Origin of the sequence: Paenibacillus sp. GCM10027626, from assembly GCF_042676285.1 — a bacterium.
Taxonomy (GTDB): domain Bacteria; phylum Bacillota; class Bacilli; order Paenibacillales; family Paenibacillaceae; genus Paenibacillus_Z.
In genome coordinates, this window is the sequence record NZ_JBHTHC010000009.1 from 148,010 (window position 1) to 205,680 (window position 57,671).

Annotated in this window: 50 protein-coding genes and 1 other annotated feature (2 of these 51 running past the window's edge); of the genes, 47 read left to right on the forward strand and 3 right to left on the reverse strand. The window is 50.2% G+C overall.

Translation table 11 applies throughout. From position 1 onward, the window contains the following. From ACFQ0N_RS18710 to ACFQ0N_RS18930, 45 genes are all read left to right on the forward strand, one after another. Positions 1–339, forward strand: partial view of a hypothetical protein gene (locus tag ACFQ0N_RS18710; RefSeq protein WP_379328890.1) — the 3' end only. It extends 624 nt beyond the left edge of the window; only the last 339 of its 963 coding nucleotides appear in the window; its start codon lies beyond the left edge, outside the window; the stop codon is at positions 337–339. Between the two features lie 91 nt (positions 340–430). Then, the gene (gene tig, locus ACFQ0N_RS18715; protein WP_379328892.1) at positions 431–1,732 is read left to right on the forward strand and encodes a trigger factor; all 1,302 of its coding nucleotides are present in this window, start codon (positions 431–433) and stop codon (positions 1,730–1,732) included. 313 nt (positions 1,733–2,045) lie between these two features. Then, positions 2,046–2,627 carry an ATP-dependent Clp endopeptidase proteolytic subunit ClpP gene (clpP, locus tag ACFQ0N_RS18720; RefSeq protein WP_379328894.1) on the forward strand — a complete coding sequence of 194 codons (582 nt, stop codon included), beginning with the start codon at positions 2,046–2,048 and terminating at the stop codon, positions 2,625–2,627. Positions 2,628–2,651: 24 nt separating this feature from the next. Then, entirely contained in the window at positions 2,652–3,908 is a 1,257-nt protein-coding gene (gene clpX, locus ACFQ0N_RS18725) for an ATP-dependent protease ATP-binding subunit ClpX (RefSeq protein ID WP_379328896.1), read from the forward strand. Between the two features lie 94 nt (positions 3,909–4,002). Further along, positions 4,003–5,121, forward strand: coding sequence for a flavodoxin-dependent (E)-4-hydroxy-3-methylbut-2-enyl-diphosphate synthase (gene ispG / locus ACFQ0N_RS18730; protein ID WP_379328898.1), 1,119 nt, complete (start codon positions 4,003–4,005; stop codon positions 5,119–5,121). 121 nt (positions 5,122–5,242) lie between these two features. Beyond that, positions 5,243–6,949, forward strand: a complete 1,707-nt coding sequence (gene lonB / locus ACFQ0N_RS18735) for an ATP-dependent protease LonB (RefSeq protein ID WP_379328900.1) — start codon at positions 5,243–5,245, stop codon at positions 6,947–6,949. A gap of 108 nt (positions 6,950–7,057) precedes the next feature. After that, entirely contained in the window at positions 7,058–9,412 is a 2,355-nt protein-coding gene (gene lon / locus ACFQ0N_RS18740) for an endopeptidase La (RefSeq protein WP_379328902.1), read from the forward strand. A 69-nt stretch (positions 9,413–9,481) separates the two neighbouring features. Then, positions 9,482–10,084 carry a ribosome biogenesis GTP-binding protein YihA/YsxC gene (yihA, locus tag ACFQ0N_RS18745; RefSeq protein WP_379328904.1) on the forward strand — a complete coding sequence of 201 codons (603 nt, stop codon included), beginning with the start codon at positions 9,482–9,484 and terminating at the stop codon, positions 10,082–10,084. A 206-nt stretch (positions 10,085–10,290) separates the two neighbouring features. After that, positions 10,291–10,881 carry a non-ribosomal peptide synthetase module gene (locus ACFQ0N_RS18750; protein WP_379328906.1) on the forward strand — a complete coding sequence of 197 codons (591 nt, stop codon included), beginning with the start codon at positions 10,291–10,293 and terminating at the stop codon, positions 10,879–10,881. A gap of 674 nt (positions 10,882–11,555) precedes the next feature. Next, on the forward strand, positions 11,556–11,954 hold the full coding sequence (gene speD, locus ACFQ0N_RS18755) for an adenosylmethionine decarboxylase (RefSeq protein ID WP_379328908.1): 399 nt from the start codon (positions 11,556–11,558) through the stop codon (positions 11,952–11,954). A 142-nt stretch (positions 11,955–12,096) separates the two neighbouring features. Next, positions 12,097–13,482, forward strand: coding sequence for a glutamyl-tRNA reductase (gene hemA, locus ACFQ0N_RS18760; protein WP_379328910.1), 1,386 nt, complete (start codon positions 12,097–12,099; stop codon positions 13,480–13,482). Between the two features lie 81 nt (positions 13,483–13,563). Next, positions 13,564–14,382, forward strand: coding sequence for a cytochrome C assembly family protein (locus ACFQ0N_RS18765; RefSeq protein ID WP_379328912.1), 819 nt, complete (start codon positions 13,564–13,566; stop codon positions 14,380–14,382). Positions 14,383–14,402: 20 nt separating this feature from the next. Continuing rightward, on the forward strand, positions 14,403–15,077 hold the full coding sequence (locus tag ACFQ0N_RS18770; RefSeq protein ID WP_379328914.1) for a precorrin-2 dehydrogenase/sirohydrochlorin ferrochelatase family protein: 675 nt from the start codon (positions 14,403–14,405) through the stop codon (positions 15,075–15,077). After that, the gene (gene hemC, locus ACFQ0N_RS18775; protein WP_379328917.1) at positions 15,074–16,030 is read left to right on the forward strand and encodes a hydroxymethylbilane synthase; all 957 of its coding nucleotides are present in this window, start codon (positions 15,074–15,076) and stop codon (positions 16,028–16,030) included. The genes ACFQ0N_RS18770 and hemC overlap by 4 nt, the downstream gene beginning before the upstream one ends. 8 nt (positions 16,031–16,038) lie before the next feature. Then, positions 16,039–17,634, forward strand: a complete 1,596-nt coding sequence (gene cobA / locus ACFQ0N_RS18780; protein ID WP_379328919.1) for a uroporphyrinogen-III C-methyltransferase — start codon at positions 16,039–16,041, stop codon at positions 17,632–17,634. Then, positions 17,631–18,626, forward strand: a complete 996-nt coding sequence (hemB, locus tag ACFQ0N_RS18785) for a porphobilinogen synthase (protein WP_379328921.1) — start codon at positions 17,631–17,633, stop codon at positions 18,624–18,626. The genes cobA and hemB overlap by 4 nt, the downstream gene beginning before the upstream one ends. A gap of 38 nt (positions 18,627–18,664) precedes the next feature. Beyond that, positions 18,665–19,966 carry a glutamate-1-semialdehyde 2,1-aminomutase gene (gene hemL / locus ACFQ0N_RS18790; RefSeq protein ID WP_379328923.1) on the forward strand — a complete coding sequence of 434 codons (1,302 nt, stop codon included), beginning with the start codon at positions 18,665–18,667 and terminating at the stop codon, positions 19,964–19,966. Between the two features lie 3 nt (positions 19,967–19,969). Beyond that, positions 19,970–20,950 (forward strand): RluA family pseudouridine synthase, encoded by a 981-nt coding sequence (locus tag ACFQ0N_RS18795; protein ID WP_379328925.1) that lies wholly within the window; start codon positions 19,970–19,972, stop codon positions 20,948–20,950. 94 nt (positions 20,951–21,044) lie between these two features. Then, complete coding sequence (locus ACFQ0N_RS18800) at positions 21,045–22,931, forward strand: LysM peptidoglycan-binding domain-containing protein (protein WP_379328927.1); 1,887 nt, start codon at positions 21,045–21,047, stop codon at positions 22,929–22,931. Positions 22,932–23,103: 172 nt separating this feature from the next. Beyond that, positions 23,104–23,336: a binding site (T-box leader), on the forward strand. 662 nt (positions 23,337–23,998) lie between these two features. Further along, positions 23,999–26,659, forward strand: coding sequence for a valine--tRNA ligase (locus ACFQ0N_RS18805; protein WP_379328930.1), 2,661 nt, complete (start codon positions 23,999–24,001; stop codon positions 26,657–26,659). Positions 26,660–26,708: 49 nt separating this feature from the next. After that, the gene (locus ACFQ0N_RS18810; RefSeq protein WP_379328932.1) at positions 26,709–28,076 is read left to right on the forward strand and encodes a bifunctional folylpolyglutamate synthase/dihydrofolate synthase; all 1,368 of its coding nucleotides are present in this window, start codon (positions 26,709–26,711) and stop codon (positions 28,074–28,076) included. Positions 28,077–28,083: 7 nt separating this feature from the next. Further along, complete coding sequence (murC, locus tag ACFQ0N_RS18815; protein ID WP_379328934.1) at positions 28,084–29,484, forward strand: UDP-N-acetylmuramate--L-alanine ligase; 1,401 nt, start codon at positions 28,084–28,086, stop codon at positions 29,482–29,484. A gap of 222 nt (positions 29,485–29,706) precedes the next feature. Further along, the gene (locus ACFQ0N_RS18820) at positions 29,707–31,008 is read left to right on the forward strand and encodes an SPOR domain-containing protein (RefSeq protein ID WP_379328936.1); all 1,302 of its coding nucleotides are present in this window, start codon (positions 29,707–29,709) and stop codon (positions 31,006–31,008) included. 60 nt (positions 31,009–31,068) lie between these two features. Next, positions 31,069–31,311, forward strand: coding sequence for a DUF4321 domain-containing protein (locus ACFQ0N_RS18825; protein WP_379328938.1), 243 nt, complete (start codon positions 31,069–31,071; stop codon positions 31,309–31,311). Positions 31,312–31,355: 44 nt separating this feature from the next. Continuing rightward, positions 31,356–31,985, forward strand: a complete 630-nt coding sequence (locus ACFQ0N_RS18830; RefSeq protein WP_379328940.1) for a Maf family protein — start codon at positions 31,356–31,358, stop codon at positions 31,983–31,985. A 47-nt stretch (positions 31,986–32,032) separates the two neighbouring features. Next, positions 32,033–32,722 (forward strand): RadC family protein, encoded by a 690-nt coding sequence (gene radC / locus ACFQ0N_RS18835; RefSeq protein WP_379328942.1) that lies wholly within the window; start codon positions 32,033–32,035, stop codon positions 32,720–32,722. A gap of 46 nt (positions 32,723–32,768) precedes the next feature. Then, the gene (locus ACFQ0N_RS18840; RefSeq protein ID WP_379328944.1) at positions 32,769–33,800 is read left to right on the forward strand and encodes a rod shape-determining protein; all 1,032 of its coding nucleotides are present in this window, start codon (positions 32,769–32,771) and stop codon (positions 33,798–33,800) included. A gap of 53 nt (positions 33,801–33,853) precedes the next feature. Beyond that, a complete protein-coding gene (gene mreC, locus ACFQ0N_RS18845) occupies positions 33,854–34,756 on the forward strand; it encodes a rod shape-determining protein MreC (protein WP_379328946.1) in 903 nt (300 codons plus the stop codon). After that, positions 34,753–35,277, forward strand: coding sequence for a rod shape-determining protein MreD (mreD, locus tag ACFQ0N_RS18850; RefSeq protein WP_379328948.1), 525 nt, complete (start codon positions 34,753–34,755; stop codon positions 35,275–35,277). The genes mreC and mreD overlap by 4 nt, the downstream gene beginning before the upstream one ends. A 63-nt stretch (positions 35,278–35,340) precedes the next feature. Continuing rightward, a complete protein-coding gene (locus ACFQ0N_RS18855; RefSeq protein WP_379328950.1) occupies positions 35,341–36,012 on the forward strand; it encodes a septum site-determining protein MinC in 672 nt (223 codons plus the stop codon). A 17-nt stretch (positions 36,013–36,029) separates the two neighbouring features. Continuing rightward, positions 36,030–36,821, forward strand: a complete 792-nt coding sequence (minD, locus tag ACFQ0N_RS18860) for a septum site-determining protein MinD (RefSeq protein WP_379328952.1) — start codon at positions 36,030–36,032, stop codon at positions 36,819–36,821. Between the two features lie 7 nt (positions 36,822–36,828). Then, the gene (locus ACFQ0N_RS18865) at positions 36,829–37,989 is read left to right on the forward strand and encodes an FtsW/RodA/SpoVE family cell cycle protein (RefSeq protein ID WP_379328954.1); all 1,161 of its coding nucleotides are present in this window, start codon (positions 36,829–36,831) and stop codon (positions 37,987–37,989) included. Positions 37,990–38,100: 111 nt separating this feature from the next. Further along, complete coding sequence (locus ACFQ0N_RS18870; protein ID WP_379328956.1) at positions 38,101–39,021, forward strand: peptidoglycan DD-metalloendopeptidase family protein; 921 nt, start codon at positions 38,101–38,103, stop codon at positions 39,019–39,021. Between the two features lie 22 nt (positions 39,022–39,043). Continuing rightward, positions 39,044–39,898, forward strand: a complete 855-nt coding sequence (locus tag ACFQ0N_RS18875; RefSeq protein WP_379329323.1) for a site-2 protease family protein — start codon at positions 39,044–39,046, stop codon at positions 39,896–39,898. 49 nt (positions 39,899–39,947) lie between these two features. Beyond that, positions 39,948–41,153 carry an Rne/Rng family ribonuclease gene (locus ACFQ0N_RS18880; protein ID WP_379328958.1) on the forward strand — a complete coding sequence of 402 codons (1,206 nt, stop codon included), beginning with the start codon at positions 39,948–39,950 and terminating at the stop codon, positions 41,151–41,153. Positions 41,154–41,311: 158 nt separating this feature from the next. Beyond that, positions 41,312–41,623, forward strand: a complete 312-nt coding sequence (gene rplU, locus ACFQ0N_RS18885) for a 50S ribosomal protein L21 (protein ID WP_379328960.1) — start codon at positions 41,312–41,314, stop codon at positions 41,621–41,623. Positions 41,624–41,632: 9 nt separating this feature from the next. Then, positions 41,633–41,971, forward strand: coding sequence for a ribosomal-processing cysteine protease Prp (locus ACFQ0N_RS18890; RefSeq protein ID WP_379328962.1), 339 nt, complete (start codon positions 41,633–41,635; stop codon positions 41,969–41,971). 14 nt (positions 41,972–41,985) lie between these two features. Then, on the forward strand, positions 41,986–42,294 hold the full coding sequence (gene rpmA, locus ACFQ0N_RS18895) for a 50S ribosomal protein L27 (RefSeq protein WP_379328965.1): 309 nt from the start codon (positions 41,986–41,988) through the stop codon (positions 42,292–42,294). A gap of 153 nt (positions 42,295–42,447) precedes the next feature. Next, a complete protein-coding gene (locus ACFQ0N_RS18900) occupies positions 42,448–43,185 on the forward strand; it encodes a Spo0B domain-containing protein (RefSeq protein ID WP_379328967.1) in 738 nt (245 codons plus the stop codon). A 13-nt stretch (positions 43,186–43,198) separates the two neighbouring features. Beyond that, positions 43,199–44,521: a GTPase ObgE gene (gene obgE / locus ACFQ0N_RS18905; RefSeq protein ID WP_379328969.1), complete on the forward strand. Its 1,323-nt coding sequence runs from the start codon at positions 43,199–43,201 to the stop codon at positions 44,519–44,521. Between the two features lie 197 nt (positions 44,522–44,718). Continuing rightward, entirely contained in the window at positions 44,719–45,180 is a 462-nt protein-coding gene (locus ACFQ0N_RS18910; RefSeq protein ID WP_379328971.1) for an ACT domain-containing protein, read from the forward strand. A 24-nt stretch (positions 45,181–45,204) separates the two neighbouring features. Beyond that, entirely contained in the window at positions 45,205–46,491 is a 1,287-nt protein-coding gene (locus ACFQ0N_RS18915) for a homoserine dehydrogenase (RefSeq protein ID WP_379328973.1), read from the forward strand. A 141-nt stretch (positions 46,492–46,632) separates the two neighbouring features. Further along, positions 46,633–47,604 (forward strand): homoserine kinase, encoded by a 972-nt coding sequence (gene thrB, locus ACFQ0N_RS18920; protein ID WP_379328975.1) that lies wholly within the window; start codon positions 46,633–46,635, stop codon positions 47,602–47,604. Continuing rightward, a complete protein-coding gene (gene pheA / locus ACFQ0N_RS18925; RefSeq protein WP_379328977.1) occupies positions 47,601–48,476 on the forward strand; it encodes a prephenate dehydratase in 876 nt (291 codons plus the stop codon). The genes thrB and pheA overlap by 4 nt, the downstream gene beginning before the upstream one ends. 151 nt (positions 48,477–48,627) lie before the next feature. After that, positions 48,628–51,897, forward strand: a complete 3,270-nt coding sequence (locus tag ACFQ0N_RS18930) for a LysM peptidoglycan-binding domain-containing protein (RefSeq protein ID WP_379328979.1) — start codon at positions 48,628–48,630, stop codon at positions 51,895–51,897. A gap of 598 nt (positions 51,898–52,495) precedes the next feature. Here ACFQ0N_RS18930 and ACFQ0N_RS18935 read toward each other — a convergent pair. After that, positions 52,496–52,720, reverse strand: a complete 225-nt coding sequence (locus tag ACFQ0N_RS18935) for a hypothetical protein (RefSeq protein ID WP_379328981.1) — start codon at positions 52,718–52,720, stop codon at positions 52,496–52,498. On the opposite strand from ACFQ0N_RS18935, the gene ACFQ0N_RS18940 reads away from it, so the two are divergent. Both ACFQ0N_RS18940 and ACFQ0N_RS18945 read left to right on the forward strand, forming a co-directional pair. Then, on the forward strand, positions 52,719–53,345 hold the full coding sequence (locus ACFQ0N_RS18940) for a BofC C-terminal domain-containing protein (RefSeq protein WP_379328983.1): 627 nt from the start codon (positions 52,719–52,721) through the stop codon (positions 53,343–53,345). The two genes, ACFQ0N_RS18935 and ACFQ0N_RS18940, sit on opposite strands and share 2 nt — an antisense overlap. 318 nt (positions 53,346–53,663) lie before the next feature. Beyond that, entirely contained in the window at positions 53,664–55,835 is a 2,172-nt protein-coding gene (locus tag ACFQ0N_RS18945; protein WP_379328985.1) for a GH39 family glycosyl hydrolase, read from the forward strand. 95 nt (positions 55,836–55,930) lie between these two features. On the opposite strand, the gene ACFQ0N_RS18950 is transcribed toward ACFQ0N_RS18945, so the two are convergent. Both ACFQ0N_RS18950 and ACFQ0N_RS18955 read right to left on the reverse strand, forming a co-directional pair. Continuing rightward, positions 55,931–56,809: a carbohydrate ABC transporter permease gene (locus ACFQ0N_RS18950; protein WP_379328987.1), complete on the reverse strand. Its 879-nt coding sequence runs from the start codon at positions 56,807–56,809 to the stop codon at positions 55,931–55,933. A gap of 16 nt (positions 56,810–56,825) precedes the next feature. Further along, positions 56,826–57,671, reverse strand: partial view of an ABC transporter permease gene (locus tag ACFQ0N_RS18955; protein WP_379329325.1) — the 3' portion only. 12 nt of this gene lie beyond the right edge of the window; only the last 846 of its 858 coding nucleotides appear in the window; its start codon lies off the right edge, out of view; its stop codon occupies positions 56,826–56,828.

A 57,671-nucleotide genomic window follows, 5' to 3' on the forward strand; every position in this document is an offset into this window, starting at 1 on the left:
GCAGTCGTCAAAGTGGCGGAAAGAGTAGAAGCGGCGACAGAAGTGATCGACTCGACAATGCCGCATTTTGCGCGGGAGCTTTGGAAGGAATGCCTGCAATGTTTGTATGGAACGACGGTTTATAATCTGATCATTAAAGACGATGACGCGACGGCGGATTGTTTCTCGGGCGCTCTGCATCAAACATTGGAATTGTCGCTTTACGGCAGATCGGATGATGATGAAATCCGCGAAATCTACGGGATTACCGACCAGCTGAGATTCCGATATGAGCAGGCGTGCCGCGCCTTAAGGCAGGTTGTGCAGTTCCAGGGCGGCGATAATAGGGACGAGCCTTGAAATTCGCCTGAATCTTGATTATAATGTAATGGTTTATGATCGTGAATTTTTGCGCAAGTCGCGTGATTTTATTTGGAGGGGAAAGCATAACATGAAAGCAACATGGGAAAAAATAGACAAGAACCTTGTCTCGATCGATGTTGAAATCGAAGAGGGACAAGTTGCGGGGGCCTTGGATAAGGCGTTCAAAAAAATTGTAAACAAGGTGAATGTGCCTGGCTTCCGTAAAGGCAAAGTGCCGCGGGCAATGTTCGAAAAGCGTTTCGGCGTGGAAAGCCTCTACCAGGATGCAATCGATATTTTGCTCCCGGAAGCTTATGCCGGTGCTTTGCAGGAGACTGGCGTAGAGCCCGTTGACCGCCCTGACATCGAAATCGAGCAATTTGCAAAAGGCCAATCGTTCAAGTTCAAAGCGAAAGTAACGGTTAAGCCTGAAGTGAAGCTTGGCGATTACAAAGGCCTTGAAGTGCCATCTTCTGAAGTATCCGTTAGCGACGAAGAGGTTGCAGCAGAGCTTGAACGTCTGCAGCAGCGTCATGCTGAGCTTGTCGTAATCGACGAAGGTGCGGTAGAGCAAGGCGACATTACCGTTATCGATTTTGACGGTTATCTTGACGGCGAGCCATTCGAAGGCGGCAAGGCAGAGCGCCACACGCTTGAGATCGGTTCGGGCCAGTTCATCCCGGGATTTGAAGATCAAATCGTAGGCATGGCTACAGGCGACTTCAAGGATGTAGAAGTATCTTTCCCTGAGAACTATCACGCTGAAGAGCTTGCCGGCAAACCGGTAGTATTCAAAGTGAAGCTGCACGAAATCAAACGTAAAAGCCTGCCTGAGCTTGACGATGAATTTGCCAAAGACGTAAGTGAATTCGATACGCTTGAGGAGTTCAAGGCGGATCTCGCTGAGAAGCTGAAAGTGCGCAAGGATCAGGATGTTCAGCAGGAGCGTGAAGTAGCAGTAGTGGAAAAAGCTGCTGAAACTGCGGAAATCGATATTCCTGAAGCGATGATCAGTGCAGAAGTGGACTACATGGTTCGCGATTTCGAGAACCGCCTGCGTCAGCAAGGCATGAGCCTTGAGCTGTACTTCCAGTTCTCCGGTCAAGACGAAGCTGCGCTTCGCGCTCAAATGACCGAGGACGCTGGCAAGCGCGTGCGCAACAATCTTGTTCTGGAGCAAATCTCCAAGGATGAAAACATCCTAGCAACCGATGAAGAAGTGGATGCAGAAATTGAGAAAATGGCGGAAATGTACAAGCGTTCTGCCGAAGAGCTGCGCGATGTCTTCATTCGCAACGGCAACATCGAAAATCTGAAAGCAGATCTGATCATCCGCAAGACGATCAAGTTCCTGCTTGATAATAGCAAGGTCGCTACCGAAGTAGCGTAAGGCAGAAGATCGAAGCCGTCCCAGGGGCGGCTCGTTCTATAACGGCAGGCACGTCTAGGCGTGCCTGCTTTCAACTCCTGTTTTACAGGGTAAGCCAGACGTTCCATACATATACGATAGCCTTTTTTTGCAGTTTGGGGCATGGCTCCATACATATCGCTATACTTCAGCCGTATACTGTATTATTTGGTATCGGCGCACGGTCTGAACGGCCGTGATACATATGTGTTCGGGAGAAAAATGACATTGATCTCCGAACATGATAAAATAACTTAGAAATGCAAATTGAATTTACATTAAGGAGGTTGGTCGCATGAATCTGGTACCAATAGTCGTTGAACAAACGAATCGAGGAGAACGTTCTTACGACATCTACTCCCGCTTGCTGAAGGATCGGATTATTTTTCTTGGAAGTGCGATCGACGACGATGTAGCCAATTCGGTTATCGCGCAATTGCTCTTCTTGGCCGCGGATGACCCGGAAAAAGATATCCACCTGTATATCAATTCACCAGGCGGTTCAGTAACCGCAGGTTTGGGGATTTACGATACGATGCAATTTATTAAGCCAGATGTATCGACGATTTGCGTCGGACTTGCTGCGAGCATGGGTTCGCTGCTGCTTACTGCCGGTGCCAAAGGCAAGCGCTTGGCGCTTCCGAACAGTGAAGTGATGATTCATCAGCCGCTCGGCGGCGTAAGAGGCCAAGCGTCGGATATTAAAATCCATGCCGACTGGATTTTGAAGACGAAGGAAAAGCTCAACAATATTTATGTAGAGCGTACAGGCCAGCCTTATGACAAGATTGATCGCGATACGGATCGCGACTATTTCATGAGCGCTGAGGAAGCTTTGCAATATGGGCTGATCGATAAGGTTGTTACCTCGATTTAAATAAATGAGATAAGGGGTGATCCCGTGTTTAAATTCAACGATGAAAAAGGACAGCTGAAATGCTCCTTTTGCGGAAAATCGCAAGATCAGGTTCGCAAACTTGTCGCCGGTCCAGGCGTATATATATGTGATGAATGCATCGAGCTGTGTACTGAAATCGTAGAGGAAGAGCTCGGGCATGAGGAAGAGCTTGATCTGAAGGACATTCCGAAGCCGAAAGAAATCCGCTCCATTCTCGATTCTTATGTAATCGGGCAGGAGCAGGCGAAAAAATCGCTCTCCGTAGCGGTATACAATCACTACAAGCGAATCAATTCGCAAAACAAAATCGAAGATGTCGAGCTGCAAAAAAGTAATATTTTGCTGGTAGGCCCTACAGGGTCCGGTAAAACATTGCTTGCACAGACGATGGCGAAAATTTTGAATGTTCCGTTTGCGATTGCTGACGCTACATCATTGACCGAAGCTGGTTATGTCGGTGAAGATGTCGAGAACATCTTGCTGAAGCTGATTCAAGCTGCTGACTATGATGTAGAAAAAGCGGAGCGCGGCATTATTTATATCGACGAAATCGATAAAGTAGCGCGCAAATCGGAAAATCCATCCATTACCCGCGATGTATCCGGTGAGGGTGTGCAGCAGGCGCTGCTCAAAATTTTGGAAGGTACAGTAGCTTCCGTTCCGCCGCAAGGCGGGCGCAAGCATCCGCACCAGGAATTTATCCAGATCGATACTACGAATATTCTGTTCATTTGCGGTGGAGCATTCGATGGTCTGGAGCAATTGATCAAACGGCGGATCGGCAAGAAGGTCATTGGCTTCAATGCGGCGGCTGAAGGTCAAAAGGATCTGAAGCCAGGCGAATATTTGTCGCTGGTGCTGCCGGAGGACTTGCTCAAATTTGGCTTGATTCCTGAGTTTGTCGGCCGTCTGCCGATTATTTCAACGTTGGAGCCGCTTGATGAGCAGGCATTGGTGCGCATTTTGGCCGAGCCAAAAAATGCACTGGTGAAGCAGTACCAAAAGCTGCTTGAAATGGACAATGTTCAACTGGACTTTGAACCAGCTGCTTTAGAGGCGATTGCCAAAGAAGCGATCAAGCGTAATACAGGTGCGCGCGGTTTGCGGGCGATTATTGAGGGCATGATGCTGGACGTCATGTACGAAGTGCCGTCACGTGAAGACGTAGTTAATTGCGTCATTACAGAGCAAGTCGTACAGGAGAAAGTAATGCCTGAATTGTCGACGAAAAAGGGCAAAAAGAAAGAAGAAAGCGCCTGATCCACTATATACCGTCAGCGATCCACCACTGCCACAAGCGGCCAAATTACGCTTTGGCAGCGGTGGACTTTGACGTTCATGGGAGAGGTTACAGATGTACTTACGTAAAGATACAGTACCGGTTAAAGTGGGAGATTTGACTGTAGGCGGAAACGATGAAGTTATTATTCAAAGCATGTGCACTACGAAGACGGCAGATGTAGAAGCGACCGTAGCCGAGATTTTGCGGCTGGAGGAAGCCGGATGCCAAATCGTCAGAGTCACTGTAAATAACAAAGAGGCTGCGGAAGCGATCAAGGAAATCAAGAAGCGCATCCATATTCCGCTTGTTGCCGATATCCACTTTGACTACCGGCTGGCACTGGCTGCAATCGAAAACGGAATTGATAAAGTACGTATCAATCCCGGCAACATCGGCCGTCGCGAAAAGGTAGAGGCTGTCGTCAAAGCGTGCAAGGAGAAGGGGATTCCGATTCGGATCGGCGTCAATGCCGGCTCGCTGGAAAATCATCTCTTGGAGAAATATGGCTATCCGACGCCTGAAGCTATGGTAGAGAGCGCTTTGTTCCATATCGGTATTTTGGAGGAACTGGATTTTCATAACATCATTGTTTCGCTCAAGGCTTCTGATGTGCCTATGGCAATCGAGGCTTACCGGCTGGCAGCCGAGAAAATCCGCTACCCGCTTCATTTGGGAATTACAGAGGCGGGAACGCTGCATAGCGGTACAATCAAGAGCTCCGCTGGCATCGGTGCGCTGCTGGCGATGGGACTGGGCAATACGCTGCGTATTAGTCTAAGCGCCGATCCTGTAGAAGAGGTGAAGGTGGCGCGCGAGCTGCTGAAATGCTTCGGACTAATTTCCAATGCAGCGACACTCGTGTCATGCCCGACATGCGGCCGTCTGGATATCGACTTGTTCTCGATTGCTAACGAAGTAGAAGAGTATATTAGCAATGTCAAGGTTCCGATCAAGGTTTCGGTGCTTGGATGCGCGGTCAATGGTCCGGGCGAGGCGCGCGAAGCGGATATCGGTATTGCGGGAGCGCGCGGCGAAGGCTTGTTATTCCGCTACGGCGAAATGATCCGTAAAGTTCCAGAAGCGGAGCTGCTGAACGAGCTGAAAAAAGAAATCGATGAGATTGTGCGTGTTTATGAGGCTACTGGAGAAATCCCGGGACGCAAGGCTCATCAGTCTTCCGCGACAAAATAAAGTTTGTCGGCACGCAACTTTGCGTATCTCAAAACGGTTATTCCATCCGGCTGGGGGCAATACTGAGAAGTATGAGTCCCGGTAATGCCGGATGTTTTTGTTTTGAGAGGAGTCGATAGACATGAGTAATTTAAGTATGATTCTGATGGTGATTCAGGTGTTTTTTGCGATTGTGATCGGTCTGTATTTTTGGAACCTGCTGCGCAATCAGAAGACAAACCGGACGGCAGTGGATCGCGAATCGAAAAAAGAGATGGAAAAGCTGCGGAAGCTTCGCTCGATTTCTTTGACGAAGCCGCTTGCAGAGAAGACGCGGCCGCAGATGATGGGAGATATTATCGGGCAAAAGGACGGGTTAAGAGCGCTTAAAGCGGCGCTTTGCAGCGCGAACCCTCAGCATGTCATTATTTACGGTCCCCCAGGAGTAGGGAAAACTGCAGCAGCGCGCGTTGTGCTCGAGGAAGCCAAAAAAAGCGCCTCCTCTCCGTTCCGCCCGGAAGCGAAGTTTACAGAAATAGATGCGACTACTGCGCGCTTCGATGAGCGGGGAATTGCCGACCCGCTGATCGGCTCGGTGCATGACCCGATCTATCAAGGCGCTGGAGCGATGGGCGTAGCGGGAATTCCGCAGCCTAAGCCGGGAGCTGTGACGAAGGCTCACGGCGGAATGCTGTTTATTGATGAGATCGGTGAATTGCATCCCGTGCAGATGAATAAATTATTGAAGGTGCTGGAGGATCGCAAAGTATTTTTGGAGAGCGCCTACTACAGCTCTGAGGATTCGAATATCCCGGCATATATTCACGATATATTTCAAAATGGGCTGCCGGCTGATTTTCGTTTGGTCGGCGCGACTACCCGTTCGCCGCAGGATCTGCCGCCGGCACTGCGATCGCGCTGCATGGAGATCTATTTCCGTCCTCTGCTCGCCGACGAAATTGCACAGATCGCTACCAATGCATTAAAAAAGCTGGGCTTGCCGCCTTGCCCGGAAGCGATTGATGTGGTGAAGCGATATGCGACGAATGGCCGCGAAGCGGTCAATATTATGCAGTTAGCTGCCGGGCTTGCATTGTCTGAGAAGCGTGATTCCTTGACAGCGGCCGATGTGGAGTGGGTCGTTAACAGCAGCCAAATCCCGCCGCGGCCAGACCGCAAGGTGCCGTCAGCGCCGCAAATCGGGTTCGTAAATGGGCTCGCGGTCTATGGGCCGAATATGGGGACATTGCTTGAGATTGAAGTGAGCGCGATCCCTGTTGCTGCCGGCAAAGGCAGTTATACGATTACAGGTGTTGTTGATGAAGAGGAGCTTGGCGGTGGAGGCCGCACTTTACGGCGCAAAAGTATGGCAAAGGGATCTGTCGAAAATGTGCTGACCGTGCTCCGCAGAAGCGGGTATCCGACGGATAGCTTTGATTTGCATATTAACTTTCCCGGAGGGACGCCAATTGACGGCCCGTCAGCCGGCATTGCGATGGCAACCGCGATTGCTTCGGCAATAAGAGGAGAAGCGGTCGATAACAAGGTGGCGATGACTGGCGAGCTCGGAATTCACGGCAATGTCAAGCCTGTCGGCGGTGTCCTCGCCAAAGTCGAAGCTGCCTTCCAGGCCGGAGCGACTTGCGTCATCATTCCAAGAGAAAACTGGCAAGCAATTTTTGCCGACCTGCACGGCTTGCAAATTGTGCCGGCCGATCATATCGATGAAGTATTCCGCCTGCTCTTTACAGCATCAAACGAGCCTGTCGTCCCGGTACAGCCGGCTGCTTCAGCGGATGTATTTGCCGCAACGTCACTGCCCTATTTGCAGGCAGATTCCGTAGAGTGATAAAATGGTTAAGAACGTTATAAGATGCATCAGCGAGCTTTCCGTGTTCAGCTTGTTTTACTGCTTCAATAAGGAACGGAAAGCTTCAGCGATTATGGAGGTGCTGGTATGGGACCTGCGAAATGGAAAGGTCGTCGGCTGCCCTTGCTGCCGCTAAGGGGGCTTCTTGTATATCCCAGCATGGTGCTCCACCTTGATGTGGGCAGGGAGAAATCAGTTCGTGCGCTCGACCGCGCGATGATTGACGATCATATGATTTTGCTTTGTTCACAGTCGGAGGTCAATATCGAAGAGCCGACACAAGAAGATATTTATCGCGTTGGTACGATTGCCCGCGTGAGGCAGATGCTCAAGCTGCCTAATGGAACGATTCGCGTACTTGTTGAGGGGGTCATCCGGGCAGAGGTGGTGAACTACCTGCCGACAGATGAATATTACGAGGTAACGGTCAAAGAGCTGCCTGAAGAGGAATCGACCGATCCGGAGATCGATGCGCTTATGCGCACAGTGCTCAATCAGTTTGAGCATTATATTAATCTCTCCAAGAAGGTTACGCCCGAGACGCATGCGGCGGTATCAGATATCGATGAGCCGGGACGGCTTGCAGACGTCATCACTAGTCATTTATCCCTGAAGATTAAAGATAAGCAGGATATACTAGAGACGATCGATGTCCGCCAGCGGCTGGAAAAGCTGCTCGATATTTTGAATAATGAACGCGAAGTGCTCGAGCTGGAGCGCAAAATTAGCCAGCGCGTCAAAAAGCAGATGGAAAAGACGCAAAAGGAATACTACTTGCGCGAACAGATGAAGGCCATTCAAAAAGAGCTCGGTGAAAAGGAAGGCCGCGCCGGCGAAGTTGAAGAGCTTCGCACGCAGATGGCTGAAGCGAATTTGCCGGAGCGGGTACAAGAAAAGGTCGAAAAGGAAATCGATCGCCTGGAAAAAATGCCTTCCACTTCCGCGGAGGGCGGCGTTATACGGAATTATATCGATTGGCTGCTTTTGCTGCCGTGGAGCAAAATGACAGAGGATGACCTTGATATTATCAAGGCGGAGGAAATATTAAATGCCGATCACTACGGCCTGGAAAAGCCGAAGGAACGGGTGCTTGAGTATTTGGCCGTCCAGAAGCTGGTCAAAAAGATGAAAGGGCCCATCCTTTGTCTTGTAGGGCCTCCGGGGGTAGGCAAAACCTCGATGGCGAGATCGATAGCGAAATCGCTTGGCAGACAATTTGTGCGCATCTCGCTTGGCGGCGTGCGTGACGAGGCGGAAATTCGCGGTCACCGCCGCACTTATGTAGGAGCGATGCCTGGCCGGATCATTCAAGGAATGAAGACGGCCGGAACGGCAAATCCGGTCTTTTTGCTGGATGAAATTGATAAAATGGCGATGGATTTCCGCGGTGATCCGGCAGCCGCGCTGCTCGAAGTTTTGGATCCGGAGCAGAATAACACGTTCAGCGATCATTTTATCGAATTGCCGTTCGACTTATCAAATGTGATGTTTATTACCACAGCCAATTCGTTGCACAGCATTCCGCGTCCGCTTCTCGACCGGATGGAAGTGCTTCATATTCCGGGCTATACGGAGCTCGAGAAGCAGCAAATCGCCGAACGTTATTTGCTGCCGAAGCAAATACGCGAGCATGGACTGAAGCCGGAGCAGCTATTACTGTCTGAGGAAGCTCTTATGCTGGTCATTCGTGAGTATACGCGGGAAGCGGGCGTTCGCAATTTGGAACAGCAAGTGGCGGCACTTTGCCGCAAGGCGGCGAAGGCTGTTGTCTCTGATCCGGAAACCGTCGCTATTGAGATCGATCCTGCCAAGGTCAAGGACTGGCTCGGCATGCCGAAGTTCCGTTACGGAATGGCGGAGGCTGACGATCAAGTGGGAGCTGTTACAGGCCTCGCTTGGACGGAGGTTGGCGGAGATACACTTGTTATTGAGGTAACCGTGCTTCCGGGCAGTGGCAAGCTGACGCTGACAGGAAAGCTTGGGGACGTGATGAAGGAATCGGCGCAGGCTGCATTCAGCTATATTAGATCCAGAGCAAAAGAGCTGGGCATTGGCGCCGATTTTCATGAAAAAAATGATATCCACATCCATATTCCTGAAGGGGCTATTCCGAAGGATGGGCCTTCCGCAGGCATCACAATGGCGACTGCGCTCGTCTCGGCCTTAACCGGAAGACTTGTTTCCAAGGAAGTGGCGATGACCGGAGAAATTACACTGCGCGGCCGTGTGCTGCCGATCGGCGGCCTGAAGGAAAAATCGCTCGCCGCCCATCGTGCCGGCATCCGCAAGGTGCTGCTGCCCAAGGACAATGAACGCGACTTGCGCGATGTGCCTGACAGCATACGCGGCGATATGGAGTTCGTGCCTGTCGGGCATATGGATGAGGTGCTGCGTCACGCTCTTGTTGCCGAACCGGCAAGAGCGCCGCAAACACAGCATTGACTAGCTGCTGCCGCTAGCCTTATGGCCAGCGGCAGCACAGTTTTTGGAGGAAAGCAGGTTTAAGCGGAGATGAAAATTACAGAAGCGGAGTTTGTTATAAGTGCGGTGAAGCCGCATCAATACCCGGAGGACGGCTTGCCGGAAGTTGCGCTTGCCGGCCGTTCCAATGTTGGCAAATCCTCTTTGATTAATAAGCTGCTTACGCGCAAGGCGCTTGCCCGCACAAGCTCGCAGCCGGGCAAGACGCAGCAGCTGAATTATTATCGCGTCAATCAGGCGCTTTATTTGGTCGATTTTCCAGGCTACGGCTATGCCAAAGTGTCCAAGACGCAGCGGCAGGCTTGGGGAGAAATGATCGAAAACTATTTGCGCAGCCGCAATGAGCTCAAGCTCGTTCTTTTGGTGATCGATGCCCGTCACGAGCCGTCTAAGGATGATTGCTTAATGTACGATTGGCTGAAGCATTTTCAAATCCCGATGAGCATCGTTGTCACGAAGGCGGACAAGCTGCCTCGCAGCAAGTGGGACAAGCATTTGAAGATGATCAAGGAATCGCTGGGGGCTGGCCGCGAGGAGAAGGTTATATTATTCTCGTCAGAGACAGGGCTTGGGCGGGAGCAATTGTGGGAAGTTATAATGGCGGAAAGTTCGGACAAGGAAGAAAGTGTGTAAACATTCGCTCGAATAGCGAGGATATCGCTAAAAAAAGGTGACTCATCGTAAATAATCGGTGAATATTCAGAAATATGCGGAAAAATAAAGGGCGGCAGGCAGGAATAAATCGTTCTAATCAAGTATAATATACGTAAGCAACAGAAACGGGTTTGTCGGCCGCCGCTAGCGGCGTTCGCGCAAGTCAAAGAATTGAGGAGATTTTTATGGCTCAGCGGATAGCCACAGAATATGTTAAAGCTTCTCTGCAATTAACGGCTGATGAGATGGCGGGATTTGTCCGGTTTTTTGAAGACCAGCATGTAAAACAGCAAGTGCGGGTGCTTGATAACGGCAATCACGAAATGGTTCTCGAGGACGACGCAGGGCGGGAAGAAGTCCGCTTAAGTTTTGAGCGTCAACAGGATCGGTATGTATGCGTGCTGTCCTGCCGCTTGAAGCATCCCAAGCTAACGAATGCGATGCGCAAAGCCGTATCGGCATTTCATGGGGATGCGATAGTTAACCGCATTTATCCGAACTATACAATGACTTATCATTATGTACAAGGCAACGTTCGCAAAATTGTCGAGCAATCTAAAGGTGAGACAAAGATTGTTTTTGAGTACAAAAATACGCTCGGCCAATTAGAAATGCAATTCAATAGCCGGGAAATTGAGCGTTCGATTACAATGCTGCAAAAGGGAATCGATGAATTGCTTGATTTGCGATTGCAATGCTCGGAGATAGAGCAGATTGCTCTAATTGACGAACGGCTGAGGGAGCATACGCATCAGCTCTTTATTTTAGAAGCATAATTGCTTCTATATGGAGGTCATATATCGCGAAGCCGCTTACAAGCGGCTTTTTTGTCGTATGGAATTTGGTGTGGCCTAATCTAACGGATATCACGGCCGCTATTTTCGGAAATTCGACTGATTTAAAATTTTAACGGAACTGTGTGCCGCTATTTGGTGATCAGTAGCACGATTTCGCCCCAAAACGTCCCATTAAGATCGCTCAGATCCGTTAGATTTCAAAAAGGAAGAGAATTGGCGAAATAACGTCTGCAGCTTCCATTAGACGAATCCGGCCCGGATCCACGGTATGCTCGGGTCGCTTCGATCCGCTCAGGTCGCTCCGGTCCGCTTCGCCCATCCTTACCCATGCTGCTCTCACGGCGCGCACTATCAAGACCAATAAAAACTTTCGGTCGTTTAGACATTTGGGCTCACCATGTGAAGCGTCTAAACATACTTTTATTGAGTGAAGGGTACAGCAGCTTTTAATTTTTAAAAACATTTTGCAAAAAGGGTTGCTTTTCTTCGCAATAGATGTTATTTTTATTCTCGTTGAAATGAAAAATAGGAACCAGGATTCACTCAGGACATAGTAATGTTGCGAGAGATTATTCCCTCGGGCAGTGAATGACGTAGGTCCTAGCGGATGAAATTTTTCAAACATTTTATTCCTAGGAAGGGGGAACCGGAAGATGGAATACTCAACTTTCGGAAGACACGTAGCTGTTGATGCATGGGGTGTTGATTTTGACTTGATCAACAGTGCGGAGTTTTTGCAAGCCCAAATGGTAGAAGCTGCTGAAGCATGCGGTGCTACCGTACTCTCTGTGCAGGCTAAGCAATTTGAGCCACAAGGAGCCACTGTGCTCGTACTGCTGTCTGAAAGTCATCTCTCGATCCACACTTACCCTGAAAGAGGTTTTGCTGCGCTTGATTGCTATACTTGCGGCGAAACAGTGGATCCCCAGCTTGCGATCGATTATATGATCTCTGTGCTGAAGCCAAAAACAACGCATGCTAAGAAGCTTGTTCGCGGCATGGGTGAATTGCAGGTCGTTGAGCCGGAAATGAAACAACCGCAATTTGTATAAAATGATTGTAAACAACAGGCCATGGATAACTCCATGGCCGTTTCTATTTTCAAAAATTTTTCATAAATGCAGGGGTACATGTTGTCGAACTGTGCTATACTAAATGATGATTAAATTACGAATGGAAGGCAGGTGAACGCACATGCACATTGTCGTGGTTGGACTTAATTACCGCACGGCTCCGGTTGAAGTACGGGAACGATTTACTTTTGCAGAACGGGAATTGCCGGAAGCGCTCAGACAGCTTCAGCAGACGACAAGCATTATGGAATGTGTAATTGTAGCGACCTGCAACCGTACAGAGCTGTATGCGGTTGTTGACCGGAATCAGCTGTGCGGCCATTATATAAGAAACTTTATGGAGCAGTGGTTCAATTTGCCGCGAGAGCAATTTACGAGCCATTTATACATGTACGAGGATGAGCGGGCTATAGATCATCTGTTTCGTGTAGCTGCCGGGCTTGACTCGATGGTGATCGGCGAGACTCAAATCTTGGGGCAGGTGCGCAACGCCTTTTTGCTGGCCCAGCAGCAGCGTACGACAGGCACGATGTTTAATATGGTCTTCAAGCAGGCGGTGACGCTTGCCAAGCGCGCGCATTCGGAAACATCGATCGGCGAAGCGGCGGTGTCTGTCAGCTACGCGGCTGTGGAGCTCGGGAAGCGGATTTTCGGTCACTTTGCCGGCAAAACAGTAATGATCGTAGGTGCAGGCAAAATGAGCGAGTTGACAGCCAAACATTTGAATGCCAACGGCATTGAGCGTGTCATCGTCGTTAACCGTACGTATGAGCGGGCAGCCGAGCTGGCCGGCAGGTTCAACGGCATTCCTTGCTCGATGGAGGATGCTGTTCACAGGCTTCATGAGGCGGACATCTTAATTAGCTCCACCGGTTCTGACGGCTACGTGCTGAACCGCAAGCAAGTTGCTGATGCGATGGCGAGGCGCAAGTCTCGTCCGCTTTATATGATTGATATCGCAGTGCCGCGTGACCTGGATCCGGCGATCAGCAATGTAGAGAATGTGTTCTTGTATGATATCGACGATCTTGAAGGCATTGTAGAGAGCAATCTGGAGCAAAGGCGGGCAGAAGCGGCGAAGATTGAAACCTTCATCGCAGCCGAGCTCGACATTTTCCGTCAATGGTACAAGACGCTGGGAGTCGTTCCGCTAATAAAGGCGCTGCAGGAAAAGGCGGCTGTCATTCATGAGGAAACGATGGCCAGCTTGTTCAATAAGCTGCCCGAGCTTGGTGAACATGAAGAAAAGGTCATCCGCAAGCTTACGAAGAGCATCGTCAACCGGATGATGCAAGAACCGATTATCCGCATTAAAGAAATCGCCGGAGAGAAAAATGGCGATGATGCAATGGATTTGTTCGTGAAATTGTTTGCGCTTGAAGAAGCGCTCGGGCAAGATGAAGACAAGACCCGTTCAGCCGTTTCGGAGCCGGACGCGGTTGCGGAGAAGCGCAAGTCCTCTGCAAGTGCCGGTGCGAAAATCGCCGTTGCTGCCGTTACGCCTTAAAGCGAGGCAGAACGGCAGTTTGTTTATTCGCGGCTGATATTTGGAATCAATCAATTAACGCCGTAAAGTGTGGAGGCACACATGGTTACGCAAAATTGGCTATATGATGCGACGCTATATATTTACGCCCTGAGCCTCCTGTTTTATTTCTCTGATTTTGTTGACCGCAATCGGAGGGCGAAGCAGATCGGCACAGGGCTCCTTATTTTCGTCTGGATTATGCAAACTGTTTTTTTGGTGCATCGTATATTGTCTCATCTGGATATGACATCCTTCACATTGTTTGAATATTTGTTTATCTTTTCATGGCTGCTTGTTACGATATCGCTCGTAATCAGCCGGTTTTTCAGCATCGAGTTTATTGTCTTTTTCGTTAATGTTGTCGGTTTTTCCGTTCTCGCTTTGAATTTATTCGGTCTTGGCTCAGGGGCATCGCTTGCCCGCTGGGAAATCGTAAAGCAATTATTATATGTTCATATCAGTTTGATGATTTGCGCTTATGCCGTGTTTACGATCGGAGCAATTTTCTCGGGCATGTACCTTTTTTTGCATAGCAAGCTGAAAAGCAAGCGATGGACGGCCGCTGTCAGAAGATTGCCGAGTCTGGAGTTGACGGGACGGTATATGTCGCTTTGCACGTTGATAGGCACGCCTTTGCTTACATTGTCGCTGGCAGTGGCCATTACTTCGATTTTGACGGAAGCGCGCTATGAACTGCTGTATGATTGGAAGGTGCTGACCTCCCTGCTTGCATGGCTGCTTTATATCGGCACATTTTTGCAGCGGCGATGGATCGATGTGCCTGTGTGGAAGACCGCACGCTGGAATTTGTTTAGCTTTACCATTCTAATATTAAGTTTAGTGATGAACAAGGCCTCATCGTTTCATAGCTGGTCATAATTGCGGCAGGAGGGAAGCTGATGGCCGATTGGTACCCATTGCTGCTAAACTTGCGCGGTAAGCGCTGCGTTGTCATTGGCGGCGGACAGATTGCAGAACGAAAAATCCGTGGCTTGCTGGAAGGGGGAGCTGATCGGTTGCTCGTAATTAGCCCCGATAGTACGGCAGCCATCCGGACAATGGCTGAGGTGGGCGTTCTCACATGGAGACGCCGGTATTATGATCCGTCCGATTTGCAGCAAGCATGCCTCGTATTTGCGGCAACGGACGATCCGTTGTTGAATGGCATCATTGCGCAAGAGGCTGACAAGGCCGGGGCGCTAGTCAATGTAAGCAGCGAAGCCGGGCAAGGTAATTTTATTACCCCTTCTGTTATAAGAAGAGATCAGCTTATTATGACTGTAACGACAGGCGGTGCAAGCCCGGCGCTGGCAGCAGCCATTGCCAGGTCGCTTGAGGAGAGATATGGCGCGGCAGCCGGGCAAGCCGTATCCAGGCTTGGGCAATTGCGGCGCTGCGTCAAGCGGCATGTGCCGGACCGCAAGGAGCGTCAGGCAATCCTGTATTTGGCTGCACAGGAGATGGAAGCTATGCTGGCTGAGCAGGACAAACAGCATCAGCAAGGTGAAGAACAGATCGTTGAGTGGATGGAGCGGCTGCGGCAGCAGGCTGCCAACAAGGAGGGGCATCAATGAGTCAAGCGCGTAAAATTATCGTGGGAACGCGGCAAAGCGCCCTGGCGCTAACGCAGACGGGACAAGTTATTGCACATTTGGAGGCGATTTGCGCCGCCAGGCAACTGCCTTACACGTTTGAAATTCGCAAGATCGTCACAAAAGGCGACCGTATCGTAAATGTAACCTTGTCAAAGGTAGGCGGCAAGGGACTGTTTGTAAAAGAAATCGAGGACGCGCTGCTTAATGGTGAGATCGATATGGCGGTACATAGCATGAAGGACATGCCATATGCCTCGCAGAAAGGTCTGATGAACGGGGCGGTTCCGAGGCGCGTTGATCCCCGGGACTGTCTAGTTACGAAAGGCTATCGCTCATTGGACGAGCTGCCGCATGGCGCGAAGGTAGGCACAAGCAGCCTGCGCCGTGTATGTCAGCTTAGTCATCTGCGTCCCGACTTGAAGCTGGAGTCGATTCGCGGCAACATTGATACCCGCATGAGCAAGCTGGAGACTGAAGGCTTCGATGCAGTCGTGCTGGCAGCAGCCGGTCTTATCCGGATGGGCTGGGAGGACCGGATATCCGCTTACTTGCCCGAGGAATTGTCAGTGCCGGCGGTCGGCCAAGGGGCGCTCGGCATTGAATGCCGGGACAATGATAAAGAGGTGCGCGAGTTGCTGGCCGCGTACAACGATCCGGAGACCTCGCTCGCCGTACGTGCAGAACGAAGCTTTCTCGGTACGCTGAACGGCAGCTGTCAAATTCCGATTGGCGCCTATGCGACGATTTCCGCACCGGAAAACGGGGGGCAAGAGCCGCTCATTACACTGACAGGAATCGTCGGATCTCCGGATGGAGCAGAGCTTTTAAAGGAAATATGCAAAGGCACGGACCCCGAGCAGGTTGGAAGACAAGCTGCGGAGGCGCTTAGATCTAGAGGTGCAGATCGTATACTGGCTGAAGTTGGGGGATAACGAAGCGTATGGGGATAGAGCGAGATAACGCTGGAGCGAAAGGAACAGTATATTTGGTAGGAGCCGGTCCAGGCGATCCGAAACTGATTACTGTCCGCGGATTGGAATGTTTGCGTATTAGCGATGTCGTTGTCTACGACCGGCTGGCAAGCCCGCGTCTGCTGCGAAACCTGAAGCCAGGAGCAGAAAGAATTTATGTAGGCAAGCTGCCTGACCGGCATACGATGAGGCAGGAGGAGATTAACCAGCTGCTGGTCGATCTGGCCTTGCAGGGCAAGACCGTCACCCGGTTAAAGGGCGGTGATCCGACTATATTTGGCCGCGTAGGCGAGGAAGCGGAGCTGCTCTACGACAATGGAATTGAGTTTGAAATTGTTCCAGGCATTACATCGGCTATTTCCGTGCCGGCTTATGCGGGCATTCCGGTTACACACCGGGACCTGGCATCCTCGCTCTCAATCGTTACCGGCCATGAAAGTCCGGACAAGCTGGATCATTCGATACATTGGGATAAAGTAACTAATGCCACAGGAACCCTTATTTTTTTGATGGGAGTCGCCAAAATCGGATATATTGCCAGTCAGTTAATCAAGCATGGCAAAGAGCCTTCTACCCCGGTAGCGTTAATCCGCTGGGGAACGCGGGTGGAGCAGGAGACCGTTGTCGGCACCCTGGCAACAATTGAAGAGATTGTGCGGGCAGCTGATTTTAAGCCGCCGGCAGTTATTGTCGTGGGCGATGTTGTTGTGCAAAGAGAAAAGCTGCGCTGGGCAGAACGGAGGCCGCTGTTCGGTACGAGGGTGCTCGTGACAAGAGCCAGATCACAAAGCAGCGAATTGGCCGAGCGGATCGAGACGCTGGGCGGAGAAGCATGTGAGTATCCTGTCATTGCAACGCGCGAGTCTGCTGCCGCCGAGCAGATTGAGCGGGTGACCGAAGCGCTGCAAGCAGCTGAAAGCTATGATTGGCTGTTATTTACGAGTGTCAATGGCGTCGAATATTTCTTTGGCTGGCTAAGCAGGCTCGGCATCGATATTCGGCGTTATTATAAAGCGCGAATTGCGGCAGTAGGACCGGCAACCGCAGCGGCGCTGGAGAGCCGCGGGCTGATCGTTGACAGCATTCCGGCACAGTTTCAGGCTGAGGGTCTGATTGACATCTTGGCGGGCGAATTGCAAGCCGGACAGCGGGTGCTGCTGGCGCGCGGAGCATTGGGTCGAGACGTGCTTCCGAAGGAGCTGCGGGCAAGAGGTGCAGAGGTCGTTGATGCCGCCATTTATGAGACGGTCGTTGCCGAGGAACAGGATGAAGAAGCGTTGGAGCTGCTAAAAGACGGCAAAGTGCATATGATTACTTTTACTAGCTCGTCTACGGTGAACAATTTAATAACAGTACTTAAGCGCTCAGGAATTACTAATCCGCTGGAGCTGCTGAGTGCTGCTACGATCGCTTGCATTGGCCCGTTGACTGCGGAGGCAGCCAGAAACGCAGGCCTGCATGTTCATATACAGCCTGAAGACGCGACGATCGAATCGTTAGTTCAGGCTATGGCTGCTTATCGATTGAAAGAACGGATGAAACATGAGGAGGCGCTCAAACCATGAATTTTCCTGTAACGAGATTGCGCAGACTGCGTCGTACACCTGCACTAAGAAACATGATGCGGGAGACTGTTTTAACTGCACATGACTTGATATATCCGATTTTTGTAACGCATGGCAGCGGAATTAAGGAAGAGATTCCTTCCATGCCTGGCATTCATCATTTTTCAATTGACCGGCTCAAGGAGGAAATCGATGCCGTCGTTAAGGCCGGACTCCAGTCTGTACTGCTGTTCGGCGTCCCAGAGCATAAAGATGAAGCGGGAACTTCCGCTTATGCGGAGGACGGGATTGTCCAGCAGGCGATCAAAGCGGTCAAAGCATGGGCCCCTGAGCTGGTTGTTATTGCCGATACATGCCTTTGCCAATTTACTTCGCACGGCCATTGCGGTGTAATTGAGCATAATCCGCTTAGCGGCGCTGCGGAGATTGCCAATGACCCGTCGCTTGAGCTGCTTGTTCGGACTGCCGTATCGCAAGCGGCTGCAGGCGCTGACATTATTGCACCGTCGAATATGATGGACGGCTTTGTTTATGCCATCCGTACAGGACTCGATCAGGCCGGCTTTGAGCAGATTCCGATCATGTCTTATGCCGTCAAGTACGCATCCGCCTTCTACGGTCCATTCCGGGATGCCGCTCATTCCACACCGCAGTTTGGCGACCGCAAAACCTATCAAATGGATCCTGCCAATGCGCGCGAGGCGCTGCGCGAAGCGGATGCGGACGTAGCCGAGGGTGCGGATATGCTGATGGTAAAGCCTGCGCTCGCTTACCTGGATGTGCTCCGCCTGTTGAAAGAGAGCTTCGACCTGCCGGTCGCAGCCTATAATGTCAGTGCGGAATATTCCATGGTCAAGGCGGCTGCTGCCAATGGCTGGATCGACGAACGGGCGATTGTGCTTGAGACGCTTACTGGGATGAAGCGTGCGGGTGCTGATTTAATTATTACTTATCATGCAATTGATGCAGCCAATTGGCTGCAAGGCAATTAGAGGATCGGTGACAACTATAGAGAGCGGGTGTGTCAATAATGAACGGCAATATGGGAAGAAGAGAAGATGAGCGTTCCAAAGCTGCTTTTGCCAAAGCGAAAACTGTAATACCTGGCGGGGTCAATTCCCCTGTACGGGCCTTTCGCTCGGTAGGACTGACCCCGGTATATATGGAACGCGGGGAAGGCTGCCGCGTGTACGATATCGACGGCAATCATTACATCGATTATGTAGGCTCATGGGGACCGCTGATCGTAGGGCATGCTCATCCTGAGGTTGTTGAGGCGATTAAGCGGACAGCTGAAAAAGGAACAAGCTTCGGTGCGCCGACTGAGCTGGAGACGATGATGGCGGAGCTGGTCTGCGAGCGAGTGCCGTCCGTCGATATCGTCCGGATGGTCAATTCGGGCACAGAAGCGACGATGAGCGCATTGCGCCTGGCGCGCGGCTATACACAGCGCAGCAAAATATTGAAATTCGAAGGCTCATACCATGGGCATGCCGACAGTCTGCTCATTAAAGCCGGCTCCGGCGTCGCGACATTAGGGCTGCCGGATAGCCCCGGCGTGCCGGAAAGCATCGCTTCGCAGACGATCACCGTTCCGTATAATGATCTTGCTTCTGTCAAATTAGCCTTTGAACATTACGGCGAGCAAATTGCTTGTATCATTGTTGAGCCGGTGGCTGGCAATATGGGGGTTGTGCCGCCGCTGCCAGGCTTTTTGCAAGGCCTGCGCGACGTTACGAATGAATATGGCAGCTTGCTCATCTTTGACGAGGTTATGACCGGCTTCCGTGTTCATTATCATTGTGCGCAAGGGCTGTATGGAATTACACCTGATTTGACATGTATGGGCAAAGTGATCGGCGGCGGGCTCCCCGTCGGTGCCTATGGCGGTAAACGCGAAATTATGGAAATGATGGCGCCTACCGGCCCTGTTTATCAGGCGGGCACCTTGTCCGGCAATCCGCTGGCTATGGCAGCAGGCTACACAACATTGTCGTTGATGACCCAAGAGAAGTATGAGCGATTGGAGCAATTGTCTGTTCGCCTGCAGCTCGGCTTTGAGGCGAATGCAGCAAAGCATGGCGTAGCGAGCACGATCAATCGAGTAGGCTCGATGGTGTGCCCGTTCTTTACGGATCAGCATGTGATAAATTTTGAAACGGCCAAAACCGCTGATTTGGAACGGTTCAAAGCTTATTTTGCCAGCATGCTGGAGCTGGGTGTAACTATCGCCCCTTCACAATTTGAAGGCATGTTTGTCTCTACAGCACATGATGAGGCTATCATCGACCAGACGATTGCCGCCCATGATGAGGCGCTGCGGCGTCTATAGCTGATGAAAATAGCATATCAACGTAATGGTGAATGGCTGGAATTGCCGATCGCATCTCTTAACAGCTGCAATCATGATGTTCCAGCCGAGCTTCACCTGCCGCTCAGAGCCGGCAGCCATCCGCATGAGGTGCGGAAGCGGCTGCTGGCTCTCCGTCTCTTTCCTGATAAATGGGTCAATCGCTTGTTTTCGGTAGGAGGGATTCGCGTAGAAGAGAATACCGTCCTGCTCCATGCGTTCAAGCCTGCCGATGTAGCAAAAAATGCGATGTACAGACTGGCTCAGCAGCGAAGGCAGCAAGGCTTCAAAGACGGCGGGGAGCAGCCCGCTGTGCTTTATGAGGATGATTGGTGCATCGTGTTTAATAAACCGGCCGGAATGCCTGTACATCCAAATGGGCCGGATCATAGAGGAACGCTGGACGAGGCCGCGGCATTGCATTGCCTGCTGCAAGACGACCCTTTGCCGGTAAAGCATATCCACCGCTTGGATGACGATACTGCCGGCCCGGTGCTGTATGCCAAGCACGAGCTTGCGCAGCTTATATTGGATGAAGCGATGCGCAGCAAGAAGGTAGAACGATATTATGAAGCGATTGTCGAAGGAAAGCTAAAAAGGCCGAAAGGTACAATTCAAGCGCCGATCGGCAAGGACCGCCATCACGGCTCGCGTCGGCGTGTTACACCCGCAGGCGATCCGGCTGTAACACACTATTATACGGAAGCGCTATATCGGGACGCCTCGCTGGTCAAGCTGCGACTTGAAACAGGGCGCACACATCAAATTAGAGTGCATATGAGTTATATGGGCTATCCGCTCGTTGGCGACAAGCTCTATGGCGGCAGCGGCCGTTTGCTGTCTCATCAAGCGCTGCGCGGAGAAAGGCTGGAGTTTGTACATCCGCTAAGCGGCGAAACTGTAACTGTGATAGCGCCAGAGCCACCATGGTTTACAATTTTAAAGGAAAAGCTGTCCCGCTTGTAAATTCCTAGTCATGCCTGCCCGAACCTTGCCATATAGATAAATAGGGAAGATAGCTGTAACCAAGCAGTAAGAAGGGGAAGGGAGGACGACAAACGTGACTAATCAAGCGGGTGGTTTACGCTTTGATGTTTATGAACGGGTACATTTGCCGGAAGAGGCGGCTAGCATCGATGAGTTGGAAGAAATTGAGCTGACGCCGCAAATCCAGGTTGAAGAGCTGGGAGAGCAGGTTTTTTTAAAGGGGCATTTGCTTTTAACCGGCGTTTATCGGGCTCAGACGGAGCAGGCTGATATTCAGTCGCTCAAGCACCTGATTCCGGTGGAAATTACGCTGCCGATGAACCGGGTTAGTCGGCTTGATGAAATTTCAGTCGAAATTGACAACTTTGATGCTGACGTATTGTCGGCCAGGACAATCAACATAACCGGCGTTTTGTCCCTGTACGGAATCGAAGTGGAGCAGGCTCAGGAGACAAATCGCTGGCAGGAAGAACCGTTCACGGTTGTACATCGCAGAGAGGATGAGGCGGATTCTGAGGAGCTGCAGCAGCATTCGCGGGAGCCGGAGCAGCCGGCTCAGCTTGAGAAATCCGAAGAACTGCCGGAGGTAGCCTCCATTGAGGAGGAAGGGGTAGCTGAGGTAAGCGGATGGGATGAGCCTGCCGGCATATTTAAGGCTTCTCATGAGCGGGAGGTAATTGAGCGGCAAGAAAGCGAGCGGCAGCGGGAACAGGAGCAGGAGCAGGAGCAGGAGGAGGCAATTTTACGTGAACGTGAGGCAGCGGCAAAGCTAGAACGGGAAAAAGCCGAGCTGGAGGCTGCGCGCCGGGAATGGATGGAGCGCGAACGTGAGGCCCAGCTGCGTGAAGCGGAGCAGCGTGAAGCGGCGCAGCGCGAGGCTCAGCTGCGTGAAGCAGAGCGGCGTGAGGCGGAGCAGCGCGAGGCTCAGCAGCGCGAGGCTCAGCAGCGCGAGGCTCAGCAGCGTGAGGCGGAGCAGCGTGAGGCCCAGCTGCGTGAAGCGGAGCAGCGTGAAGCAGAGCAACGTGAGGCAGAGCTGCGTGAAGCGGAGCAGCGTGAAGCAGAGCAACGTGAGGCAGAGCTGCGTGAGGCGGAGCAGCGCGAGGTGGAGCTGCGTGAAGCGGAGCAGCGCGAGGTGGAGCTGCGTGAAGCGGCGCAGCGCGAGGCCCAGCTGCGTGAAGCAGAGCAGCGTGAGGCTCAGCTGCGTGAAGCAGAGCAGCGTGAGGCTCAGTTGCGTGAAGCAGAGCAGCGTGAGGCGGAGCAGCGTGAGGCAGAGCGGCTCGAGGCAGAGCAGCGTGAGGCAGAGCTGCGAGAGGCAGAACTGCGCGAAGCGACTCTGCGTCAAGCAGCTGAGGATCAGCGTAGGCAGCAGGAGGCTGACCGGCAAGAGGAGCTTGCCAAGAAGCAGAAAGCTGCAGTATCTTCGCCTACAGCTGATGAAAAGGCAGAAGCTGAAGCGGTTGAAGCAAGCGAGCTCGCTGCGGATGCAAAGTCTCAACAGGAACCGGCAGAGCAGGAGTCGTCTTCGCTCCAATATGCTATGAATGAGCCTGAAGAAGCTAATGTGAGCAACGAGCGCCAGGAGATGCGCGTGGCGCTTGGGACGAAGCGTTCTTCAGGCGAGAGCGAGACCGCATCCGGCGGAGTAGGCTTCCGTTCGCTGCTGCAATCCAGTATTCGCGAACAGGAAGCGCGCAACGCAGCCGAGGAACAAGCTGCAAAAGCTAAACCGGAACCTATAGAAGAGGTGGCCGGGGAAGAAATAGAATGGAAATCGTTGTTTTTGAACCGCCCCTCTGACGAAAATTCCTTCTCCAAGGTTCGGATTTGCATCGTTCAGCGCGAGGAGACGCTTGAGCTTATTGCCGGCCGTTACCAGCTTCAACCGCGTGAGCTTGCTTTGTACAATCGCTTGGCCGATCAGACTGTCGCAGTAGGACAGGTACTCTACATCCCGAAATAATAAACATGTTCCGCCAGCAAAACAAACAGGAGCCGTCTCAAAATAGTGGCAACTATGGAGAGAGGGCTTTTTCATTTTGTTTTTTCACAAATTTTTGTGTAGTTTGTTCATGGCGGGTTGACGACTTGAATTAGAAACGTGTATGATATTTGTTATAAGGGAATACTTGCATAGAAAGACGTTGAAAGGGAAGAGTGGCAGTGATGCCTTCAGAGAGCAGAACCATATGCTGAGAGGTTCCGTAGGATGAAGCTGCGACAGGTCGCCCCGGAGTTGCTGATTGGACATTCAATTTGTCCCGTTCAGCCGGTTTACAGCCGTTATCTGTTTGAAGTGTCGCGCAGACAGTACAATGCTGTGCGAAACAAAGGTGGTACCGCGGAAGCCAAACCTTTCGTCCTTTGCTATAAGGATGAGAGGTTTATTTTTTTGAAAATATAAGAAAGTATAAGTTTCACCTTATACACAGCTTATATTTCTAAGGGAAGAAACTTGCCTCGCGCAAAGGACGGCGTCAGCCGTTTCTTCTTGCCACATAAGAATTTATAAGTTTCCAGACTGTGCGGAAAAACAAATTCTTATTGGCGATAAAAATTACCTTTAAACGCGGTCGCTCATCCTCGCAGAACTTCGATAGAAGTTTTTCTCAATGTATAGAATTTTTAAGTTTCATCCCTATAAATTCTATAAAATTTCAGAGGAAGAAACTTGGCGAATGCCCAGGGACAACGTGAGCCATTTTTCTCGGGGCGAGTGGGAGCGATGCGGACTTACGATCCCTTATTTAGTCCAAAAACAGGGACAATTCGAGGTTTTGCGGACACACGATCCGTTATTTACGCTTTTTCTCCGCTTTTCGCGGTGTTTGGAGACCAATAACGGAACCACGGTCCGCAGTCCTGCCGTTTTGACATGTTTGTTCACAGATAACGGAATGACGGTCCGCGAAATGGATATGCTCGCTCGAAAAAGGACGGCGCAGGCCGTTTCTTCTTGATTAAAGGCCAACGGGCGGGACAACGAGGTTGCCCAAGCCGGTTTGCAATATTTATTGGAGGTAGAACGCAATGTCTGACAATCAGGCGACAACTACAATGCCGACCACATATGATCCAAAGGCGGCAGAAGCCAAATGGTACGATTACTGGATGAAGGGCAATTATTTTCAAGCTGGCGCCAAGCCGGATGCTAAGCCGTATACAATCGTTATTCCGCCTCCGAATGTAACGGGCATGCTTCACATCGGGCATGCGCTGGATTGTACTTTGCAGGATATTTTGATCCGCACGAAACGTATGCAGGGATATGATGCATTATGGCTGCCAGGAAGCGACCATGCAGGTATTGCTACCCAAACGAAGGTGGAGCAAAAGCTGCGCGAGGAAGGTTTAAGCCGCTATAATCTTGGGCGCGAAAAGTTCCTGGAGAAGGTCTGGGAATGGAAGGAGCGCTATGCGGACGCTATCCACCAGCAGTGGGCGAAAATGGGATTTTCCCTTGATTACTCCCGGGAACGGTTCACTTTGGATGAAGGGCTTTCGCGTGCTGTCAGAGAAGTATTCGTACGTTTGTATGAAAAAGGGCTAATTTACCGCGGCAAAAAAATTATCAACTGGGATCCGGCAGCGCGCACCGCTTTATCCGATATCGAGGTAGAGCATAAGGAAGTGAATGGTCATTTGTACCATTTGCGTTACCCGCTCAAGGATGGCAGCGGATATTTGATGGTAGCGACTACCCGTCCAGAGACGATGTTGGGTGATACAGCGGTAGCCGTACATCCTGAAGACGAGCGCTATAAGCATCTGATCGGAAAAATGCTCGTGCTGCCGATACTTGGACGGGAAATTCCGGTCATCGGTGATGAGTATGTAGAAAAGGACTTCGGTTCAGGCGCGGTAAAAATAACACCGGCCCATGATCCGAATGACTTTGAAGTCGGACTGCGTCATAGTCTTCCGCAAATTGTCGTAATGGACGAAGGCGGAGTGATGAATGCTGAGGCGGGCCCGTATCAGGGCATGGACCGTACGGAGTGCCGCAAGCAGATCGTTGCCGATCTGCAGGCGCAAGGCGTATGCGTAGAAATTGAAGATCACGTTCACCAAGTAGGGCACAGCGAGCGCAGCGGAGCTGTTGTCGAACCGTACCTGTCTACGCAATGGTTTGTGGCGATGAAGCCGCTGGCCGAAAGATCGGTGGAGGCTCAACGCAGCGGTGCAGGTGTACGCTTTGTGCCGGAGCGCTTTGAAAAAACATATTTGCACTGGATGGAAAATATTCGCGATTGGTGTATTTCCCGGCAATTGTGGTGGGGGCATCGCATACCTGCCTGGTATTGCGAGGATTGCGGAGAGATGCATGTAGCCCGCGAGGATTTGACGGTCTGCAGCGCTTGTCAAAGTGAAAATCTCCGGCAGGACGAGGATGTGCTGGATACCTGGTTCAGCTCGGCGCTCTGGCCGTTCTCGACACTCGGCTGGCCGGACCAAACGGCTGACCTTGAGCGCTATTATCCAACAAGCGTGCTGGTAACCGGTTATGACATTATTCCTTTCTGGGTTGCGCGGATGATTTTCTCCGGCTTGGAATTTACAGATCAAATGCCATTCCAAGATACGCTTCTGCATGGGCTCGTGCGCGACGAGCATGGACGCAAGATGTCAAAATCGCTTGGCAACGGCGTCGATCCATTTGAGGTCATTGAGAAATATGGCGCAGACGCGATGCGTTTTATGTTGGCTACAGGAATTACACCAGGGCAAGATTTGCGTTTCCGTTGGGAAAAAGTTGAGCAGGCCCGCAATTTTGCCAATAAAATTTGGAATGCGTCGCGGTTTGCTTTAATGAATCTCGAAGGTGTTAAAGCGGCAGATGTGGATATAAGTGTAGAGCTTGGTACAGCAGACCGCTGGATTTTACACCGTCTCAATGAAACGGTTCGCGATGTTACGCGCCTGATCGATATCTACGAATTCGGCGAGACAGGGCGTGTGCTATACAACTTTATTTGGGACGACTTATGCGATTGGTATATTGAATTCGCCAAGCTTAATTTATATGGCCAGAATGCGGCCGCCAAGAAAGCCACGCAATCTGTGCTTGCTTACGTTCTTGACCGCACGCAGCGCTTAATTCATCCTTTTATGCCGTTTATTAGTGAGGAAATTTGGCAGCACCTTCCTCATGAAGGCGAAACGATTACGCTTGCGGCTTGGCCTGTCTATGATACAGCGCTTGAAGCGCCTGACGCTGTAAGCGAAATGGAGCTGCTGATGGATGCCATTCGCGCAGTACGCAATGTGCGCGCTGAAGTTAACGTGCCGATGAGCAAGAAGATCGAGCTGCTGATTAAGCCTGCAAATGAAGCGGCGGCGGCCATTTTAAGCCGCAACGAAGAGTTTGTAAGCCGCTTTTGCGGTACCTCGAAGCTGGAAATCAATCTTTCCGCTGCAGCGCCGGACAAAGCGATGTCCGCTGTAATTACAGGTGCTGAGCTGTACTTCCCATTAGCGGGACTGATCGATATTGCCCAGGAAATTACACGTCTGGAAAAGGAAATTGCTAATCTCGACAAAGAAGTTGAACGAGTTGAGAAGAAGCTGGCCAACGAAGGCTTTGTTGCTAAGGCACCGGCGAAAGTAATCGAGGAAGAGCGGGCTAAAATGGCTGACTATGCCGACAAGCGGGATAAAGTAAAAGCAAGACTGGCGGAGCTGCGCAATTAAGCGCAGCTTGTCCTCATATAATGACAGTAACAAGAAGGAAGCGATTTCCATGATAAATAAACGCGAGCAAGCTGGCGAACGGTCGTTTGCCAATTATGAAGAGGCACGAGCGTGGATTGAAGGATTAGTTCAGTTCGGCATTCGTCCGGGAATGGAACGGATTAACCGGTTGATGGAAGCTTTTGGTCATCCGCAGCGCCGTCTTAAATTTATTCATGTTGCCGGTACGAACGGCAAGGGCTCAGTCTGCGCATATTTAACGACGGTTTTGCTGCGCGCAGGTTATGATGTAGGCACATTTACATCACCGTATATTGTGAAGCTGACGAATCGTTTTCAGTACAATGGTGCAGACATCCCTGAAGAAACGCTGTGCCAATTAGCGAATGAGCTCAAGCCGCATGTGGATGAAATTGCAGGCACTGAGCTTGGCTCGCCGTCCATGTTTGAAGTATCTACTGCATTGGCTATCCTATATTATGCGAAGGTGTGCTATCCTGATTATGTCGTCTGGGAGACTGGTCTCGGCGGCAGATTGGATGTGACCAATATCGTTACCCCTGTCGTATCGGTCATTACCAATGTTGGACACGATCATATGGATATTCTCGGCGATACGATCGAAGCGGTAGCCAAGGAAAAAGCAGGAATTATCAAGCCGGGTGTTCCGGTAATTTCGGCTGTAAGTCAGCCGGAAGTCCAGCAGGTAATCAAGGACAAGGCGCGTGCAACTCAAAGTGCGCTTTATTTGCTTGGAGAGCAATTTTCAGAGCAGGTTCAAGAGGTAAATGAAGATAAACAGATGTTTAATTTCGAAGGTCCGTTCCGTTCTCTAGAAGGGCTTGCTATTTCGCTTAATGGGGCTCATCAGCGTACGAATGCTGCGGTCGCCATTATGACTTTGGAGGTATTACAGCAGTACTACGCGCTTATTGTAGACGATGAAGACCTGCGCCGCGGCTTGCAGGAGACACAGTGGCCCGGCAGGCTGGAGATGATTCAGCGAACACCGCGTTTATTGCTGGATGGCGCGCATAACCCTGAAGGTGCCGAGATGCTGGCAACTGCTCTGAGAGATACCTATTCGTACAAGCGGCTGCATGTCATGATCGGGATGCTATCAAATAAGAATCATCAAGATACATTGCGGCATATACTACCTCTAGCGGATACGCTTATCATAACCGAGCCGGACTTTAGGAAAGCAATGTCGGCAGCTTCGTTAGCGGAGCTTGTGCAGTCGATGAATGAGAATACGTGCGAACTCGTTATTGAACGGGATTGGAAAGAGGCGCTGCAGCGTCTGCAAGATTTGACAGGCGAAGAAGATTTGGCGGTCGTAACCGGCACACTCTATTTAATTGCTGATGTGCGGTCGAAACTGCTTAACAATATGGAATCTGAAAAAGGTTGGTGAACCGTCCTTGAATACGGCAGAACATGTTCATTTCATCGGTATTGGCGGTTATGGCATGAGTGCGATTGCCCGTGTCATGCTCGAAATGGGCTATAAGGTAACAGGCTCAGATGTAGCCAGACAAGAATTAACTGAGAAGCTAGCTGATAAAGGGGCTAAAGTTTATATTGGCCATGAGGCTGGCAATGTAGAAGGAGCGGATCTTGTAGTCTATTCGACTGCGCTGCCTCCGGATAATGTGGAGCGTAAGGCTGCTGAGCATCTGAACATTCCTATTTTGCACCGAGCACAAATGTTGGCCAGACTGATGAATGGCGGCAAGGGCATAGCTGTAGCAGGAGCTCATGGGAAGACGACAACCTCCTCCATGATTGCACTTGTTATGGAGCTTTGCAAAGCGGATCCAACCTATATTATAGGCGGAGAAATAGTAAATGTTGGCACGAATGCAAAGGCAGGCAAAGGGGATTACGTCGTAGCGGAAGCGGATGAGAGCGACGGTTCCTTTTTGCAATATCACCCAAGTATAGCGATTGTGACTAATATTGAACCCGATCATTTGGAAAACTATGATGGCGATTTTACGAAGCTGAAGGCGGCGTATGTACAATTTTTAAGCCAAATCAAAGAGGACGGCTGCGCTATTGTATGTGCAGACGATGAAAATATCGGCGAACTGCTGCCAAAGCTTAGCAAGGGACCTCTAGGCAAAGATCGGTTAATCACATATGCGATTGATAATGAAGCTGATTATCAAGCGAAAAACCTGGTGCTGGGCGACCGCAAGCTTTCGTTTGACGTTATTTGCCGCGGCAAAGAGATGGGACGAATCGAACTGGCAGTTCCGGGAAGACATAATGTTTACAATGCGCTGGCGACTGTTGTTACATGTCTGGAAGCCGGATTGCCGTTTGCCGATATTGCTGCTGCTATCATTTCCTTCCGTGGAGCCAAGCGCAGATTTCAGGTGCTTGGCGAAGTGAATGATATGCTGGTCATTGATGATTACGCCCATCATCCGACTGAAATTCAGGCGACGATCAGCGCGGCGAAGGCGACCGGGAAGCGGATTATCGCCGTCTTCCAGCCGCAGCGCTATACGCGCACCTACTTCCTCTTCGAGCAGTTCAGCAGAGCCTTCGCTGAAGCCGATGAGGTGATTATTACTGATATTTACTCGCCGGCGGGAGAACGGCTGATCGAAGGCGTCAATTCTGAGAAGCTGGTGGAGCTAATTAAGCAAAACAGTAATCCGAACACTGCTTATATACCGACTAAAGAAGAAGTGCAGCAGCAGCTGATGAAGCAAATCGCTCCAGGCGACCTTGTCATTACAATGGGGGCGGGAGATATTTGGAAAGCGGCTGACGGCCTTGCCAAAGCATTGGCAGCGCAAAATCAAAACTAATGCAGTGGACCGGTTCAATTGCCCAGGCGAAAGCAGGGCAGGAGCCGGTTTTTTTTGTTTTTAACGCCCGCCGAGGCCGAGCAGGCCGCATTAATTTATAAAAATGTTTTAAGAATAAAACTTTTATCGGCAATTGTCGTTATACTAGTTAAAAGAAGGAGTTCTAACTCTCTTAAATTGTTCATAGATTCTAGTAGAGAATGTGGACAAGGAGAGAGTGACATGAATTCTAAATCTCGCATTACATACCGCTTTGACCGTAAGGATGGAACTCGCGTGGAACAGCAGCCTTCAGCCGCCGCTTCTTCTAATGTCGTCCCCTTTTTCCAGGAAGAACTGAAGTTTTCTTCAGATGTCGGAACTTGGAAAAGCCCGTTTCAGGATGATGCATTCGCGCTGGAAAAGCTCATTCGCGAGTCGGAGCAGCCTGTATCTCCTGCCAGGGCCGCATCAGAAATGATGGAGTCGCACGATGTAGAAGCTACTGCTGTTGATCCTGCATCGCAGCTGCCGATACTAGACGAACATAAGCGGGCTGATGAAGAGCTTGTAGAAGAGCTTGCAGAAGAGCAGGCGGCCGCTGATCTTTTTGGGGAGAGAAACGGACCCATTATTGAAGAAGGTGTAGATGATACAAGGTACGAAGTCCGTTCTCACGGTTTTAAAGTGAACACTTCCTACCGCTCATCCCGCGGGCCGTCCTGGTATAAGGTATTTGCCTCGGTGGCGGGCGCGGTTGCTACCGGAGCTCTTTTCGGATATTTATTGCTCGGCCTATTTATGAACGGTGACGCCACGAACAATGATGCTTTGCCGGCGGCAAGCGGTTTAACGGATACGGCAAGTAATGAATCAGGCAAAAGTGCAGCGCCGGCGGCGAAAAATGCCACCTCAGAAAGCAAGCAGCCATTGTTGAATGTTGCTTTGCCTGCTGCCTCATATTATATGATTCAGTATGGCGTATTCAGCAATCGCGAAGGGATGGAGGAAGCTACGGCCGAGCTTCGCGGACAGGGCTGGGCCGCTGCGGAGATGGTCACTGGCGACGATTTCCGGGTATATGCCGGCATATCGAAGCAGCGCGAGAATGCTTTATTGTTAAGCGGCAAGCTGGTAGATAAAGATTTGTACGTCAAGGAGGTAGGAGTGCCTGCCTTGACGAAAATATTGTTTCATGGGGAAGCAGCGACGGTGCAAGCTTTTTTTGCAAAAACGGAAGACCTTATTCAGACTCTTGACAACTTTACACTTGAGAAGCTGGGACTAGGTATGCAGTCAGGGGCAGGATGGAAGGATGCGCATCAGCAATGGACGCGCAGTTTACCGGAGATGGAGACAGGCGTGCAGGATGAAGCAGGCAAGGCTGCGCTGCGCAAAATCGCACAAGCGTTGAATAATGCGGCAGTGGCTGCAGGCGAATATGAGAGGAAAGCGTCCGATTCTCATTTATGGGCCATTCAAACTGCTATTATGGAAACGGTTATGCTGCAGAAATCCTGGTTTGCGTCAATCGATGCATTGTAAAGGAGCACTATCGCGCGTATAATAAAGAGGGTGTCAAATTATGGCGAGGGACGTTGGAAGATGAAGAAAAATTTTTGGACGCTATTACTATTCATCCTCATTGGATTGTTAGCCGGCACGCTTGTCTCTTACTGGCTGCAGTCTGTTCCGGGACTCGCTTTTTTAACGAGAACAAAAGAGATTAATTGGTCGCCAGCAGCCGATTTGCTTGTCGCAAGCTACGATCTGACCATTCGGATCGATATAAGCTTGCTCAGCATTGCAGGCTTGGTGCTGGCGATATGGCTGTATCGCAGGATGTAGTGCGGGACAGCCGGTAACCCCTTGCACAAGGAGTGCATGACAGGATGGGGAATTCCTTCCACACCAATCCAATCAACATTCGCCAGATCGTACTGGCTTCATCTTCTCCGCGCCGGCGGGAACTGGTCGCTTCACTTGGCCTCTCCTTGCCGGTTCTCATTTTGTCTACCAATGCGGACGAAGAAACGCCTGCGGACTGGTCCCCTTCGTATGTAGTTGAACAGCTCGCTCTACGCAAAGCGAATGCCGCCATTGAGCAGCTCCAGGGAGAACACGCTTCAAACTCCGTTATTATCGGCGCCGATACGATCGTCGTTCTGGATGGTCAAATATTGGGCAAGCCGGCAGATGCCGCGGATGCGGTAAGCATGTTGACGGCCCTGCAGGGCCGCGAGCATGAAGTCTATACCGGAGTAGCCACGATTGGTACAGCGGACATGCATACGATCGTTCGTCATCGTATGACGCGCGTAAGCATGAAGCCGATGAATCAGTGGCAAATTGAACGTTATGTGGCAACTGGGGAACCGATGGATAAGGCCGGTAGCTATGCGATTCAAGGGATAGGTGCAACTAACGTCGACAAAATTGCCGGTTGCTATTTCAATGTCGTCGGGCTTTCGCTGTCGCTTTTGGCTGATATGCTTGGCGAGTACGGCATTACGCCTTATTAGCAAATTCATCGGTCCCGTTGTAATAAATTCAAAGGCGGGATCAAGATATGGAAGAGCGTCAATATGTATTGCGTGATGTCCCTAATGAGGATCGACCTAGGGAACGTATGATAGCACGCGGGGCGGAAGCGCTGAGCCACGCGGAATTGCTGGCTATTTTGTTGCGAACGGGAACGAAGCGGGAATCGGCTGTATTACTGGCCGCTCATCTATTGCACAAATGCGGGAGCCTGCAGGGACTCGTAGATATGAGCATTGATGAATTGACGGCAATCCGCGGCATTGGCCCGGCGAAGGCGGTTCAGCTGAAAGCTGGAGTCGAGCTGGGGCGGCGGCTTGCCAGGAGCCGGGGAGCGAGCTCTCCGGCCATCCATCGGCCTGCGGATGCAGCGCAATTATTGATGGAAGAGATGCGGTATTTAAAACGGGAGCATTTCGTCTGCTTGTTTTTAAATACGAAAAATCATATCATTACACAAGAAACTTTGTCGGTTGGAACATTAAACGCTTCGCTCGTACATCCTCGTGAAGTATTCCGCGCTGCGATCAGATGCAGCTGCGCTTCGATCATTTGCGCGCATAATCATCCTAGCGGGGACCCTACCCCCAGCCCGGAGGATATAGCGCTCACTCGACGTTTGCAGGAGGCGGGCGAGCTTGTCGGCATCAGTCTGCTTGATCATTTGGTAATCGGTGACAATCGATTTATCAGTTTGAAGGAGCAGGGTCTGATGTAATATAATAACTAAGTTGTCTTCTCTAATTAAGAAAGGAAGAATGGATATGTTCGGTGGTTCAAAAGATCTTGGAATTGACCTTGGAACGGCAAATACGCTCGTTTATGTAAGGGGAAAAGGCATTGTCGTCAGAGAGCCTTCAGTGGTAGCTCTGCGTACTGATACTAAAACAATTGCCGCAGTGGGTGAATCCGCGAAAAAAATGATCGGACGCACTCCTGGCAATATTCGTGCTGTTCGTCCAATGAAAGATGGCGTTATCGCTGATTTCGAAACGACTTCAACGATGATCAAATATTTCATTCGTCAGGCACAAAAACCGCGTACGCTGTTTCCGCGCCATCCGAACGTTATGGTTTGTGTGCCTTCAGGCATTACAGCAGTCGAGCAGCGCGCTGTTAAGGATGCAACAGAGCAAGCGGGTGCGCGCGAAGCCTTTACGATCGAAGAGCCGTTTGCCGCTGCGATTGGAGCGGATTTGCCCGTGTGGGAGCCTACCGGCAGCATGGTAGTAGATATCGGGGGCGGCACTACAGAGGTTGCGGTTATTTCGCTAGGCGGTATTGTAACTAGCCGTTCTGTGCGGATTGCCGGCGATGAGATGGATGACGCCATCATCCAATACATCAAACGGATTTACAATCTGATGATCGGCGAGCGGACTTCTGAGCAGTTGAAGATGGAGATCGGCACAGCTTTATTGCTTGAGGAGCCGCAATCAACAGAAATCCGCGGGCGTGATCTGGTGACGGGTCTGCCTAAAACATTGGCGATTTCATCGGATGAAATCAATGAGGCGCTGGCTGATACTGTTAATGCGATTATAGAAGCCGTAAAGGTAACGCTCGAAAAATGTCCGCCTGAGCTGTCAGCAGATATTATGGACCGCGGCATTGTGCTGACAGGCGGGGGTGCCCTTCTGCACAATTTGGACAAGCTGCTGGCCAGAGAGACGGGAATGCCTGTCATTGTAGCGGAAAATCCGCTTGATTGTGTAGCGATCGGCACTGGCCGGGCATTAGACCATATCGATATGTTCAAGACGCGTGGGGGTCCGATTTCTCGTTCCAAGCGCTAATATTCAGCCCTTAAAGAATGGACGGATGAGTGGAATGGGCAGGTGAGAGAAGCATGTTTAATTGGATGCGTAACAAACGGATGTTTGTATTGATGATTGTTTTTGTATTGTTTGTGGCGGTCATGGGCTTTTCGATCGGTGATCGGAAGAAGCTGACATGGCCGGAAAACTTCTTGCTGGATGCGACAGGCATGGTGCAGCAATGGTTTTACAAGCCCGCTGGTTATATAGCGGGCTTGTTTGAAGATTTAACCAATTTGCGCAGCATTTACAAAGAAAATGAAGAACTGCGCAAGATGGCGGCTGCCTATGCCCGCGACAAAAGCAAGTTCAACGAAAATCAACAAACGCTTGCCCGTCTGCAAGATCAGCTGGGTTTCAAACAGCGGCAAAAGGAACTGAATAACTACCGGTATTTGATCGCGCAGGTGATCTCGGTCAGCAATGACCCTTACAACAAGACCATTCGGATCAATTTGGGTTCAAGGGACGGCATTAAGCCTAATATGGTCGTTGTCACTACCGATGGTCTAATTGGCATGATCAACCGGGTTTCGCCATTTTCATCGAGCGTGATGCCGCTTACGGAACTGAATGACAAGTCGCCTGATACGAAGCAGTATGCGGCAACTGCACTCGGCAAGGAACTGGATTCCTTCGGGATGATTGACAATTATGACGAACAGAGCGGCATGCTGACGATGACGCGGATTTCGGAAAAGGATCCGATGGCTAAAGGCGACACGATCATCACTTCCGGACGGGGTAACGTTTTTCCTCAAGGGATCGTGATCGGCAAGGTGGTAAGCAAGGAAGTAGGCGACTTCGGGCTGACCTATACTGCTGAGATTGAGCCGGCTGCAGATTTCACTCATCTCAAAGAGGTGTTCGTCGTTGAGGTTCCTAATCAGGAAGAGGAAGAAGACATAATGAAAGAGGAGGAGCAGGCGAAATGAGTATGCAGCGAATAGTAGCCTTTATGCTGCTGCTCTTTTTCTCTGAAGGTTCTCTTTTTTACTGGCTGCTGCCCGATAGCCTGGTAAGCCGGGTCGTCCCTCATTTTACGTTTGCCTTTGTCCTGTTCGCCGCGTTGTACCGCGGCAGACATACGGCAGTGTTGCTTGGCCTGTTCTTCGGTCTTTTGCAGGACGCGGCTTTTTATGGCAATATTATCGGTGTTCATTCCTTTGCGATGGCCGTCATCGGTTATTTGGTCGGTCTTACTATGGAAAAGCGGAGAAGTACGATGTTGATGGGATTGTCAGTCATTGTGCTGTCAACGCTTGTGTATGAGACAATCATTTATTATATTTACCGCTTATTCCGGCTTACGCATCAAACCTATGAATGGGCGCTTATGGACCATATTTTGCCAAGTCTGTTTTTGCAATTCGGATTTGCACTCATTTTTTATATTCCGGCACGTCGCTGGTATGAAGGAAGTATAAAAAAGAAGGTCGAAGAAGAGGAAGAATAGGGGCTGCAAGCAGGAAACGATACGTATCAGCAAGAATCGTATACGTATAGAGGAGGGGAGAACGTGATCGAGAAGCAGCATATTACGATTAAAGGCGTCAAGGATGGTCTTGTGTTTCTTCTCGACGATGCCTGCGAATTTCCCGTCTTGCTTGCCGAATTGCAATATAAGCTGGAAAAATCGCATCAACAGCTGCTGACTGGGCCTATCGTTCACGTACAAATCAAGCTGGGGGCGCGCCGTTTGTCCGATGATGAGCTGGAACAGATTCGATCCGTTATACGCAATCAAGGCAATTTGCTTATTCAATCGATTGAGAATGATCACGAGCCGATCGTGGAACAAACGGCAGGCAACAACTTGAAAATACTTACGGGGATCATTCGTTCGGGACAAACGGTAGAGCATGATGGAAGCTTGCTGCTGATGGGGGATTTAAACCCAGGCGGCACATTGCTATGTACAGGCGATATTTATGTACTGGGCGCTTTGCGCGGATTGGCGCATGCAGGTACAGCAGGGCGCGATGACGTCGTCATCGCAGCTTCCATGCTTCGCCCGACGCAGCTGCGAATAGCAGATGTGATTAGCCGGCCGCCGGATGAATGGATGACTGGCGATGCGATGATGGAGTTCGCTTACCTGGGTGAAGGCGTCATGAAGATAGATAAAATGACGCAGCTTAGCCGACTTCGTAAGCAGCCCATTCTTTTTAAAATGTTAGCTGAAGCTTGAAGAGGAGGAGGGCAGTCATGGGAGAGGCAATCGTAGTTACATCAGGCAAAGGCGGAGTCGGTAAGACGACGACTTCTGCTAATTTGGGTACAGCGCTGGCGCTGCATGGAAAAAAAGTGTGCATGGTTGATACAGATATTGGGCTGCGCAATCTGGACGTCATTATGGGGCTTGAGAATCGAATTATTTATGATTTGATCGATGTGGCGGAAGGGCGCTGCCGGATCAATCAGGCGCTTGTCAAAGATAAACGATTCGAAGAACTTTACATGCTGCCTGCCGCACAAACAAAAGATAAACATGACATCACCCCGGACCAGGTCAGCGCTATCATTCACGATTTGAAAAAAGAATTTGACTTCGTTGTCATCGATTGTCCTGCCGGCATCGAGCAAGGGTTTCGCAATGCCGTTGCGGGAGCCGATCGTGCGATCATCGTGACTACCCCGGAAAATGCCGCAGTTCGCGATGCCGATCGGGTAATCGGGCTGTTGGAGCAGGCAAATGTAGAAGCACGGCTTATCATTAACCGGATAAAGGCGAATATGCTGCGCTCTGGCGAAATGCTGGATATTGACGAGATTTGCCAAGTATTGGCGATTGACTTGCTTGGCATCGTGCCTGATGATGAGAAAGTAATTCGCGCAGCAAATTCAGGCGAACCGACCGTCATGGATCCATCGTCGCGGGCCGCCATCGCGTACCGCAATATTGCCCGGCGCATTCTCGGCGATATGGTGCCGTTAATGCCGATGGAAGAAAAGACAGGCATGATAAAACGGTTCCGCAAGTTTCTTGGGATGGGATGATCAACACGTGCTGGCCGCTCTGAAAAAAATCGATTGGGTCATTATTGTTCTGCTTGTTGTATTGATGGTAGTCAGCACAATGCTAGTTCGGAGTGCTACTTTCGGCTATTCTGGTTATGAAAATTACGATAATAAGACGATTATGTTTTTCGTTATCGGATTTGCAGTTGCGCTCACGGTTGCAATGCTAGATTATCGATTTTTATTGCATATATGGCTTTACTTGTATATCGCCGGTGTAGTTTTACTGATTGTCGTTTATTTAACAGCACCGGAAATCAACGGGGCGCGGGCGTGGTTTGAGCTTCCTGGCGGACTGCAATTTCAGCCGGCGGAAATGGAAAAAATCATTTTAATTTTATCGACAGCGTTTTTGATTGGACGGCGTAACGGGGGACCGCTGCGAGTGCGGCATGATTTGCTGGTCATAGCAGCTTTTTCATTTGTTCCCTTTATGCTGGTAATGATTCAGCCCGATCTAGGCAATGCAATCATTTATCTGGTTATTGTACTGGGGATGCTATGGATTGGAAATGTCCGTTATTCTCATGTTTTAATCGGTCTGACGATTGTGTTGGGCACTCTGATCGCGGCAATATATTTGTTTAATCAATTCAATCAGGAAATTCATGATTATTTGGAAAGTAAACATAAAGTGCACTGGTACGAGCGGATCAACGGCTTTATCAACCCGGCCGAAGCTTCCGAAAAGGAGGTTTACCAAGCGAATAAAGCCAAAATTGCCATTGGTTCCGGCGGGTTAACTGGTGACGGGTATATGCAGGGCGATTCCAAAAACGGCAAATTTATTCCGTATCCATACTCGGACGCTATTTTCGTCGTCATAGGTGAAGAGTTTGGCTTCCAAGGCGCCGCGGTCGTGCTGATACTTTATTTTTTACTCATTTACCGCATGATAATAATAGCCTTTCAATGCAGCGATATACGAGGTTCATATATCATTGTAGGGGTCATCTCCATGTATGTGTTTCAAATTTTTCAAAATATCGGCATGATGATCGGCTTAATGCCCATCACGGGAATTACTTTGCCTTTCATCAGTTATGGCGGAACCTCGCTGCTATTAAATATGGTTTGTATCGGAATTGTTTTTAGTGTAAAAATACATCAAGAAAAATATGAACCTGCCCAACAACTAGCTGTTTAGCGGAGCGCCGCTGACGGCTTTTTTTGTTGCCGGATAGCAACATAACAATACAAGCTGTCTCATATATTATAGCGAACAAGCTTGCATACAGATTGTATGGAGGGAGTAGCTATGGATAAGAGAAACAGTAACCGGGATCGGCGGCAAGAGCGCATTAAACAAATCATGCAAAGCAAGCGGGAGGAGCACTATACCGAAGCCGCGGCTTTCACAGATCATTCCCGTCATACCGGCACAAAAATGTTCCGGGAGGCGGACAAGCATGGGGAGCCCGATCCTGAGCTATATTGGAAAAAAGGGCCGAAGCCGTGGGAGTTTCCGGTCGCAGGCAGCGGGGCTGGGCCACTAACGGGTCTGGCAAATAAGCCGGGCGGGGATGAGCGATATACGCCGCCGCTGACAACGGGAAAATTGGTGGCCAGGGGATTTTATGTGCAATTGGTGCTGTCCGGCATTATTTTTGCTCTCATTTTTGGCATGTTCAAGCTGGACGTTCCTTTAGCCAAAGCCGGACAAAAGGTAGTCGTCTCCGCCTTAACGGAACAAATCGATTTCAGCAAGGCTGCCAATTGGTATGCAGAAAAATTTTCCGGCTCGCCCTCCTTTATCGCTGGCTTTAGCGGCGATAGCAGCGGACGCAAGGATGCGGCAGTGACAGGGGAAATTGGTCAGACGCTGCTGCCGCCGCTGGCGGAAGGGACAGTCGTGCGGACATTCGCAGAAACGTTAAGCGGCGTCGAAATTGCCGCCCAGACAGAGACAGCGGTAAACGCTGCCGAGATGGGAAGAGTCATTTTGGTGACGGAGGATGAAAAAACAGGGAAGACAGTCGTCATTCAGCATGTCAATCAGCGGGTCTCAATATATGGACAGCTCGGAGCAGCGCAAGTAGCTGTCAATGACTGGGTTGAGGCAGGACAGAAGATCGGAAACTTGAAGGTCGCAGGTTCAGACGGTCACAGCCTGCTATTTTTTGCGGTGAAGGAGAAAGGGAAATACGTCAATCCCGCAGACGTAGCGGCACTTGATTAAGTGGCGCGGTATCTTGTGGTCCGTGCATCCGCTCTTTGTGCTTATTATGCTGGCTTCAATTGCTACAGGCTATTTTCTGGAATTGCTGACGCTGTTCAGTATCGTATTTGTCCATGAGATAGGCCATGTTATTGCTGCCCGCAGCTACGGCTGGACGATAAGAGAGGTCAAGCTTCTTCCTTTTGGCGGTGTTATGGAGGTAGAGGACGCTGGGGGGCTGCCTGCTAAAGAAGAAGCAGTTGTTGCGATCGCAGGACCGCTGCAAAATGTATGGATGGGACTTTTGGCCTCAGGACTAGGCTGGCTGGGAATATGGGATAGTGATTTTACCCATTATGTTGTACAAGCAAACATTGGTATCGGACTGTTTAATTTACTGCCGATTCTCCCGCTTGACGGAGGGAAATTGTTACAGGCGTGGATGTCCCGCATGCTGCCGTATCACCGTGTATTGATGTGGGGAGGCAAGCTTAGCATATTGTTGAGCGGGGCAATGATTATCTATTCGTGCTGTCCGCTCTTTCAACAGAAGGGACAGGGGATTTGGCTAAATTTGCTCATTCTCGGCCTTTTTCTCATGCTTAGCAACTGGACATACTATCGGCATATTCCCTACTTGTTTTTGCGATTTTTGACCAGCCGGGGAAAAGCTTCCGCGCGGCAAATTGCCAGGGGCGTATGGGCGGTGCCGATTGTCATCTCCAAGCGGCATACAATTTCGGATTCTCTGCGCCTGTTCAAGCGTGATCACTATCATTTCATCGTCGTGATGGAAGAGCGGGGAAGCGTGCTGGCCGTTATACCTGAACAGCGCATCATTGATGGCTATTTAGAGGATGGTAAGCCCAACCGTGCAGTTTCCGAGCTTTTCATGTAGAATAGTACCTGTACAGCAGAATGGCTGAGATGGGTGGTTGAAAGGCAATATGAGACAAATGCTCGTACATGGCAATAAAGAGACGCTTGAAACAGCGATTGTTCATGAAGGTCGATTGATTGATTTTGATATGGAAAAAAACGATGGCGCGAGGCAAGTGGTCGGCAGTCTTTATAAAGGCAGAGTCATTAACGTGCTTCCCGGCATGCAAGCCGCTTTTGTAGATATTGGTCTGGTCAAAAATGCATTTTTATATATTGATGATGTATTGCATCCTCATTTGGAACGGCAGCCAAAAGAAAAACCGCCGATAAATGAACTGCTGCGCCCCGGACAGGAGCTCATTGTACAGGTGGTCAAGGAACCGATTGGCAATAAAGGTGCAAGAGTGACAACGCATTATTCGCTCCCCGGCCGTTTTTTAGTGTATATGCCGGAGGCCGACTATGTAGGAGTATCGAAAAAAATTCAAAACGAGCAGGAGCGGGAAAGGCTTCGCTCGGCTGGCGTAGCGTTATGCCGCGACGGGGAAGGCATTATTTTGCGCACAGCTGCCGATGGCGAGAGCAGCAGTTCGCTGCGACGCGATGTCGAAATTTTGCGGGCGATGTGGTCTGAGATCAACAGCCGCTCCGCACAAGTATCCGCGCCGGCCGAGCTTCATCGCGATGCCAGTCTGTCGCACCGAATCGTCCGCGATTTTTTGACGGTTGAGATCGATGAGGTGCTGATCGATGACCGTTTGCGCTATAAAGAGACCAAAACACTTGTCGGACAAATGGCGCCCTCCATGCTGCCGCGGCTAAAATTGTATGAGCAGCGGGACGATTTGTTTAAGCAGTATCGAATTTATGCACAATTGAAGGAAGCTTTTGAACGGAGGATCCGCTTAAGCTGCGGCGGCGATCTTGTGTGGGATACGACGGAGGCGCTGACGGTAGTGGATGTTAACACAGGCCGTTTCGTCGGGACAAGCGATCTTGAGGATACCGTCTTTCGCACCAATATGGAAGCGGCGGAACAATTGGCCAGACTGCTGCGCTTGCGGGATATCGGCGGCATCATCATCGTCGATTTTATCGATATGGAGCTCGAGGAGCATCGGGAAGAAGTGTTGAAGCGACTGGAATCGCTCGCCAGACTGGATCGGACGAAATGCCAGATTGTTGGATGGACCCGCCTAGGGTTATTGGAAATAACACGTAAGAAAGCCCGCGATCATGCTCTAATGATGAAATCGATAAATCATAGTTGAACTTAGGCGACTTCTATGCTATTATGATATGGTGTTTGTTTTAAGGAAGCAATTCCTGAGCGAACCCATTACCGCACAGAGCAGGTTGACAAGCTCAGCTGGCTGTTCCAGATGACACCTGCATCAGGCGAGTCTTCGAATTTAAGGAGGTGCACCCCATGTTCGCAATTATTGAAACCGGTGGTAAGCAGTACAAAGTTCAGGAAGGCGATGTTCTGTACATCGAGAAGCTGGACGCTGTGGAAGGCGATAACGTAACATTTGACCGTGTTCTTGCTGTATCGAACGGCAGCGGTCTTGTAACTGGCACGCCAGTTGTTTCCGGAGCTACTGTATCTGCTAAAGTTGAAAAGCACGGCAAAGGTCAAAAAATTGTCGTCTACAAATACAAGGCGAAAAAGAACTATCGCCGCAAGCAAGGCCATCGTCAGCCGTACACGAAAGTAACGATCGGCGCGATCAAAGCATAAGGTTGTGCAATGATCACCATCACGATTGAACGATCAACGGATGACCGGCGAATCTTGGCATTTGCCGTTGAGGGGCATGCGAAGTTTGCCAAACCCGGCAAGGATATCGTATGTGCTGGCGTTTCTGCTGTAACGGTAGGAACGGTCAATGCGATTGAACAATTGACGGGCCTCGAGCTGCCGGCTGCCATGAAGAGCGGCTGGCTGCAATCTGAAATTCCGGTGCAGCAGGATGCTGTAGTGGATGGCAAGGTGCAGCTGCTGCTGGAGTCGATGATTGTTATGCTGAATACAATTGCTGAATCCTATGGCAAGTATGTAGCAGTACGGGAACAAAACAAATCATAAAGGAGGGAAATATCATGTTGAAACTCAATCTTCAGCTCTTCGCTTCGAAGAAGGGTGTTGGTTCGACAAAGAACGGTCGGGACAGCCACTCCAAACGTCTTGGAGCTAAACGCGCTGACGGCCAAACCGTATCGGCAGGCAGCATCTTGTACCGTCAACGCGGTACGAAAGTGCACCCAGGCAACAATGTCGGTATCGGTAAAGACGATACGCTTTTCGCTAAAGTGGAAGGCGTGGTCAAGTTTGAACGTTGGGGCCGCGATCGCAAAAAAGTGAGCGTGTACCCGGTTGAGACTGCTGCAGTTGCTGCAGCTGTTGAATAAGAACATCAATGCCCTGGCTAACAGCCGGGGCATTTTTGCTTTTAAGAAGTTTTTGGCTTGTACATAAAGTCATGTTATTTCTGCGTGAACTTTACAGTTCGTCATGCTATACTGTTTAAGGTTGGCAAAGAATAGGAAAGTAGGATTGTGGGCATGAATCGCATAAGGATAATTAAGCAATATACGGCTGCATCCATATTGCTGCCCATGGTCGCTGTGTTGATTTGGCGTTCGGAGCTGTGGCTGCTCGCCGTTCTTGTCGGTTGGCTCACTTGCGCTGCAGTAGTTTGGATAGGATGCGAACGCAAGGAGCATGCGTACCGGATGAGTAAAATGATGCAGTCCATGCAGATGACAATGATCCGGACTTTAAATCATCATCGCCACGACTGGATGAACGATCTTCAAGTGCTGTATGGATATATTCGAATGGGAAAGACCGAGAAGATGGTGCAGTGCGTAGAGCAAATTCGAGATAATATGCAATGTGAAAGTAAAATTGCTAAATTGGGCATACCATCATTGATTACGTATATTCAGTCGTTTCGGACAGTGGCGAATGGACTGCAATTGAATGTACGAATTAGAGATGAGATCGATTTGTCACAGCTGCCGATTGATGGAGAAAAGCTCGCTGCGGGTATTATTGAGATCATTAATGCTTATCGTTTTGGAGTGAAAAGCAGCATGGGCGATGTGCCTAAATTGACGCTTGAGTTTACCCGGTTTGATGACGCCTTGCAGGTTGGCTTTTTGTTTGACGGTGAATTGAATGACGAGAATGAATGGCAGCAGAAGTGGAAGCAAAGATTAAAGGGTACACCTTTGCAGCCGCTCGGTAAGGAGCATAAGCCAGGAAGGCTGACGCTTCAGGCAGAGCTAGGAAAATGAACGGAGGAGCATCATGTTTGTCGACAAAGCAAAAATATTTGTAAAGGGCGGCGATGGCGGCAATGGCATCGTATCGTACCGCCGCGAAAAGTACGTGCCGGAAGGCGGGCCGGCCGGGGGGGATGGCGGTAAAGGCGCCGACGTTATCTTTCGGGTAGATGAAGGATTGCGCACTTTGATGGACTTCCGCTATCAGAAGCATTTCAAGGCCGAACGTGGCGAACGCGGCAAAGTAAAAAGCATGCATGGCGCTAATGCTGAAAATATGATTGTTCGCATTCCTCCAGGAACTGTAATTATAGATGAGGATACGCAAGAAATTATAGGAGATATGACGCGCCATGGCCAGCAAGTAGTAGTAGCAAAAGGCGGCCGGGGCGGCCGGGGCAATATCCGCTTTGCGACAGCGAGCAATCCGGCTCCCGATTTTGCGGAGAATGGCGAAGAGGGACAAGAGCGCTGGATTATACTTGAATTGAAGGTAATGGCCGATGTTGGACTTGTTGGATTTCCGAGTGTCGGCAAATCAACGCTGTTGTCGATTGTATCGGGCGCAAAGCCAAAGATCGGTGCGTACCACTTTACAACTTTGTCTCCTAATCTGGGCGTTGTCGATGTAGGGGATAACCGCAGCTTTGTGATGGCCGATTTGCCTGGCCTGATTGAAGGGGCGCACGAAGGCGTCGGCCTTGGACATGAATTTCTCCGTCATGTCGAGCGGACTCGTGTTATTCTGCATGTCGTAGATATGTCGGGGTCAGAAGGACGGGACCCGTACGAGGATTGGATTAAAATCAATGAGGAATTGAAGCTGTACAATCCTTTGCTGGCCGAGCGTCCGCAAATTATCGTGGCCAACAAAATGGACATGCCCGATGCAGCCGACCAGCTTGAGCTGTTCAAGGAGCAGCTTGCTGAGGCTTATCCGGAAACGGATTATGAGATTGTCTCCATCTCCTCGCTGACGAAGCAGGGCATACAGGAGCTGCTGTACAAGGCGGCTGACTTGCTTGAGACAGTGCCGGAGCTTCCGGCGCTTGAAGAAGTGAAAGAAGTGGCGGAGCGTAAAGTCTATACGTTGGAGAAGAAGGAAGACGAATCGTTCAAGATTCGCCGGGAGAACGAAGATTATGTCGTCGAGAGTGAAGCGATTGAGAAGTTTATTAAAAGGGTCAATCTGACATCGTATGATGCGGTAATGCGTTTTGCAAGAACGATGCGGAAAATGGGAATTGACGACGCCTTGCGCAAGGCTGGCGCCAAAGATGGCGACCTGGTGCGTATCGGCGACTACTCCTTTGAATTTTTTGAAGGCAGCGACTACTACATCGATTAATTCTCTTCAGAACGGAAAGCGGCTGAAACAGAAGCTGCGCACAGTATGCGACTTTATTGGCATATTGGCGCAGCTTTTTCTTTTTTTAAACAAGGTTCATGTCCGTGGAGCATTCAGGTATAATAGAAATGTTGTGTTCATCTTACCTATTGCCGAGAATGAAATAATCCGCTATAATGTCCACTATAGGTGAACAAATGTCTTTAATAGGAGGACGATCGGCGGTGGAACGGTACTATATCGTCCGCGAGGATATTTTGCCGGAAGCGATTGTCAAGACCATTCAGGTAAAAGAGATGCTGAAGCGCGGCGAAGCCGCCACGGTACACGAAGCGGCAGAACGTGCGGGACTGAGCCGCAGCGCTTTCTATAAATATAAAGACGGCGTCCATATGATGAATCAGCTGGAGCGGGAACGAATTGTTACGGTCTCGATGGATCTGGAACACCGGGCTGGCGTGTTGTCCAGAGTGCTCGGGCATCTGGCGGATTCGGACGGCAATGTTCTGACAATCAATCAGACGATTCCGCTTCAAGGCTTGGCCAATGTTGTTATTTCCATGGATATATCCGCTATGGGTGACTCATTGTCTCAAGTGATTGCTGCGATACGCGAGCAGGACGGCGTACGCAAAGCGTCAGTCGTCGCTCAAGGATAGTATGAAGAATAGGGGAGAATAAAGATGAAGCCGATAAAAGTAGGATTGCTGGGACTGGGGACAGTGGGGACAGGCGTAGTTCGGATCGTAGAAGGGCATCAAGAGGATTTGCTGAATCAGGTAGGGGCGCCAATCGAAATTGAAAAAGTTTTGGTCCAAAACAAAAATAAGCAGCGCAGCATCAATATTGCACCCGGCAAGCTGACCGATGATCCATGGGAAATCATTCGTGATCCGGAAATCGATATCATTATAGAGGTAATGGGCGGCATTGAGCAGACGAAGGAGTACATTCTAGAAGCGCTCTCGCTTGGCAAGCATGTGGTGACTGCTAATAAAGACCTGATGGCTCTGTACGGTCCGGAAATATTGGCAAGGGCACAAGAGAAGCAATGCGATGTCATGTATGAAGCAAGCGTGGCTGGCGGTATTCCGATTATCCGCACATTGTTGGACGGCTTATCCTCTGATCGCATTACGAAGGTAATGGGGATCGTTAACGGCACAACGAACTATATACTAACGAAGATGAGCCAGGAGGGAGCGGCATATGCCGATGTACTGAAGGAGGCACAGGAGCTCGGCTATGCCGAGGCTGACCCGACTTCGGATGTCGAGGGCCTGGATGCGGCACGCAAAATGACGATATTGGCGACGCTAGGCTTCCGCTCGAACGTATCGCTTGATGATGTAGATGTACAAGGGATCTCATCCGTAAGCCGCGAGGACATTGCGTATGCGAAGCGGCTGGGCTACGAGATGAAGCTGCTGGGCATCGCTGAACGGCAAGATGAATACATCAGCGTCAGCGTGCAGCCGACTATGGTGCGTCATACTCACCCGATTGCTTCAGTTAACGGTGTATTTAATGCTGTCTATGTGCATGGCGAAGCCGTTGGCGAGACGATGTTCTATGGCGCAGGAGCCGGGGAGCTTCCGACGGCTACTTCCGTTGTAGCTGATTTGCTTGCAATCTCGAAAAACTTGAAGCTTGGGGTAAATGGCAAAAATCAGCTCCCGACCTATCGTGAGAAAAAGCTGAAAACAGACGAGCAGATCGCCTCAAAATACTTCCTGCTGCTGCATGTCGATGATAAAGCCGGTGTATTGGCACGCATCACGCAAGCTTTTGCAGAATTTGAGGTTAGTTTGGAATCCGTTGTCCAGCAGCCGAATCCTACTTTGCCTGAAGCGGAGATTGTCATCATTACGCATGATGCCAGCAAAGCGGCTATGCAGAAAGTATTGAAGGCCTTTCAATCGATGGAGGTTGTCAAGAGCGTCAAAAGCGTGTATCGCGTAGAAGGATAATTTTTTGATTTTATAGAATTTATAAGTTTCACATGGTAAATTCTATAAAGTTTTAGGGGAAGAAACTTGCCTCGCGCCAAGGACGGTGTCAGCCGTTTCTTCTCAGTAGCAGGCATACCGTAAGCTGGAAGGTGAAGGAAAATGACGGAACGTCGGGTTATGGTCAAGGTGCCCGCTAGCACAGCCAACCTGGGACCGGGTTTTGATACGTTAGGAATGGCGCTGTCTCTGTATGCATGGGTTGAAATGTCTATTGCTGACGGGGAGACGTCGATCGATATGTATGGCGATGGAATGGAAGGCATACCCCAAGATAAGTCTAACTTGATCTATAAAGTAGCGCAGCTGGTCTTCAATGAAGCTGGCGTGTATTTGCCGGAAATCCATATTTCGATGTTTAGCGACATTCCGCTGACCAGAGGTCTGGGCAGCAGCGCTTCTGCAATTGTTGGCGCGCTTGTAGCGGCAAATACACTTATTGGTTCACCGTTATCGGAAGACCGGTTGTTTCAAATCGCCACAGAGCTGGAAGGACATCCCGACAATGTCGGCGCTTCATTGTTTGGCGGTATTGTCGTTGCATCGTGGGACGGAGAGCGCGCTGAGAAGGTGCGGCTGGAGCCGCCTCCGCAGCTGCTGGCTCTTGCTGCAATCCCGCAGTTTCAGCTGGCAACAGAGAAAGCCAGGAATGTGCTGCCCAAGGAAACGACTTTGCGCGATGCCGTGTTTAATGTAGCTTCCAGTTCATTGCTGGTAGCGGCGCTTGCCAGCGGCCGGTTAGAACTGCTGCCAAGCGCGATGCGGGATCGTCTCCATCAGCCTTATCGCGCGGCGCTTATTCCCGGGATGGATGAGATTTTGCGCGCTGCGGTTGATCATGGCGCGCTGGGAGCGGTGCTGAGTGGTGCAGGCCCAACGTTGCTGGCACTTGTTGAGGCTGGAAGCGTCCGTAAAGCGGAACTGGAGCGGTTTGTGCTATCCACCTTGCATAAGGAAGGGATCGCCGCTCAAACAATGTGGCTTCGCCCATGTACATCCGGACCGGAAATTACGGTGACGGATGACCGGTCTACAACGTTTATGGAGCGGGTTAAAGGAGAAATAAAAGCATGATAAAGGTTGCATTGCTGCCGCAAGGCTCTGTCTCTGATGAAGCCGCTCAATATTTGTTTACAGATACAAGTGTTGAGCTGCATTATCATAAACTCATTTCGGATGTGTTTTTATCTACCGCTAATGGGGAGACAGACTACAGCGTTATTCCGATTGAGAACACGATCGAGGGCTCTGTCAGTCTACATATGGATTGGATCGTGCATGAGGTGGATCTGCCGATTCAGGCAGAATGGGTATATCCTTCAATTCAAAACTTGATCGGCCGCAAAGAGGAGTTTGCCGGGGAAGACCAGCAGACAGAGTATGGCAAAATAGTAAAAGTCTTGAGTCATCCTGTTGCAATGGCTCAATGTTTGCAATATATTCGCGAGCATCTGCCGCATGCCGAGCTTGAGCACGTCAGCAGCACGGCTGAGGCCGTCAAAATTGTACGCGAGCATCCGGGTCAAGGCTGGGCTGCTATTGGAACGATGGCGGCAGCTGCCAATAATAAGCTGGATATTTTGCAAAAGAGCGTTACAGATCATGACAACAACTATACCCGATTTTTGTTAGTCGGTGAGAAGCCTCTTGATTTCCGTGCATCAGACGAACGGAAGACCAGCTTGCAAATTACTTTGCCTGAGGATTATCCGGGAGCGCTGCATCAAGTGCTGTCTGCTTTCGCGTGGCGCCGGATTAACTTGTCGCGCATTGAATCTCGCCCGACGAAGAAGAAGCTGGGTAATTATTATTTCGTTATTGAAATCGAAATGTCTTTGGACACTGTGCTGCTGCCTGCCGCAATTGCCGAAATCGAAGCATTGGGCTGTCAGGTGCGCATTCTCGGCAGCTATCCTAAATTTAAATATGCGGTGCCAACAGATTAATACAATTAGAGCTAGTGCCGGCAATGTCCGGACAGGCTCTAATTTTTTTTTGTGAATTAGTGGACACTCGCCTAAGCGTTGCATAAGATGTAAAGATTGATGCCGGGCAGGTGTCTGACACCAAGCAAGAACGTTAGGAGGTTAACGGCGAGTGAAAATTCATATTGTGAAACAAGGTGAGTCATTATACTCGATCGCAAAGAAGTATAATGTATCATTGGAAGAAGTGATCGAGCTGAATCCAGCGATTACGAATCCCGATGAAATCGATATTGGGATGAAAGTGAAAATTCCCTCCTCACCCGCACCAGAATCGCATATTATGCATCAGCATGTCGTTGTGGAAGGTGACTCACTCTGGAAACTGTCCAAAGCTTGGGGCGTTCCGCTAAGTGATATGATCAAGGCCAACCCGCAGTTGAAGAACCCCAATGTGTTACTGGTAGGAACAGTTGTCAATATACCTAAACCAGCTGAAGAGGAAGCTATCGTGGATACACCGACTCATCATCCGATGGACCCGGACACAGTCAACCCGGCGATGTATAACGCAGAGGTAAAGCCGAACACAGAGGTAAAGCATGCTACAGCAGTTAAGCCATCGACCGGAGTCAAGCCGTCTACGGAAATTAAGCCGATGGCCGAAGTCAACCCGCCTGCGGAAGTGAAGCCGATGGCCGAAGTCAACCCGCCTGCGGAAGTGAAGCCGATGGCTGAAGTCAACCCGCCTGCGGAAGTGAAGCCGATGGCTGAAGTCAACCCGCCTGCGGAAGTGAAGCCGATGGCCGAAGTCAACCCGCCTGCGGAAGTGAAGCCGATGGCTGAAGTCAAGCCGCCTGCGGAAGTGAAGCCGATGGCTGAAGTCAAGCCGCCTGCGGAAATGAAGCCGATGGCCGAAGCCAAGCCGCCTGCCGAAGTGAAGCCGATGGCTGAAGTCAAGCCGCCTGTGGAAATGAAGCCGATGGCTGAAGTTAAGCCGTCTGTGGAAATGAAGCCGATGGCTGAAGTTAAGCCGTCAGTACAAATTAAGCCAATGGCCGAAGTAGTTTCTGTACCCAAAGCGAACACCGCACCAATTCCTACCATCACTTACCCAACCGTTTCTTCACCAGTACCGGAAAAAGTAAATATGGCCCCTGCAGCTAATCCCGCACTAAAGTCAACAGCGAAAGCGGCTCCTGCAATTACCCCGGCACCAGCTTCTGCATCAGCCAACGTAGCCCCGTATTTTGTTCAGCCTTCCGCTGAGCTTGATGTAAACCTATTTCAATCTTATCAAGTTCCCGCTACTGAAGTGATGTCGATGCTCGCACACCCGAATATGAGTAATATTTCACCTGCTGCCGTTAACAGCGGGTACGGCTGGCAGCCGCACACGGCTTCTGTGATGGATGGAAGCAGCTATGGCTGGCACTCGCATTCATCTCCAGGAATGATGGTTGGAAGCAGCTATGGCTGGCACTCGCATTCATCTCCAGGAATGATGGATGGAAGCAGCTACGGCTGGCAGTCGCACTCATCTCCAGGAATGATGGATGGAAGCGGCTCAGGCTGGCAGTCGCATTCATCTCCAGGAATGATGGATGGAAGTAGCTCAGGCTGGCAGTCGCATTCACCTTCAGGAATGATGGATGGAAGCGGCTCAGGCTGGCAGTCGTATTCATCACCCGGAATGATGGATGGAAGCAGCTCAGGCTGGCAGTCTCAATCATCTTCAGGAATGATGGATGGAAGCAGCTCCGGCTGGCAGTCTCAATCATCTTCAGGAATGATGGATGGAAGCGGCTCAGGCTGGCAGTCACATTCATCACCTGGAATGATGGATGGAAGTAGCTCAGGCTGGCAGTCGCATTCATCACCCGGAATGGCGGATGGAAGTAGCTCAGGCTGGCAGTCGCATTCATCACCCGGAATGGCGGATGGAAGTAGCTCAGGCTGGCAGTCGCATTCATCGCCTGGAATGATGGATGGAAGCAGCCCAGGCTGGCAGTCGCATTCATCTTCAGGAATGATGGATGGAAGCAGCTCAGGCTGGCAGTCGCATTCATCGCCTGGAATGATGGATGGAAGCGGCTCAGGCTGGCAGTCGCATTCATCGCCTGGAATGATGGATGGAAGCGGCTCAGGCTGGCAGTCGCATTCATCGCCCGGAATGGCGGATGGAAGCGGCTCAGGCTGGCAGTCGCATTCATCACCTGGAATGATGGATGGAAGCGGCTCAGGCTGGCAGTCGCATTCATCGCCTGGAATGATGGATGGAAGCAGCCCAGGCTGGCAGTCGCACTCATCTTCAGGAATGATGGATGGAAGCAGCCCAGGCTGGCAGTCGCAATCATCGCCCGGAATGATGGATGGAAGCGGCTCAGGCTGGCAGTCGCATTCCTCGCCTGGAATGATGGACGGAAGCAGCTATGGCTGGCAGTCGCATTCATCGCCTGGAATGATGGATGGAAGCAGCCCAGGCTGGCAGTCGCATTCATCGCCTGGAATGATGGATGGAAGCGGCTCAGGCTGGCAGTCGCATTCATCGCCTGGAATGATGGATGGAAGCAGCCCAGGCTGGCAGTCGCATTCATCACCTGGAATGATGGATGGAAGCAGCGGCTGGCAGCCGCACTCATCTTCAGGAATAATGGATGGAAGCGGCTCAGACTGGCAGTCGCATTCATCTCCAGGAATGATGGGGGGAAGCGGCTGTGGCTGTCAAGAGCATGCATCTCCGTCAATGATGGATGGAAGCAGCTATGGCATGCAGTCGTATTCTGCTCCAATGATGGGCTTGCAGGCACAAACAGCGAATGCACCTGCAATGACTGAAGCAGAATCAGCTAACAAAGCTATGCCGAAAAGTCAAAGCTTTGGTACTCCAAACACTGCCATGAGCGGAGGTATGTATGGCTATAGCCCGGTAAGTTCTATGATGCCGGCGTCGGGTTGTGGCTGTTGCGGCGCAATGCCAGCTGCAATGCCAGCTGCAATGCCGGTAGTAGAAAGCTCATTTGAGACTCCGCATTTCGCGGCTCCTATTGCTCCGCTAATGGGGGAGTATGGCGACTGCGGCTGTGGGGGGACGTCAACACCATATGCTCCATATACGACCGCAACGCCGTATGCTTCATATACGACCCCAATGCCTTATGTTTCTTGGGGGATGCCGGCACAGGTTGCGGGAGTAAATCAGCAGGCTTCTCCGGTAGAGGAAGCTGTAAATAAAAAACGGGACGAATCAATACATCAGGAAGAATCAATAAATCAAGAAGAAACAATAAATGTTGAAAGTGAAGCCGATCCGGGCCCGCAAATTTCCAAAATCGGAAAATCATCACCGGTTAGGAAATCAGCAAAGAAGAATGCCGGCCAACAGGCTGCACGTTCTCAGACAAAGCGCCGCGGAGTAAGCCTTCCACTGATTAAACATTAGTGCAGAGGATCGAATTGGAGGCATACGCCTTCCCAATTCGATCTTTTTTCAACGCCAGAATTTATAACTCAACTTTCGAAGTTCATTAACCTCGTTCAGCCAATGAATCTGGTCTGGATGCCCGGCCTAACGAACCTGAGAAACGCTATCAGCCGAAAAATCGGCTTGCTCCGCGTGTAACGAACCAGAGACACGCTAATGCTGAAAAAAAGGCGGGGAAGCGGCCGATTTTCGGTAAATAACGATCGGTAGATTAGTTACAGCCCACTAGTCCCCATTTTGAGCCGAATAAGGTTTGTCAGGTTCGTTAGCGGCCCTTCAACTCTTATATATCAAGGGATACCCATCTCTTTTTCGTCCTGCGAAAAACGGATCACGGTCCGCTCGGGCCAGCTTCCGTCCATGAGAACGAACGCTAACGGAAGTCACAGCCGCTATTTGCGAAAATTCGACCGATTTGAAATTGTAACGGAACTGTGCGCCCCTATTTGATGATGATGAGCCCGATTTCGCAAGAAAACGTCGAATTAAGATCGCTCATTTCCGTTAGCTTTCAAAAATAAGGGTTATTGGAGAAATAACGTCCGTGGCTTCCGTTCTAGATGAAACCGCTTGGCGGCTTGCCCCTTTTTCGGGTCTCAAACCACTGGCCGCCGCTGCCGGCGATTAATCCTAATAAAATTTCAGGAAAAAAAACTTGGCGATAGTACTCGGACGCCGTCGGGCGTTTTTCTCTCGTTTGAAGCTGTTTGCCGAGAAGTGCATAAATTCTCCATTGTGGAGAGACACTAGCAAAAAAGAGGGAAAAGGGGAGTTCCGCCATGATGGAATTCAGCCTCTGGAGACAATTGAAAAGACGATTGTGGAGAGGCAGGCGGCGCATATTGCCGCTAGGCTGTATGGCTGCCTTCTTCCTGCTTGTACAACCACCAGTCAGCGCTATTGCCGCAGACCCGCCAAAGGCTGATGGCAACAAGGAGGCATGGATAGAGCAGCTGAAATCTTATGCAGGCAAGCTGCCTGTAAAACTGCGCAAAGTTTATATTTGCGGTGAAGAAATCAGTTTGCTCGGAGAGAAGACGGCAAGCGAAATGATTGATTTAAGAAATTCGCATCCGGATTGGAACGTAGCTATTACTGATGATGGGATTGTTTTCGAGGAGCAGATTGATGACCTAGCGGAAACGTGTAAGGGCAGTGCGTATATTAGTCTGGACAAGGCGGGCAATTTGTCGCTGTTTGACGGGCCGCCAAAGAAGGAAAAGGTTGTGCGGACCTTTTTTCAGCTGGATGTCGAATACATGGAAAGCAGTCTGCCAAAAGAACGTGTTGACCAGTTGAATCAGGGCATTCGCATCCACGATAAAGATGAATATTTGAGCGTATTGTCAACGTTCAGCGATTTCGCGGTAGAACGAAGTGAGAAAGTAATGAAAATGAAAAAATAATGCTGAGACGTTTTCCTGGAATTTGCTGCCGCAAGCAGGCTGCATCGATTCGGGGAAACGTCTTTTTGTATGACTGCTGTTGTGCCTAAGCCATCTGATGTTGAGGATTTGCTATTTTTGTTGAGATTGTTTTCTATCTCCATCCCTTGTTTTCCGGTATGCTGGGATTGAAAAAATGAAAGCGTTATCTCGGAGGTGAGCTGCATTCTGGTTATCTGTTGAAGAAGGGAGGAAATGCCGGCAATTAGGCCTATAACGGAATGAAAATCAGTGTCATACAAAAAAATGGAATTCACTTTTCGAAGGAGATGTTGTTTCGTGAGCAAGAGAAAACTGAGTTTATTCTTTGCCGTTTTCCTCTGGATATCAAGTATGACTTTTGGAAGCTTTGCCAATACGATACATGCTGCTGGACAGGTAAAGCTGATTTTTAATTTGAACGCACAAGGCCAGGAAATAACGAACAAATTTTATGATTTGAGTGCATGGGATTTGAATGAGCATTGGACCGCCCAGGCTGACGGCCAAGCTGCCAACGCTTTGTCTGCAAGATATCCGTTTCTAAAAAGAGTGCAGCTTATGATTGCAACTGGAGGCTGTTATATAGGCTATCCGGGCTGCAGCAGCAATCGGGATTTATTTGTTAACCCTGCGGACCGTACGAAGCTGAACGACTACGATTTTACCCCGCTGCTGCAAGCAACGGCGAATATTGTCAGGCAAGGTTTAAAACCATATATCGTCACAGGCAACGTCCCCATCAAGCTTAGCTCTAATGCGGTGCTTGGCCCTTTTCAGGTAAATGTGCGGCCGCCAGCGGATTATCAGGAATATTATAACTATATAAAGGCGATGGGAGATGCGCTTGTCGGCAGATTCGGGAAAGAAGAATTAAAAAATTGGCAATTCGGGGTGTTGCAGGAGTTTGAGAATCGTGAAATGTATGTTACGGAGGATGAACACCCAGCCAGTGCCCGGACGGAATATTACAAGCTTTATGATTATACGGCAGCTGCTTTGCAGGATTCGCTAGGAGCGGAAAATTTGACGATCGGCGCGCATGCGATGGCTGTATCTCCAGGATTGTGGAGTCCGCTTGATTTTATCGATCATGCGGCTAAGGGAGTAAACTACAAGACTGGAAAGATTGGAACGCAGCTTAATTTTTTGACCGGTTCCTATTATGACCAAGAGCCTGGAACAGCTGCGCCAGCCTCCAAATCATTGGCCAATACGATACATTTGCTGCGGAATCGGGCAAATGAAGCCGGTCTTACCGATTTGAAATTTGGTATTGATGAAGGCCGCATATTACAGGGCCTTGACGGAAAACCGTTAATGTCGCGTGTAGTCGGCCATAGCTTTCAAGGAGCGGCAGATGCCAGGCTGTTTGTGCAATTGCAAAACTTGAATGTCGACTGGTTTTCGATGTGGGGGATGAATACAGAAGGAGTCTGGGGCGGAATTGATTCTGTAAGCGCGCATATTGCAAATTTATCTTATAAAATGGCAGGCGATAAGCAGATTATGCCTGCGGTATCAGGTGCCGGCAGCGGCGGCAATGAAGTAGGAGGAATTGGGGGATACAATGCAGCCGAGCACAAGGCGCATTTGATGCTCTATAATTACAATTCAAGCATGCAAGCAGTTCAAGGCGAGAAGCCGGTCATTACAATCAAAAATATTGCGCCTGTCAAGGGACAGACGGTAAAGGTGAAGAAATGGATCGTTGATGATCAGCATGGAAATTATTGGCCTTCCTGGTGGCAGGATCAAACGGCGAGCGGCTTGCAGGATGAGCACTTTCCATTTTGGTCCCGTTACTCTGTCGAAGCTCCGAAAGCGCTGCAAAAACCGGAAGATCTCGCTTTCTGGTATTCCAAGGAAGCGGGATACAAGAAGCAGGCTGAGCTGACGATGATCGAGAGCGAGGCTACCGTTCATAATGGTACGCTGACGCTGAGCACCGATCTGCAGCATCATGGCGTTGTTTTTTATGAAATCGACAATGTAGTCAGCACAGGCGGTCCGGAAAATGTGACAGATGAGTTGAGTGACTGGTCGCTAGCAGCCTTTCATAGTGACGGACTCGTATTTGATACAGGAAATGCCGAACTTCTGGGCGACACCAGCCGGGTTATGCGGCAGGCCCCATTTGCAGGCGAGAACAACCCTTTTATCGTTTACAGCTTTGCCAATGCCAGAATGATCAGTCTGTCAGCGACAGCGCTGTACGCCTCCTCGAATGAAACGATCAGCAACTTTTCGTTTTACACATCCGAGAATGGCAAGACATGGACCAAGTATCCGGGCTGGAAAAGCAGCGATACGCTCATTAACAGCAATTTGTGGACGAAGAGAGTTTATCGTCTTAGCGCCCTGCCTGTTGACACGCGGTATATCAAGATTGAGTTTCCGGTGGAGGAGGCATACTTTTACAGTCCTCAGCTTGCTAAAATAGAGATGCAGCTCTGCGAAAGCGACAGCTGATCTTCTCCGAAAATGCAAAACAGCCGTCTCAGAAGCAACAGCTTGCTGCTGAGATGGCTGTTTTTCGTATCGCTTGCAGTGCCTGGGAGGCGTAATTACTCTTTTACGGCCCCCAGCACCATTCCTTTGACGAAATACTTTTGTAAAAATGGATATACAAGCAAAATAGGAAGAGCTCCGATGAAGATTTGGGACGCTTTGACTGTATTATTGGAGATGAGCTTAACATCCTCGGGACGCAGATTGATTTTGCTGAAATCTTCGGTTACGACGATTGTCTGCAGCAAAGTGCTGAGCGGCCATTTTCGTGCTTCTGCAATATAGATCATGCCGTCAAACCAGGAGTTCCAGTGGGCAACCATGGTGAATAAAGAAAGCGTGGCCAGGGAGGGCAAGGAAACCGGCAAATAAATATAGATCAATGTTTTTATGTGCGAGGCGCCGTCGATAACAGCGGCTTCCTCCAGATCCTTTGGGATCGTCTTAAAAAAATTGAGCAGCAAAACCGTGTTCCAGGCCGAGACAGCGCCGGGCAGTACCAGTGCCCAAATGGAATTCATCAAATGGAGCTTCTGAATGACGATGTAAGTGGGGATCAGCCCCCCGTTGAACAGCATGGTGAAAACAAAGAACCAGGTATAGGCGCTTCTGCCTTTGAAATTGGCATTCATTTTCGATAAAGGATAAGCGGTCAGCACAGTAATAATCATGCCGATAGATGTTCCCAGCGCAACCCGCTCGATGGATACGACAATGGAACGCAAAAAATTGGGGTTGGAAAAGGTCTGGCCATACGCATCCGTATTAAAGCCGATCGGCCATAATCCGACAATGTTGGAGTTGGCGGGCTCCTTTGCACTGAACGATACCGCCAAAATGTGGATCAAGGGCAATACACAGGCAAGTGCAGCGAGCAGCAGGAATAGCACATTTATCGTGTAGAAAACTTTATATGCCGGTGATTTATAGTACATGTTGAGACCCCTTTACTTAGAATATTCGATAATTGGCGAAACGGTAAGCCAAGCGGTAGGCTGCGACTATAAGGATGAAGCTGATGACCGATTTAAACATGCCGACTGCAGTGGCAAAGCTGAATTGAGTTTTCAGCAGGCCGGCCCGGTAGGCAAATGTATCGATGATATCGCCTCTATCATAGACGAGAGCATTATACAGATTGAAAATCTGATCGAAGCCTGCATTCAAAATATTCCCGAGCGACAAGGTACCGAGAACGATGACAATCGGCAAAACAGCCGGGATCGTGACATGTAAGGTTTGTTTCCAGCGATTGGCGCCGTCCATCTCGGCAGCCTCATACAAAGCGGGATTGACTGCTGTGAGAGCTGCCAAAAATAAAATCGTGCCAAATCCGAACTCCTTCCACAGATCACTGACGACGACGGTGAAGCGGAACCAGTCGCCCTGCATGAGGAAAGGGATCGGCTCGATGCCGAATAAATGGCCGAGCAATTGATTGACAGGGCCGTTATTGCCGAGCAGATTGATTAAAATGCCGCCCAAAATGACCCAGGACAAGAAATGCGGCAAATATACAAGTGTCTGAACGAAGCGTTTGATGAACATATGCCGCAGCTCGTTGAGCAGTAGAGAAAAAACAAATGGAACAAGCAGGCCAAACACGATTTTTAACGCTGCAATAACAAAAGTATTGCGTATAACCTCAAGACTATCCTCACGGGCGAACATGAGGCGAAAATGATCGAGACCTACCCAGGCGGATTTGGTAAAACCAAGCCAAGGCTTAAAGTCTTGAAAGGCAATGACAAGTCCTCCCATGGGCAAATAAAGGAAGACGAGGGCGAGCAGGATGCC

What these genes read in the sequence shown, in the direction of transcription:
- ACFQ0N_RS18765 (WP_379328912.1), top strand. Translation starts at nt 13,564, where the DNA reads ATGGTTACGCAAAATTGGCTATATGATGCGACGCTATATATTTACGCC.
- ACFQ0N_RS18890 (WP_379328962.1), top strand. Translation starts at nt 41,633, where the DNA reads ATGATCACCATCACGATTGAACGATCAACGGATGACCGGCGAATCTTG.
- thrB (WP_379328975.1), top strand. Translation starts at nt 46,633, where the DNA reads ATGACGGAACGTCGGGTTATGGTCAAGGTGCCCGCTAGCACAGCCAAC.
- lonB (WP_379328900.1), top strand. Translation starts at nt 5,243, where the DNA reads ATGAGTAATTTAAGTATGATTCTGATGGTGATTCAGGTGTTTTTTGCG.
- yihA (WP_379328904.1), top strand. Translation starts at nt 9,482, where the DNA reads ATGAAAATTACAGAAGCGGAGTTTGTTATAAGTGCGGTGAAGCCGCAT.
- ACFQ0N_RS18880 (WP_379328958.1), top strand. Translation starts at nt 39,948, where the DNA reads ATGAGACAAATGCTCGTACATGGCAATAAAGAGACGCTTGAAACAGCG.
- clpP (WP_379328894.1), top strand. Translation starts at nt 2,046, where the DNA reads ATGAATCTGGTACCAATAGTCGTTGAACAAACGAATCGAGGAGAACGT.
- ACFQ0N_RS18940 (WP_379328983.1), top strand. Translation starts at nt 52,719, where the DNA reads ATGATGGAATTCAGCCTCTGGAGACAATTGAAAAGACGATTGTGGAGA.
- radC (WP_379328942.1), top strand. Translation starts at nt 32,033, where the DNA reads ATGGAAGAGCGTCAATATGTATTGCGTGATGTCCCTAATGAGGATCGA.
- ACFQ0N_RS18950 (WP_379328987.1), bottom strand. Translation starts at nt 56,809, where the DNA reads ATGTACTATAAATCACCGGCATATAAAGTTTTCTACACGATAAATGTG.
- pheA (WP_379328977.1), top strand. Translation starts at nt 47,601, where the DNA reads ATGATAAAGGTTGCATTGCTGCCGCAAGGCTCTGTCTCTGATGAAGCC.
- ACFQ0N_RS18820 (WP_379328936.1), top strand. Translation starts at nt 29,707, where the DNA reads ATGAATTCTAAATCTCGCATTACATACCGCTTTGACCGTAAGGATGGA.
- lon (WP_379328902.1), top strand. Translation starts at nt 7,058, where the DNA reads ATGGGACCTGCGAAATGGAAAGGTCGTCGGCTGCCCTTGCTGCCGCTA.
- ACFQ0N_RS18795 (WP_379328925.1), top strand. Translation starts at nt 19,970, where the DNA reads ATGAAAATAGCATATCAACGTAATGGTGAATGGCTGGAATTGCCGATC.
- ACFQ0N_RS18915 (WP_379328973.1), top strand. Translation starts at nt 45,205, where the DNA reads ATGAAGCCGATAAAAGTAGGATTGCTGGGACTGGGGACAGTGGGGACA.
- minD (WP_379328952.1), top strand. Translation starts at nt 36,030, where the DNA reads ATGGGAGAGGCAATCGTAGTTACATCAGGCAAAGGCGGAGTCGGTAAG.
- tig (WP_379328892.1), top strand. Translation starts at nt 431, where the DNA reads ATGAAAGCAACATGGGAAAAAATAGACAAGAACCTTGTCTCGATCGAT.
- mreD (WP_379328948.1), top strand. Translation starts at nt 34,753, where the DNA reads ATGAGTATGCAGCGAATAGTAGCCTTTATGCTGCTGCTCTTTTTCTCT.
- ACFQ0N_RS18825 (WP_379328938.1), top strand. Translation starts at nt 31,069, where the DNA reads ATGAAGAAAAATTTTTGGACGCTATTACTATTCATCCTCATTGGATTG.
- obgE (WP_379328969.1), top strand. Translation starts at nt 43,199, where the DNA reads ATGTTTGTCGACAAAGCAAAAATATTTGTAAAGGGCGGCGATGGCGGC.
- ACFQ0N_RS18750 (WP_379328906.1), top strand. Translation starts at nt 10,291, where the DNA reads ATGGCTCAGCGGATAGCCACAGAATATGTTAAAGCTTCTCTGCAATTA.
- ACFQ0N_RS18910 (WP_379328971.1), top strand. Translation starts at nt 44,719, where the DNA reads ATGTCTTTAATAGGAGGACGATCGGCGGTGGAACGGTACTATATCGTC.
- cobA (WP_379328919.1), top strand. Translation starts at nt 16,039, where the DNA reads ATGGGGATAGAGCGAGATAACGCTGGAGCGAAAGGAACAGTATATTTG.
- mreC (WP_379328946.1), top strand. Translation starts at nt 33,854, where the DNA reads ATGTTTAATTGGATGCGTAACAAACGGATGTTTGTATTGATGATTGTT.
- ispG (WP_379328898.1), top strand. Translation starts at nt 4,003, where the DNA reads ATGTACTTACGTAAAGATACAGTACCGGTTAAAGTGGGAGATTTGACT.
- ACFQ0N_RS18870 (WP_379328956.1), top strand. Translation starts at nt 38,101, where the DNA reads ATGGATAAGAGAAACAGTAACCGGGATCGGCGGCAAGAGCGCATTAAA.
- ACFQ0N_RS18810 (WP_379328932.1), top strand. Translation starts at nt 26,709, where the DNA reads ATGATAAATAAACGCGAGCAAGCTGGCGAACGGTCGTTTGCCAATTAT.
- ACFQ0N_RS18935 (WP_379328981.1), bottom strand. Translation starts at nt 52,720, where the DNA reads ATGGCGGAACTCCCCTTTTCCCTCTTTTTTGCTAGTGTCTCTCCACAA.
- hemA (WP_379328910.1), top strand. Translation starts at nt 12,097, where the DNA reads ATGCACATTGTCGTGGTTGGACTTAATTACCGCACGGCTCCGGTTGAA.
- ACFQ0N_RS18900 (WP_379328967.1), top strand. Translation starts at nt 42,448, where the DNA reads ATGAATCGCATAAGGATAATTAAGCAATATACGGCTGCATCCATATTG.
- rpmA (WP_379328965.1), top strand. Translation starts at nt 41,986, where the DNA reads ATGTTGAAACTCAATCTTCAGCTCTTCGCTTCGAAGAAGGGTGTTGGT.
- ACFQ0N_RS18805 (WP_379328930.1), top strand. Translation starts at nt 23,999, where the DNA reads ATGTCTGACAATCAGGCGACAACTACAATGCCGACCACATATGATCCA.
- hemC (WP_379328917.1), top strand. Translation starts at nt 15,074, where the DNA reads ATGAGTCAAGCGCGTAAAATTATCGTGGGAACGCGGCAAAGCGCCCTG.
- ACFQ0N_RS18770 (WP_379328914.1), top strand. Translation starts at nt 14,403, where the DNA reads ATGGCCGATTGGTACCCATTGCTGCTAAACTTGCGCGGTAAGCGCTGC.
- rplU (WP_379328960.1), top strand. Translation starts at nt 41,312, where the DNA reads ATGTTCGCAATTATTGAAACCGGTGGTAAGCAGTACAAAGTTCAGGAA.
- hemL (WP_379328923.1), top strand. Translation starts at nt 18,665, where the DNA reads ATGAACGGCAATATGGGAAGAAGAGAAGATGAGCGTTCCAAAGCTGCT.
- speD (WP_379328908.1), top strand. Translation starts at nt 11,556, where the DNA reads ATGGAATACTCAACTTTCGGAAGACACGTAGCTGTTGATGCATGGGGT.
- hemB (WP_379328921.1), top strand. Translation starts at nt 17,631, where the DNA reads ATGAATTTTCCTGTAACGAGATTGCGCAGACTGCGTCGTACACCTGCA.
- ACFQ0N_RS18840 (WP_379328944.1), top strand. Translation starts at nt 32,769, where the DNA reads ATGTTCGGTGGTTCAAAAGATCTTGGAATTGACCTTGGAACGGCAAAT.
- ACFQ0N_RS18830 (WP_379328940.1), top strand. Translation starts at nt 31,356, where the DNA reads ATGGGGAATTCCTTCCACACCAATCCAATCAACATTCGCCAGATCGTA.